At 70.6% G+C, this 57,671-nt stretch carries 48 protein-coding genes, 2 rRNA genes, 1 pseudogene and 1 riboswitch (2 of these 52 running past the window's edge); of the genes and pseudogenes, 27 read left to right on the plus strand and 24 right to left on the minus strand.

The window, feature by feature from the left end; translation table 11 throughout:
* The 12 genes from OG210_RS28460 to OG210_RS28515 form a co-directional block, all read left to right on the plus strand.
* Positions 1 to 2,028: ribosomal RNA gene (locus OG210_RS28460) — 23S ribosomal RNA — on the plus strand (it extends 1,097 nt beyond the left edge of the window).
* A 78-nt stretch (positions 2,029 to 2,106) separates the two neighbouring features.
* Positions 2,107 to 2,223: ribosomal RNA gene (rrf, locus tag OG210_RS28465) — 5S ribosomal RNA — on the plus strand.
* Positions 2,224 to 2,398: 175 nt separating this feature from the next.
* Complete coding sequence (locus OG210_RS28470; protein ID WP_328324423.1) at positions 2,399 to 3,007, plus strand: CDP-alcohol phosphatidyltransferase family protein; 609 nt, start codon at positions 2,399 to 2,401, stop codon at positions 3,005 to 3,007.
* Positions 3,008 to 3,120: 113 nt separating this feature from the next.
* On the plus strand, positions 3,121 to 5,616 hold the full coding sequence (locus tag OG210_RS28475) for a mannose-1-phosphate guanyltransferase (protein WP_328324421.1): 2,496 nt from the start codon (positions 3,121 to 3,123) through the stop codon (positions 5,614 to 5,616).
* 97 nt (positions 5,617 to 5,713) lie between these two features.
* A complete protein-coding gene (locus OG210_RS28480; RefSeq protein WP_328324419.1) occupies positions 5,714 to 6,637 on the plus strand; it encodes a DUF881 domain-containing protein in 924 nt (307 codons plus the stop codon).
* Positions 6,634 to 6,966, plus strand: coding sequence for a small basic family protein (locus tag OG210_RS28485; protein ID WP_164266945.1), 333 nt, complete (start codon positions 6,634 to 6,636; stop codon positions 6,964 to 6,966). Before OG210_RS28480 ends, OG210_RS28485 begins: the two co-directional genes overlap by 4 nt.
* Positions 6,967 to 6,986: 20 nt before the next feature.
* Entirely contained in the window at positions 6,987 to 7,886 is a 900-nt protein-coding gene (locus OG210_RS28490) for a DUF881 domain-containing protein (RefSeq protein ID WP_328324417.1), read from the plus strand.
* Between the two features lie 148 nt (positions 7,887 to 8,034).
* Positions 8,035 to 8,901, plus strand: a complete 867-nt coding sequence (locus OG210_RS28495) for an FHA domain-containing protein (RefSeq protein WP_371540520.1) — start codon at positions 8,035 to 8,037, stop codon at positions 8,899 to 8,901.
* A gap of 17 nt (positions 8,902 to 8,918) precedes the next feature.
* Complete coding sequence (locus OG210_RS28500) at positions 8,919 to 9,662, plus strand: MerR family transcriptional regulator (RefSeq protein WP_371539351.1); 744 nt, start codon at positions 8,919 to 8,921, stop codon at positions 9,660 to 9,662.
* Positions 9,663 to 9,715: 53 nt separating this feature from the next.
* A complete protein-coding gene (locus tag OG210_RS28505; protein WP_164266948.1) occupies positions 9,716 to 10,189 on the plus strand; it encodes a bifunctional nuclease family protein in 474 nt (157 codons plus the stop codon).
* Positions 10,190 to 10,375: 186 nt separating this feature from the next.
* Positions 10,376 to 10,948: a MerR family transcriptional regulator gene (locus OG210_RS28510; RefSeq protein ID WP_371540523.1), complete on the plus strand. Its 573-nt coding sequence runs from the start codon at positions 10,376 to 10,378 to the stop codon at positions 10,946 to 10,948.
* Between the two features lie 56 nt (positions 10,949 to 11,004).
* Positions 11,005 to 12,612 (plus strand): DNA polymerase IV, encoded by a 1,608-nt coding sequence (locus tag OG210_RS28515; RefSeq protein ID WP_328324413.1) that lies wholly within the window; start codon positions 11,005 to 11,007, stop codon positions 12,610 to 12,612.
* Here the strand turns inward: OG210_RS28515 and OG210_RS28520 are convergent.
* Positions 12,528 to 12,905, minus strand: a complete 378-nt coding sequence (locus OG210_RS28520) for a PRC-barrel domain-containing protein (protein WP_328324411.1) — start codon at positions 12,903 to 12,905, stop codon at positions 12,528 to 12,530. The two genes, OG210_RS28515 and OG210_RS28520, sit on opposite strands and share 85 nt — an antisense overlap.
* Before the next feature lie 140 nt (positions 12,906 to 13,045).
* A riboswitch (glycine riboswitch) is annotated at positions 13,046 to 13,144 on the plus strand.
* Positions 13,145 to 13,331: 187 nt separating this feature from the next.
* On the opposite strand from OG210_RS28520, the gene gcvP reads away from it, so the two are divergent.
* A complete protein-coding gene (gcvP, locus tag OG210_RS28525; RefSeq protein WP_328324409.1) occupies positions 13,332 to 16,217 on the plus strand; it encodes an aminomethyl-transferring glycine dehydrogenase in 2,886 nt (961 codons plus the stop codon).
* Between the two features lie 88 nt (positions 16,218 to 16,305).
* Here gcvP and OG210_RS28530 read toward each other — a convergent pair whose 3' ends face one another.
* On the minus strand, positions 16,306 to 16,509 hold the full coding sequence (locus OG210_RS28530; RefSeq protein WP_328324407.1) for a DUF5999 family protein: 204 nt from the start codon (positions 16,507 to 16,509) through the stop codon (positions 16,306 to 16,308).
* A 300-nt stretch (positions 16,510 to 16,809) separates the two neighbouring features.
* On the minus strand, positions 16,810 to 17,400 hold the full coding sequence (locus OG210_RS28535; protein ID WP_328324405.1) for a hypothetical protein: 591 nt from the start codon (positions 17,398 to 17,400) through the stop codon (positions 16,810 to 16,812).
* Between the two features lie 520 nt (positions 17,401 to 17,920).
* On the opposite strand from OG210_RS28535, the gene OG210_RS28540 reads away from it, so the two are divergent.
* On the plus strand, positions 17,921 to 19,444 hold the full coding sequence (locus tag OG210_RS28540) for a glutamate--cysteine ligase (protein ID WP_328324403.1): 1,524 nt from the start codon (positions 17,921 to 17,923) through the stop codon (positions 19,442 to 19,444).
* A 57-nt stretch (positions 19,445 to 19,501) separates the two neighbouring features.
* On the opposite strand, the pseudogene OG210_RS28545 reads toward OG210_RS28540, so the two are convergent.
* A pseudogene (locus OG210_RS28545) lies at positions 19,502 to 20,092 on the minus strand (hypothetical protein); the annotation flags it as partial.
* A gap of 356 nt (positions 20,093 to 20,448) precedes the next feature.
* On the opposite strand from OG210_RS28545, the gene OG210_RS28550 reads away from it, so the two are divergent.
* A complete protein-coding gene (locus OG210_RS28550; protein WP_328324401.1) occupies positions 20,449 to 21,228 on the plus strand; it encodes a type II CAAX endopeptidase family protein in 780 nt (259 codons plus the stop codon).
* A gap of 121 nt (positions 21,229 to 21,349) precedes the next feature.
* Here the strand turns inward: OG210_RS28550 and OG210_RS28555 are convergent, their stop codons facing one another.
* Positions 21,350 to 22,159, minus strand: a complete 810-nt coding sequence (locus OG210_RS28555) for a PhzF family phenazine biosynthesis protein (protein WP_328324399.1) — start codon at positions 22,157 to 22,159, stop codon at positions 21,350 to 21,352.
* Between the two features lie 140 nt (positions 22,160 to 22,299).
* Here OG210_RS28555 and OG210_RS28560 point away from each other — a divergent pair, with 140 nt between their 5' ends.
* The gene (locus OG210_RS28560; protein ID WP_328324397.1) at positions 22,300 to 22,896 is read left to right on the plus strand and encodes a PadR family transcriptional regulator; all 597 of its coding nucleotides are present in this window, start codon (positions 22,300 to 22,302) and stop codon (positions 22,894 to 22,896) included.
* Between the two features lie 64 nt (positions 22,897 to 22,960).
* Here the strand turns inward: OG210_RS28560 and OG210_RS28565 are convergent, their stop codons facing one another.
* Positions 22,961 to 23,389 (minus strand): SRPBCC family protein, encoded by a 429-nt coding sequence (locus OG210_RS28565; protein WP_328324395.1) that lies wholly within the window; start codon positions 23,387 to 23,389, stop codon positions 22,961 to 22,963.
* Between the two features lie 257 nt (positions 23,390 to 23,646).
* On the opposite strand from OG210_RS28565, the gene OG210_RS28570 reads away from it, so the two are divergent.
* The 3 genes from OG210_RS28570 to OG210_RS28580 all read left to right on the plus strand — a co-directional run bounded on the left by OG210_RS28570 (position 23,647) and on the right by OG210_RS28580 (position 26,434).
* Entirely contained in the window at positions 23,647 to 24,219 is a 573-nt protein-coding gene (locus OG210_RS28570; RefSeq protein ID WP_328324393.1) for a Clp protease N-terminal domain-containing protein, read from the plus strand.
* Between the two features lie 31 nt (positions 24,220 to 24,250).
* Complete coding sequence (locus OG210_RS28575; protein ID WP_328324391.1) at positions 24,251 to 25,234, plus strand: EamA family transporter; 984 nt, start codon at positions 24,251 to 24,253, stop codon at positions 25,232 to 25,234.
* Between the two features lie 234 nt (positions 25,235 to 25,468).
* Positions 25,469 to 26,434: a DMT family transporter gene (locus OG210_RS28580; RefSeq protein WP_328324389.1), complete on the plus strand. Its 966-nt coding sequence runs from the start codon at positions 25,469 to 25,471 to the stop codon at positions 26,432 to 26,434.
* 109 nt (positions 26,435 to 26,543) lie between these two features.
* On the opposite strand, the gene OG210_RS28585 is transcribed toward OG210_RS28580, so the two are convergent.
* Entirely contained in the window at positions 26,544 to 27,233 is a 690-nt protein-coding gene (locus tag OG210_RS28585) for a pyridoxamine 5'-phosphate oxidase family protein (protein WP_328324387.1), read from the minus strand.
* Positions 27,234 to 27,282: 49 nt separating this feature from the next.
* Between OG210_RS28585 and OG210_RS28590 the strand changes: the two genes are divergently transcribed.
* A complete protein-coding gene (locus tag OG210_RS28590) occupies positions 27,283 to 28,614 on the plus strand; it encodes an aminotransferase class I/II-fold pyridoxal phosphate-dependent enzyme (protein ID WP_328324385.1) in 1,332 nt (443 codons plus the stop codon).
* Here the strand turns inward: OG210_RS28590 and OG210_RS28595 are convergent.
* Positions 28,605 to 29,618 carry a DMT family transporter gene (locus OG210_RS28595; RefSeq protein ID WP_328324383.1) on the minus strand — a complete coding sequence of 338 codons (1,014 nt, stop codon included), beginning with the start codon at positions 29,616 to 29,618 and terminating at the stop codon, positions 28,605 to 28,607. The genes OG210_RS28590 and OG210_RS28595 overlap by 10 nt on opposite strands.
* Positions 29,619 to 29,692: 74 nt before the next feature.
* On the opposite strand from OG210_RS28595, the gene OG210_RS28600 reads away from it, so the two are divergent.
* Positions 29,693 to 30,622: a LysR substrate-binding domain-containing protein gene (locus tag OG210_RS28600; protein ID WP_328324381.1), complete on the plus strand. Its 930-nt coding sequence runs from the start codon at positions 29,693 to 29,695 to the stop codon at positions 30,620 to 30,622.
* Between the two features lie 39 nt (positions 30,623 to 30,661).
* Here OG210_RS28600 and OG210_RS28605 read toward each other — a convergent pair whose 3' ends face one another.
* Positions 30,662 to 31,123, minus strand: a complete 462-nt coding sequence (locus OG210_RS28605; protein WP_328324380.1) for a pyridoxamine 5'-phosphate oxidase family protein — start codon at positions 31,121 to 31,123, stop codon at positions 30,662 to 30,664.
* Positions 31,124 to 31,290: 167 nt separating this feature from the next.
* On the opposite strand from OG210_RS28605, the gene OG210_RS28610 reads away from it, so the two are divergent.
* Positions 31,291 to 31,941, plus strand: a complete 651-nt coding sequence (locus tag OG210_RS28610) for a cysteine hydrolase (RefSeq protein WP_328324379.1) — start codon at positions 31,291 to 31,293, stop codon at positions 31,939 to 31,941.
* Here OG210_RS28610 and OG210_RS28615 read toward each other — a convergent pair whose 3' ends face one another.
* The 15 genes from OG210_RS28615 to OG210_RS28685 all read right to left on the minus strand — a co-directional run bounded on the left by OG210_RS28615 (position 31,942) and on the right by OG210_RS28685 (position 51,103).
* Positions 31,942 to 34,059 carry an LpqB family beta-propeller domain-containing protein gene (locus OG210_RS28615; protein ID WP_328324378.1) on the minus strand — a complete coding sequence of 706 codons (2,118 nt, stop codon included), beginning with the start codon at positions 34,057 to 34,059 and terminating at the stop codon, positions 31,942 to 31,944.
* Between the two features lie 386 nt (positions 34,060 to 34,445).
* A complete protein-coding gene (locus OG210_RS28620; RefSeq protein WP_328324377.1) occupies positions 34,446 to 35,573 on the minus strand; it encodes an NADH:flavin oxidoreductase in 1,128 nt (375 codons plus the stop codon).
* 242 nt (positions 35,574 to 35,815) lie between these two features.
* Complete coding sequence (locus OG210_RS28625) at positions 35,816 to 37,372, minus strand: AMP-binding protein (protein WP_371540526.1); 1,557 nt, start codon at positions 37,370 to 37,372, stop codon at positions 35,816 to 35,818.
* A 2-nt stretch (positions 37,373 to 37,374) separates the two neighbouring features.
* A complete protein-coding gene (locus OG210_RS28630; protein WP_328324374.1) occupies positions 37,375 to 38,130 on the minus strand; it encodes a 4'-phosphopantetheinyl transferase superfamily protein in 756 nt (251 codons plus the stop codon).
* A complete protein-coding gene (locus tag OG210_RS28635) occupies positions 38,127 to 39,260 on the minus strand; it encodes an acyl-CoA dehydrogenase family protein (protein WP_328324372.1) in 1,134 nt (377 codons plus the stop codon). Before OG210_RS28635 ends, OG210_RS28630 begins: the two co-directional genes overlap by 4 nt.
* Positions 39,253 to 40,431 (minus strand): acyl-CoA dehydrogenase family protein, encoded by a 1,179-nt coding sequence (locus tag OG210_RS28640; RefSeq protein ID WP_328324370.1) that lies wholly within the window; start codon positions 40,429 to 40,431, stop codon positions 39,253 to 39,255. The genes OG210_RS28635 and OG210_RS28640 overlap by 8 nt, the downstream gene beginning before the upstream one ends.
* Positions 40,428 to 40,694, minus strand: a complete 267-nt coding sequence (locus tag OG210_RS28645) for an acyl carrier protein (RefSeq protein ID WP_328324368.1) — start codon at positions 40,692 to 40,694, stop codon at positions 40,428 to 40,430. Before OG210_RS28645 ends, OG210_RS28640 begins: the two co-directional genes overlap by 4 nt.
* 38 nt (positions 40,695 to 40,732) lie before the next feature.
* Positions 40,733 to 41,926: a hypothetical protein gene (locus OG210_RS28650; protein WP_371539363.1), complete on the minus strand. Its 1,194-nt coding sequence runs from the start codon at positions 41,924 to 41,926 to the stop codon at positions 40,733 to 40,735.
* 71 nt (positions 41,927 to 41,997) lie between these two features.
* Positions 41,998 to 42,711: a maleylpyruvate isomerase family mycothiol-dependent enzyme gene (locus OG210_RS28655; RefSeq protein WP_328324365.1), complete on the minus strand. Its 714-nt coding sequence runs from the start codon at positions 42,709 to 42,711 to the stop codon at positions 41,998 to 42,000.
* A complete protein-coding gene (locus OG210_RS28660) occupies positions 42,708 to 44,030 on the minus strand; it encodes a pyridoxal phosphate-dependent aminotransferase (RefSeq protein ID WP_371539366.1) in 1,323 nt (440 codons plus the stop codon). The genes OG210_RS28655 and OG210_RS28660 overlap by 4 nt, the downstream gene beginning before the upstream one ends.
* Complete coding sequence (locus OG210_RS28665; RefSeq protein WP_328324362.1) at positions 44,027 to 45,409, minus strand: lysine 2,3-aminomutase; 1,383 nt, start codon at positions 45,407 to 45,409, stop codon at positions 44,027 to 44,029. Before OG210_RS28665 ends, OG210_RS28660 begins: the two co-directional genes overlap by 4 nt.
* The gene (locus OG210_RS28670; RefSeq protein WP_371539369.1) at positions 45,409 to 47,088 is read right to left on the minus strand and encodes a carbamoyltransferase C-terminal domain-containing protein; all 1,680 of its coding nucleotides are present in this window, start codon (positions 47,086 to 47,088) and stop codon (positions 45,409 to 45,411) included. The genes OG210_RS28665 and OG210_RS28670 overlap by 1 nt, the downstream gene beginning before the upstream one ends.
* A 29-nt stretch (positions 47,089 to 47,117) precedes the next feature.
* Positions 47,118 to 48,479 carry an ATP-grasp domain-containing protein gene (locus OG210_RS28675; RefSeq protein ID WP_371539372.1) on the minus strand — a complete coding sequence of 454 codons (1,362 nt, stop codon included), beginning with the start codon at positions 48,477 to 48,479 and terminating at the stop codon, positions 47,118 to 47,120.
* On the minus strand, positions 48,473 to 49,630 hold the full coding sequence (locus OG210_RS28680; RefSeq protein ID WP_371539375.1) for an acetyl-CoA carboxylase biotin carboxylase subunit family protein: 1,158 nt from the start codon (positions 49,628 to 49,630) through the stop codon (positions 48,473 to 48,475). The genes OG210_RS28675 and OG210_RS28680 overlap by 7 nt, the downstream gene beginning before the upstream one ends.
* A 213-nt stretch (positions 49,631 to 49,843) precedes the next feature.
* Positions 49,844 to 51,103: a condensation domain-containing protein gene (locus OG210_RS28685; protein WP_328324356.1), complete on the minus strand. Its 1,260-nt coding sequence runs from the start codon at positions 51,101 to 51,103 to the stop codon at positions 49,844 to 49,846.
* 497 nt (positions 51,104 to 51,600) lie between these two features.
* Here OG210_RS28685 and OG210_RS28690 point away from each other — a divergent pair, with 497 nt between their 5' ends.
* From OG210_RS28690 to OG210_RS28710, 5 genes are all read left to right on the plus strand, one after another.
* Entirely contained in the window at positions 51,601 to 53,379 is a 1,779-nt protein-coding gene (locus tag OG210_RS28690) for an AMP-binding protein (protein ID WP_371539378.1), read from the plus strand.
* A gap of 53 nt (positions 53,380 to 53,432) precedes the next feature.
* The gene (locus tag OG210_RS28695; protein ID WP_371539382.1) at positions 53,433 to 54,668 is read left to right on the plus strand and encodes an MDR family MFS transporter; all 1,236 of its coding nucleotides are present in this window, start codon (positions 53,433 to 53,435) and stop codon (positions 54,666 to 54,668) included.
* A gap of 90 nt (positions 54,669 to 54,758) precedes the next feature.
* Positions 54,759 to 56,000 (plus strand): ATP-grasp domain-containing protein, encoded by a 1,242-nt coding sequence (locus OG210_RS28700; RefSeq protein WP_371539385.1) that lies wholly within the window; start codon positions 54,759 to 54,761, stop codon positions 55,998 to 56,000.
* Positions 56,001 to 56,129: 129 nt separating this feature from the next.
* The gene (locus OG210_RS28705) at positions 56,130 to 57,194 is read left to right on the plus strand and encodes a protein kinase family protein (protein ID WP_371539388.1); all 1,065 of its coding nucleotides are present in this window, start codon (positions 56,130 to 56,132) and stop codon (positions 57,192 to 57,194) included.
* Positions 57,195 to 57,346: 152 nt separating this feature from the next.
* On the plus strand, positions 57,347 to 57,671 hold the 5' end (the start) of the coding sequence (locus tag OG210_RS28710) for an ABC transporter transmembrane domain-containing protein (protein ID WP_371539390.1). 1,319 nt of this gene lie beyond the right edge of the window; only the first 325 of its 1,644 coding nucleotides appear in the window; its start codon is at positions 57,347 to 57,349; its stop codon lies beyond the right edge, outside the window.

Consider the following 57,671-nt stretch of genomic DNA (forward strand, 5'->3'; position numbering starts at 1 on the left):
TCGACTAAGGCCCCTAAGCGTACGCTAAGTGGAAAAGGATGTGGAGTCGCAGAGACAACCAGGAGGTTGGCTTAGAAGCAGCCATCCTTGAAAGAGTGCGTAATAGCTCACTGGTCAAGTGATTCCGCGCCGACAATGTAGCGGGGCTCAAGCGTACCGCCGAAGTCGTGTCATTCATACACATAGGGCTAACGCCTGTATGGATGGGTAGGGGAGCGTCGTGTGCCGGGTGAAGCAGCCGCGGAAGCGAGTTGTGGACGGTTCACGAGTGAGAATGCAGGCATGAGTAGCGATACACACGTGAGAAACGTGTGCGCCGATTGACTAAGGGTTCCTGGGTCAAGCTGATCTGCCCAGGGTAAGTCGGGACCTAAGGCGAGGCCGACAGGCGTAGTCGATGGACAACCGGTTGATATTCCGGTACCCGCTTTGAAACGCCCAATACTGAGCCCATTGATGCTAAGGCCGTGAAGCCGTCCTGGAGCCTTCGGGCAAAGGGAAGTGGTGGAGCCGCTGAACCAAGGTGGTAGTAGGTAAGCGATGGGGTGACGCAGGAAGGTAGTCCAGCCCGGGCGGTGGTTGTCCCGGGGTAAGGGTGTAGCCCGTTGTGTAGGTAAATCCGCACAACATTGAGGGTGAGACCTGATGCCGAGCCGATTGTGGTGAAGTGGATGATCCTATGCTGTCGAGAAAAGCCTCTAGCGAGTTTCATGGCGGCCCGTACCCTAAACCGACTCAGGTGGTCAGGTAGAGAATACCGAGGCGTTCGGGTGAACTATGGTTAAGGAACTCGGCAAAATGCCCCCGTAACTTCGGGAGAAGGGGGGCCATTCCTGGTGATGAGTCTTGCACTCTGAGCTGGGGGTGGCCGCAGAGACCAGCGAGAAGCGACTGTTTACTAAAAACACAGGTCCGTGCGAAGCCGTAAGGCGATGTATACGGACTGACGCCTGCCCGGTGCTGGAACGTTAAGGGGACCGGTTAGTGATCTTTCGGGGTTGCGAAGCTGAGAACTTAAGCGCCAGTAAACGGCGGTGGTAACTATAACCATCCTAAGGTAGCGAAATTCCTTGTCGGGTAAGTTCCGACCTGCACGAATGGCGTAACGACTTCTCGACTGTCTCAACCATAGGCCCGGTGAAATTGCACTACGAGTAAAGATGCTCGTTTCGCGCAGAAGGACGGAAAGACCCCGGGACCTTTACTACAGTTTGATATTGGTGTTCGGTTCGGCTTGTGTAGGATAGGTGGGAGACTTTGAAGCGGCCACGCCAGTGGTTGTGGAGTCGTCGTTGAAATACCACTCTGGTCGTGCTGGATGTCTAACCTCGGTCCGTGATCCGGATCAGGGACAGTGTCTGATGGGTAGTTTAACTGGGGCGGTTGCCTCCTAAAGAGTAACGGAGGCGCCCAAAGGTTCCCTCAGCCTGGTTGGCAATCAGGTGTTGAGTGTAAGTGCACAAGGGAGCTTGACTGTGAGACCGACGGGTCGAGCAGGGACGAAAGTCGGGACTAGTGATCCGGCAGTGGCTTGTGGAAGCGCTGTCGCTCAACGGATAAAAGGTACCCCGGGGATAACAGGCTGATCTTCCCCAAGAGTCCATATCGACGGGATGGTTTGGCACCTCGATGTCGGCTCGTCGCATCCTGGGGCTGGAGTCGGTCCCAAGGGTTGGGCTGTTCGCCCATTAAAGCGGTACGCGAGCTGGGTTTAGAACGTCGTGAGACAGTTCGGTCCCTATCCTCTGCGCGCGTAGGAATATTGAGAAGGGCTGTCCCTAGTACGAGAGGACCGGGACGGACGAACCTCTGGTGTGCCAGTTGTCCTGCCAAGGGCATGGCTGGTTGGCTACGTTCGGAAAGGATAACCGCTGAAAGCATCTAAGCGGGAAGCCTGCTTCGAGATGAGTATTCCCACCCCCTTTGAGGGGTTAAGGCTCCCAGTAGACGACTGGGTTGATAGGCCAGATGTGGAAGCCCGGTAACGGGTGGAGCTGACTGGTACTAATAGGCCGAGGGCTTGTCCTCAGTTGCTCGCGTCCACTGTGTTAGTTCTGAAATAACGAACGACCGTGAAGTCACCCGGTTTCGTTAATTTCATAGTGTTTCGGTGGTCATTGCGTTAGGGAAACGCCCGGTTACATTCCGAACCCGGAAGCTAAGCCTTTCAGCGCCGATGGTACTGCAGGGGGGACCCTGTGGGAGAGTAGGACGCCGCCGAACAATTTTTAGCCTCAGCCCTGGACCGTTATGGTCCGGGGCTGAGGCATTACTGCGTTCACGGGCAGTTTTCATATCCAGGACGGCATCTGACCACTGACCCCTGTGACTTGGCCGGCCGCCGCTGAGGGTAAGGTCAGGGAGCATCGTTCGTACGTTCCTCACAGGAGGCCCCCGGGTGGAGGTCCAGGAGACCCGTGTTCAGACGGACCGGGTACTCACCATCCCCAACATCCTCAGCATGGCCCGCCTCGTCGGTGTGCCCGTTTTCCTGTGGCTGATCCTCCGCCCCGAGTTCGGCGGGCCGAAGAGTGATGGCTGGGCATTGCTGGTGCTCATGCTCAGCGGTGTGAGCGATTATCTTGACGGCAAGCTGGCCCGCCGCTGGAACCAGATCAGCAAGCTGGGACGGCTGCTCGACCCTGCCGCGGACCGTCTCTTCATTCTCTCCACCCTGGTCGGTCTGACCTGGCGGGAGATCCTGCCGATTTGGTTGACCGCGGCACTATTGGCCCGTGAGCTGATGCTTCTGGTCATGGTGGGAATCCTGCGCAAGCACGGCTATCCCCCGCCCCAGGTGAACTTTCTGGGCAAGGCAGCTACCTTCAACTTGATGTACGCGTTCCCGTTGCTCCTGCTCAGCGACGGTAGTGGCTGGCTGAGCACCCTGGCGTCGATTCTCGGATGGGCGTTCGCAGGGTGGGGTACAACGCTCTACTGGTGGGCAGGAATCCTGTATGTGGTACAAGTCCGCCGGCTTGTGAAGGCGGATGTAGCAGCCGATTGAGCTCGTCGATGCGCACCGCGCAACGTGGCCGGATTGCGTATGACGCCCGAGTGTCCTCACCGGACGGGTGAAGTCGGCTGGACTGTCGACATCTCAAGGAGGGCGCTTCCGACATGAAGGCCGTCGTGATGGCTGGTGGCGAAGGAACACGTCTTCGCCCTATGACCTCAAGTATGCCCAAGCCGCTCCTACCGGTGGTCAACCGACCGATCATGGAACATGTGCTGCGGCTGTTGAAGCGGCACGGGCTCAGTGAAACCGTCGTCACCGTGCAGTTCCTCGCGTCCCTCGTCAAGAATTACTTCGGCGACGGTGAAGAGCTCGACATGGAGCTCACATACGCGAATGAGGAGAAGCCGCTCGGCACCGCAGGAAGTGTCAAGAACGCGGAAGAGGCGCTCAAGGACGATACCTTTCTGGTGATCTCAGGGGATGCGCTCACCGACTTCGACCTGACAGATCTGATTAATTTCCATAAAGAGAAGGGTGCACTCGTCACGGTGTGCCTGACCCGGGTGCCGAATCCGCTGGAGTTCGGCATCACCATCGTGGACGAGGAAGGAAAGGTCGAGCGCTTCCTGGAGAAGCCGACCTGGGGCCAGGTCTTCTCGGACACCGTGAACACCGGCATCTATGTGATGGAACCCGAGGTCTTCGACTACGTCGAGGCAGACGTCTCGGTCGACTGGTCCGGCGATGTCTTCCCCCAGCTCATGAAGGAGGGGAAGCGGGTCTACGGCTATATCGCTGAGGGCTACTGGGAGGACGTCGGGACTCACGAGAGCTATGTGAAGGCCCAGGCCGACGTCCTCGAAGGCAAAGTCGACGTGGACATCGACGGCTTCGAGATCTCTCCCGGTGTATGGATGTCCGAAGGCGCCGAGGTGCATCCCGACGCCGTACTCCGGGGCCCGCTCTACATCGGCGACTACGCCAAAGTGGAAGAGGGCGTGGAGATACGGGAGCACACCGTCGTCGGCTCCAATGTGGTCGTCAAGACCGGCGCCTTCCTGCACAGGGCTGTCATCCACGACAACGTGTATATCGGCCAGCAGTCCAACCTGCGTGGCTGCGTGATCGGGAAGAACACCGACATCATGCGGGCGGCCCGCATCGAGGACGGCGCCGTCATCGGTGATGAGTGCCTCGTCGGTGAGGAATCCATCATCCAGGGCAATGTGCGGGTCTATCCGTTCAAGACCATTGAGGCCGGTGCGTTCGTCAACACCTCGGTGATCTGGGAGTCCCGGGGCCAGGCGCATCTTTTCGGCGCTCGCGGAGTCTCCGGAATCCTGAATGTCGAAATCACCCCGGAGCTCGCCGTACGGCTGGCCGGTGCGTACGCCACCACGCTCAAGAAGGGCTCCACGGTCACCACCGCACGTGACCACTCGCGTGGTGCGCGTGCCCTCAAACGGGCAGTGATCTCCGCCCTCCAGGCCAGTGCCATCGATGTACGGGACCTGGAGAACGCGCCGCTGCCGGTGGCCAGACAGCAGACCGCCCGCGGCAGTGCGGGCGGCATCATGATCCGGACCTCGCCCGGTGTGCCCGACTCCGTGGACATCATGTTCTTCGACGAGAGCGGGGCAGACCTCTCGCAGGGCAGGCAGCGCAAGCTGGACCGGGTGTACGCGCGCCAGGAGTACCGCCGTGCCTTCCCCGGTGAGATCGGCGACCTGCACTTCCCGGCGAGCGTCTTCGACTCGTACACCGGCTCCCTGCTCCGCAACGTGGACACCACTGGGATCGCCGACGCCGGGCTCAAGGTCGTGGTCGACGCGTCCAACGGCAGCGCCGGACTCGTCCTGCCCAGCCTCCTCGGACGGCTCGGTGTCGATGCGCTCGTCATCAACCCGGGGCTCGACGAGTCGAGGCCCACGGAGACCGCGGACACCCGCCGTGCCGGGCTCGTCAGGCTCGGCGAGATCGTGGCCTCGGCGCGGGCCGCGTTCGGAGTGCGGTTCGACCCCGTGGGCGAGCGGGTCTCCCTCGTGGACGAGCGCGGCCGGATCATCGAGGACGACCGCGCTCTGCTGGTGATGCTGGATCTGATCGCGGCCGAGCGGCGCAGCGGGCGCGTGGCGCTGCCGGTCACGACCACGAGGATCGCCGAGCAGGTCGCGGCGTACCACGGGACCCAGGTGGAGTGGACGACGACCTCGCCCGACGACCTGACCCGGGTCGGCCGCGAGGACTCCACCATCTTCGGCGGTGACGGGCGCGGCGGATTCATCATCCCCGAGTCCAGCAGCGTCTTCGACGGCACTGCGGCCTTCGTCCGGCTGATCGGCCTGGTCTCCCGTACACAGTTGACGCTCAGTCAGATCGACGACCGGATTCCGCGCGCCCATGTGCTCCGTCGTGACCTGGCGACGCCCTGGGCCGTCAAGGGCCTGGTCATGCGCCGGGTGGTGGAGGCGGCCGCCGACCGGTCCGTGGACACCACGGACGGGGTCCGGGTGGTCGAAACCGACGGCCGCTGGGTGATGGTGCTGCCGGCCCCGGCCGAAGCCGTCACTCATCTGTGGGCGGAAGGACCGGACGACGCGTCCGCGCAGGCGTTGCTCGACGAGTGGTCGTCGATCGTGGACGGCGCGGGTCAGTGAGGTCGTAGCGGTGTACCGGACGGCATGAGCCCGGGCCGTCCGGTACAGCGACGGGGCCATTGGGAGCCTGCGGCTGCGACGTGCGACGATGTGCGGCATGCCGAAGCAGCCCCCCGTTCGGAGCGCAGCCTCCCCGCCGCCGCGCCCCGATGCGTCGATGTCGCTGCTCAACAACGTGATGGACCACAGCCTCGACGACGGCTACGCCGAGGCGACCGCCCGGCGGCGGGCCGAGGGCAGTGCCGGGATGCCGCGTTCACTGCGGGCCAAGCTCGGTCTTGCCGCGGGTCTGGTGCTTGCCGCAGTCGTGGTCACCGTGGGCGCCGCGCAGGCCAGAGTGACGGCGCCCGTGGTCGCGAAGGAGCGCCAGGAGCTCATCGACCGTATCGACTCGGAGACTTCGTCCGCCGACGCGAAACAGAAGAAGGTCGACGGGCTGCGCGATTCGGTGGGTGAGCAGCAGCGCAAGGCGCTCCAGAAGCACGGGGGCGACCAGGGTGGGCTCGTGGCGCTGCTGTCCGGTGCGACAGCGGTGCACGGTCCCGGCGTGAAGCTGGTCATCGACGATGCCAAGGACAGTTCGCAGAGCGACGGCGGAGGCCCGCGGGAGAGCCCCGGGTTCTCCGACACGGGACGGGTACGCGACCGTGACATGCAGCAGTTCGTCAACGCCCTCTGGCAGTCGGGCGCCGAGGCGATCGCCATCAACGGACAGCGCCTGACCGCCCTGTCGGCGATCCGCGCCGCCGGTGACGCCATACTGGTCGACAACAGGCCGCTGGTACCGCCGTACACGGTGCTGGCGGTGGGGGACGGGAAGCACTTGCTCAGCGAATTCGATGACAGTGTCGGTGGGCAGTACCTGAAGGTCCTGAAGGACAGCTATTCCATCCGCACCAGCAGTTCCGACCAGGCCGACGTGCGCCTTCCTGCGGCCGCGAGCCTGATCGTACGTACAGCAAAGCCGAAGGCCGCCGGCACCGACCAAGGCGCGGCCGACACAGGGAAGGGCACATCGTGATCGCCGTACTGGGCCTCGTCGTGGGAGTCGTGGTCGGACTGTTGGTCCGGCCCGAAGTGCCGGCGATGGTCGAGCCCTACCTCCCCATCGCCGTCGTGGCAGCCCTCGACGCGGTCTTCGGCGGTCTGCGGGCCATGCTCGACGGAATCTTCGTGGACAAGGTCTTCGTCGTGTCCTTCCTGTCCAACGTCGTGGTGGCCGCGCTGATTGTGTTCCTCGGCGACAAGCTGGGCGTCGGCGCACAGTTGTCCACCGGCGTTGTCGTCGTGTTCGGCATCCGCATCTTCTCGAACGCCGCGGCCATTCGCAGGCATGTGTTCCGGGCGTGAGGCCGATGGGTGACGAGCCGATGAACAACGATGAGAACCCGCCCGATCCGCGGGACCCGGACAGTCCGCAGAGCCCGCAGGAGCCACCGCGCGATACCGGCGGCAGGCCCGGGCGCTTCCCCGGCGCGCTGCCCGATGAGAAGCCCGCGCGGACACCGCCTGGAGATGTCACGGGGGCGACGCCCGCGGCGCAGCCGAGGCAGGCAGGCCGGCAGCGGCTGATCGCCGCCCTGTGGCCGCCCCGGGTCACCAGGGCACAACTCATCGTCGCCCTGCTGCTGTTCGTACTGGGTCTGGGACTCGCCATTCAGGTCCGCTCCAACAGCGACAACAGCCCGCTGCGCGGCGCACGCCAGGAGGACCTGGTGCGGATCCTCGACGAGCTCGACAACCGCACCCAGCGCCTGGACGACGAGAAGCAGCGTCTGCAGAGCCAGCGCAGCGAGTTGGAGAGCAGTTCGGACCAGGCCGAGGAGGCGCGCAAGCAGACGAACGAGAAAGCGCGTCAGCTCGGCATCCTGGCCGGGACGGTGGCCGCCCAGGGCCCGGGCATCACCCTGCTCGTCAACGACCCGCATAAAACGGTCCAGGCGGACATGCTGCTCGACACGGTCCAGGAGTTGCGGGCGGCCGGCGCCGAGGCGATCCAGGTCAACGGTGTCCGGGTCGTGGGGGACACCTACTTCTCCGACGCGGGCGGCGGGATCCAGGTGGACACGGAGAAGATCAGTGCGCCGTACACCTTCAAGGTCATCGGGAAACCGGCCGACTTGGAGCCCGCGCTGAATATTCCGGGCGGAGTGGTGCAGACTCTGGAGAAGGAGCAGGCCACAGCCACTGTGACGCCTGCACAGAAGATCGTTGTGGACGCCTTGCGACCGGCGAAGCGGCCTGACTACGCTCGGTCCTCCTCGCAGTGAGGCGGGGGCGTGTGAGGGCCGCGGGACAAGGGCATGAGGTTGCGGGGGGTCGGCGCACGGATAGCGGGGTGCGTGGTGGAAACTGTCTGGGGGGTACGGACGTTGTAAGGATGTCCGGTTCGGCAGGTGTGTTCATTGAGAGTTCGTCCTGCCCCACGGGCGGGTCTGTTTCGGTCAAGGGGAATCGCCCGTGAAGTTGTTTGGGAAGTTGTTCGGCAAGAGTGCACGTGAGGACAGCGCGCGGCACCGCGCCCCACACCATGTGGAGGGCGAGGACCAGGGCGGCGACCGCCCGCTGTTCCGGGACGAGGTGGGTCGGCCGGGTGGTGACATTTCGGGTGATCAGGGTGCGTCGTCTGTTGACCCTGCGGGCCAGGGCCGCATAGGTTTTGGTGAAGCATCAACCTCAAGTACGGGTCGAGGGTTGCCCTCCGATCCGTACGCAACCAACGCCCACGCAGGGCAGTCGCGGCAGGAGGGTGCATCCATGCCGGTTTGCACGAGGTGCGGCCACCGCAATGCCGAGGACAGTCGGTTCTGCTCCAACTGTGGAGCGCCGTTGCGCGCCGGGGTGCCCGAGCGGCCCTCGGAGACCACTTCGACGATCTCCATCTCCGGGCTCGAGGCGTACGAGGCGGAGGTGACAGGGCAGACCGCTTCGCCCTCGCTCTCCCCCGAGGCCCAGGCGGCGGTCGACGCCCTGCCCCTCGGCTCGGCGCTCCTGGTGGTCCGCCGTGGTCCGAATTCGGGCAGCCGCTTTCTGCTGGACGGCGATCTGACCACGGCCGGACGCCATCCGCAGAGCGACATCTTCCTCGACGACGTCACGGTGTCGAGGCGGCATGTGGAGTTCCGCAGGGGCGCCGACGGCGGTTTCACCGTCTCGGACGTCGGCAGCCTGAACGGCACGTACGTCAACCGTGAGCGCATCGACGCCGTCGTGCTCGCCAACGGTGACGAGGTGCAGATCGGCAAGTACCGGCTGGTCTTCTACGCGAGCCAGCGGGGCGTGTGACCCGTCAGGGAAGGCCCATGCGGCAATCATCGACGGGCGGTGCCGGCGACGGCACCGCCACCGAGGACGACCGGCTGGTCAGTATCGGCACGGTCCTGAACCTGCTCCGGGAAGAGTTTCCCGAAGTCACGATCTCCAAGATCCGCTTTCTGGAGGCCGAAGGGCTCGTCGAGCCGCAGCGCACGTCGTCCGGGTACCGGAAGTTCGGTACCGCGGACGTCGAGCGGCTGGCTCAGGTCCTGCGGATGCAGCGCGACCACTATCTGCCGCTGAAGGTCATCCGGGACCACCTCGACGCACTGGGCCGGGGCGAGCAGATCCAGCTCCCCGCGCCCGGTGCCGTCCGTGAGCCCGCGGACGGAGCGCCGGACGGCGGCGCAGGCGTGCCCACGGCGTCCCGGGTGGGCCGGGAGGAGCTGCTCGCGGCCGCCGGGATCAGTGCGGACGACCTCGCGGAGTGGGAGTCGTACGGGCTGCTGTCGCCGCTCCCGGAGGGCGGATACGACGCGGAGGCCGTGAATGTGGCCGGGCTCGTCGCGGACCTGGGCCGATTCGGTCTGGAACCGCGGCATCTGCGTGCCATGAAAGCGGCCGCCGACCGTGAGTCCGGGCTGATCGAGCAGGTCGTCGCCCCCCTTCGGCTGAACCGCAATCCGCAGACCAGAGCGGATGCGGACAACACCACGAAGGACCTGGCAGCACTGACCGTGCGGCTTCACGCGGCGCTCGTGCAGACCTCCCTCAGGGTCCGGTTGTACTGATCACGGGGGTGCCCGACTACCCAAACCTGCCGGGCACGTCCTAGGGTTGCTGTGTGAACGAGCTCGACGTTGTGGGTGTCCGGGTGGAAATGCCCTCCAACCAGCCGATCGTGCTCCTGCGTGAAGTGGGAGGCGACCGGTATCTCCCTATCTGGATCGGCCCTGGTGAGGCGACCGCGATCGCCTTCGCCCAGCAGGGCATGGCTCCAGCAAGGCCGCTGACCCATGACCTCTTCAAGGATGTCCTCGAAGCGGTCGGCCAGGAGCTCACGGAAGTGCGCATCACCGACCTGCGGGACGGGGTCTTCTTCGCGGAGCTGGTCTTCGCGAGCGGGGTCGAGGTGAGTGCGAGGCCCTCCGACGCCATAGCGCTCGCCCTGCGCACCGGGACGCCGATCTACGGCAGTGACGGGGTGCTCGACGATGCGGGAATCGCGATTCCTGACGAGCAGGAGGACGAGGTGGAGAAGTTCCGCGAGTTCCTCGACCAGATTTCTCCGGAGGACTTCGGGACCAACAGCCAGTGACGCTCCGCTCGGGTCGTCAGCGCATCCGGCAAGCCTTTCCCCGGAGAGGGGCACGCGAAACCACTCCTAGGGTGATTATCACTCGGCGTGCCGAGTGTGGCGATCGTTGACGCACCTCAAGTGACTGCCTACCGTCGAGTGGGCAGTTCAAGGACGGAGGTCGGCGTGAGAAGCACCGGCGAAGATGTGGCAGGGGAACTCCCCGGACTGGGTCCGGGGGACGGAGTGCCGTATCCGCTTCACGGCTCAGCGGCCGAATCGACGACCGACACCGTCGGCTACCGGGGGCCGACCGCCTGCGCGGCGGCCGGCATCACCTACCGGCAGCTCGACTACTGGGCGCGTACGGGACTGGTCGAGCCGAGCGTGCGGCCCGCCCAGGGGTCGGGCACCCAGCGTCTCTACAGCTTCCGGGACGTGGTCGTCCTCAAGATCGTGAAGCGGTTCCTGGACACCGGTGTGGCCCTCCAGAACATCCGGACGGCGGTCCACCACCTCAGAGACCGCGGGGCCGGCGACCTCGACCGTATGACGCTGATGAGCGACGGCGCGACGGTGTACGAGTGCACCTCGCCCGACGAGGTGGTCGGCCTGCTGCAGGGCGGCCAGGGGATCTTCGGGATCGCCGTCGGGGTCGTGTGGCGGGACGTGGAGAGCGCCCTCTCCCAGCTGCACGGCGAGCGGGTCGACACCGGCGAGACCCTCATCGGCCACAACCCGGCCGACGAGCTGGCCAGGCGCCGCAACCGCGCCGTCTGACGGGCCTCCGCGCTGCGGGGGCCCGATTGTCAGTGCCGTGAGGCAGCATCGGTGGTGTGAGAGCCGTACCGACCATCCTGCATCTGGACATGGATGCCTTCTTCGCCGCCGCGGAACAGGCGGCGAAGCCGAGCCTGCGCGGGAAGCCGGTGGTGGTCGGCGGGCTGGGGCCGCGCGGAGTGGTGTCGACGGCGTCGTACGAGGCACGGCGGTTCGGGGTGCATTCGGCGATGCCGATGGCGCAGGCCCGCCGGCTCTGTCCGAACGCCGCCTATCTGGTGCCGCGCTTCGCGCTCTACCGCGAGGTGAGCGGCCAGGTCATGGAACTGCTCGGGCGGCTCTCGCCCCTGGTCGAGCCGCTGAGCCTGGACGAGGCCTTCGTGGACCTGGAGGCGGGCGGAGTCGCAGACGGCAGACGGTCGGCCCGGCGGGCCGGTGAGCAGCTGCGCAGGGACATCCTGGCGGTCACGGGGCTCAGCGGGTCGGTGGGTCTGGCCGGCTCCAAGATGCTCGCGAAGATCGGCTCGGAGCGGGCCAAGCCGGACGGCCTGGTCCTGATAGAGCCGGGCACCGAGCGCGAGCTGCTCGCGCCCCTCTCCGTACGGATCCTGCCGGGAGTGGGCCCGGCGACCGGTGAGCATCTGCGCAGGGCCGGGATGACCACCGTGTCCCATCTGGCCGGGGCCGGTGAGGACGAGCTCGTCCGGCTGCTGGGCAAGGCGCACGGCGCCTCGCTGTACCGGATGGCGCTCGGCCAGGACGACCGGCCCGTGGTGTCCGAGCGGGACACCAAGTCGGTCTCGGTGGAGGACACCTTCGACGTGGACCTGCACGACCGGGCGCGGGTGCGGGCGGAGGTGGTGCGGCTGGCCGGACGGTGCGTGGAGCGGCTGCGGGACGCGGGGCGGTCCGGGCGGACGGTGGTGCTGAAGGTCCGGCGGTACGACTTCTCGACGCTGACCCGTTCCGAGACGCTCCGGGGGCCCACGGACGACCCCGAGGTCGTGCGCGAGGCCGCGGGGCGGCTGCTGGAGGCCGTGGACACCACGGGCGGCGTGAGGCTGCTCGGGGTGGGCGTCACCGGCCTCGCGGACTTCACCCAGGAGGATCTTTTCGCGCAGGCGGCCACGGAGCGGGCGGCCGTGCTGGAGCTCGCGGCGGAAGAGGCGGCACCCGGTCCCGCGGCGCCGCCGGAGCCGGCCGCGGACGAGCCGCCGTCCGGCACGGGGCGCCGCTGGCTCGCCGGGCACGATGTGCGCCATGACGAGTACGGCGCGGGGTGGGTGCAGGGCAGTGGCGTGGGCCGGGTGACGGTGCGGTTCGAGGATCCGTACGCGACCGCGCCCGGCCGGGTGCGGACCTTCAGGGTCGACGATCCCGCGCTGAAGCCGTCGGATCCGCTGCCGCTGGTCCGGTCTGCCCCGGACGGGCCGGGTGAACCGGACGGGCGAGGTGAACCGGACGGCTCAGGCAGACCGGCGGGGCCGGACGGGACGGCCCCGGGGGAGGAGGCGGACACCGGTGAGGGGCCGCCAGGGCGTTCCGGGGAAGCAGTGACTGCCGGGGCTGGGCCGGAGGGTCAGGTGCGTTCCTCTTCGCCCGCGAGCCGGCCGAAGTCCCGGTCGGGAGGCGGCGGCGTGGGGGCCGAGATACCGAGCCCGTAGTGGTGGTAGAGCTGCAGCTCCTGCTCGGGAGAGAGATGGCGGCCGACTCCGAAGCCCGGTGCTTCCTTGATCAGGTCGCGGTCGAAGGGCACTTGCAGGGTTTCCCTGACCAGTTCGCTCGGCTTCAGCGGGACGAACGCGTCCCGGCTGAACAGTCCGGTGCGTACCGCGGCCCACTCGGGCACTCCGGTGGCGTCGTCGAGGTAGACCTCGTCAACCGTGCCTATCTTGAGGCCATTGCGGTCGAACGCCTTGCGGCCTATCAGGCTGCGCGGATCTATGTCGGTCTGCACGGTCCCTCCAACTGATCGCAACGGATCACGATGTCTCCCGCCCCCTGCGAAGGTCTCCCCCTCAGGGAAGTCCAGATCCGGGGCATCGGCCACTCGAACACCGTGCGAAGTGGCTCGCTGGTAGGCTGGCCAGTGGCTGCTGACCCCGCGCGGGAGAGCCCTTCGGACGCGTTGTCCGGGGGCGCCGAAGGAGCAAATCCTCCCCGGAATCTCTCAGGCACACGTACCGCGCGGACGAGGTCACTCTGGAAAGCAGGGCGGGCGTCGGGCGGGCACGCCCGGATCCTTACCTCACCGACGGTGAAAGCGGGCGCGTCGAGCGGCGGGCCGGTGAAACTCTCAGGTTGAGATGACAGAGGGGGAGGCCGTCCGGGTACCCGTGCCGTGGTACCCCTCGCAGGTCGTAACGACCAGGAGGCCTCCGCCATGACTGCTCACCGCATTCCGCTCTCCCAGCTGGAGCGTGGCATCCCCTTCGAACAGCGCCACATCGGGCCCGATGCGGGGGATCAGGCCAAGATGCTTGCCCACGTCGGTTACGGATCGCTCTCGGAGCTCACATCGGCCGCCGTACCCGAGGTGATCAAGAGCGCCGAGGCGCTGAACCTCCCGGACGCGCGCACCGAGGCCGAGGTCCTCGCCGAGCTGCGTCTCCTCGCCGACCGCAACCAGGTCCTCGCCCCGATGATCGGGCTCGGCTACTACGGCACGTTCACACCGCCGGTCATCCTGCGCAACGTCATGGAGAACCCCGCCTGGTACACGGCGTACACGCCCTACCAGCCGGAGATCTCCCAGGGGCGCCTGGAGGCGCTGCTGAACTTCCAGACCGTTGTCGCCGATCTGACGGGCCTGCCCACCTCGGGCGCCTCGCTGCTGGACGAGGGCACCGCGGCAGCCGAGGCGATGTCCCTCGCGCGCCGCGTCGGCAAGGTCAAGAACGGTGTCTTCCTGGTCGACGCCGACGCGCTTCCGCAGACCGTCGCGGTGATCCAGACGCGCGCCGAGCCGGCCGGTGTCGAGGTCGTCGTCGCCGATCTCAGCGACGGCATTCCGGCCGATGTGGCCGAGCGCGGTGTGTTCGGCGTACTGCTCCAGTACCCGGGCGCCTCCGGCCGGGTCCTGGACATCGCGCCCGTCATCGAGCAGGCGCACGAGCTGGGTGCCGTCGTCACCGTCGCCGCCGATCTGCTGGCACTGACGCTGCTCACCTCGCCCGGAGAGCTGGGTGCTGACATCGCGGTCGGTACGACCCAGCGGTTCGGCGTCCCGATGGGCTTCGGCGGTCCGCACGCCGGGTTCATGGCCGTACGTGAGAAGTTCGCGCGCAGCCTGCCGGGGCGGCTCGTCGGCGTCTCCGTCGACGCGGACGGCAACAAGGCGTACCGGCTGGCCCTCCAGACCCGTGAGCAGCACATCCGCCGCGAGAAGGCCACCAGCAACATCTGCACCGCGCAGGTGCTCCTTGCCGTGATGGCCGGGATGTACGCGGTCTACCACGGCCCGGACGGCCTGCGCGAGATCGCCCTGCGCACCCACCGGTACGCGGCGATCCTCGCCGAGGGGCTGCGCGCCGCGGGCGTCGACGTCGTGCACGGCGACTACTTCGACACCCTCACCGTACGGACCGGGGGGAGGGCCGCCGAGGTCGCCGCCGCCGCCCGCGAGGGCGGGGTCAACCTGCACCAGGTCGACGCGGACCTGATCTCCGTCTCCTGCGACGAGACCACCACACGCACCCAGCTGGCCGCCGTCTGGGCCGCCTTCGGCGCCGAAGGCGACATCGAGGCGCTCGACGAGCGGACCGCCGACGCACTGCCCGCGGGGCTGCTGCGCGAGGACACCGTCCTCACCCACCCCGTCTTCCACCAGCACCGTTCCGAGACGGCGATGCTGCGCTACCTGCGCAAGCTCGCCGACCGCGACTACGCGCTGGACCGCGGCATGATCCCGCTCGGCTCCTGCACCATGAAGCTCAACGCCACCACCGAGATGGAGCCGGTCACCTGGCCCGAGTTCGGTGCGATCCACCCCTTCGCCCCGGTCGAGCAGGCCGAGGGCTATCTGACGCTCATCCGCGAGCTGGAGGAGCGGCTCGCCGAGGTCACCGGATACGACAAGGTCTCGCTCCAGCCCAACGCGGGCTCGCAGGGCGAGCTGGCCGGTCTGCTGGCCGTGCGCGCCTACCACCGGGCCAACGGCGACACCGCCCGCACCGTGTGCCTCATCCCGTCCTCGGCGCACGGCACCAACGCCGCCAGCGCCGTGATGGCCGGCATGAAGGTCGTCGTCGTGAAGACCCGCGAGGACGGCGACGTCGACGTCGAGGACCTGAACGCCAAGATCGCGCAGTACCGCGACGAGCTGTCCGTACTGATGGTCACCTACCCGTCGACCCACGGTGTCTTCGAGGAGCACATCACCGACATCTGCGCGGCCGTGCACGAAGCGGGCGGCCAGGTGTACGTCGACGGCGCCAACCTGAACGCGCTCGTCGGACTGGCCAAGCCCGGCAAGTTCGGCTCGGACGTCTCGCACCTCAACCTGCACAAGACCTTCTGCATCCCGCACGGCGGCGGCGGCCCCGGTGTCGGCCCGGTCGGCGTACGGGCCCACCTGGCGCCGTACCTTCCCAACCACCCGCTCCAGCCGGCCGCCGGCCCCGCGACGGGCGTCGGTCCGGTATCGGCCGCCCCGTGGGGCTCGGCCGGCATCCTGCCGATCTCCTGGGCGTACGTACGTCTCATGGGTGGTGAGGGGCTCAAGCGGGCGACGCAGGTGGCCGTGCTGGCCGCCAACTACATCGCCAAGCGCCTCGAACCGCACTACCCGGTGCTGTACACCGGCCCCGAGGGGCTGGTCGCGCACGAGTGCATCGTCGATCTGCGGCCGCTGTCGAAGGCGACGGGTGTGAGCGTCGACGACATCGCCAAGCGCCTCATCGACTACGGCTTCCACGCGCCGACGATGTCGTTCCCGGTGGCCGGAACGCTGATGATCGAGCCCACCGAGAGCGAGAACCTGGCGGAGCTCGACCGGTTCTGCGACACGATGATCGCGATCCGGGCCGAGATCGAGAAGGTCGCGTCGGGCGAGTGGGCGGCGGACGACAACCCGCTGTGCAACGCCCCGCACACCGCGGCAGCGCTGGGCGGTGAGTGGACCCACGCGTACACCCGCGAGGAGGCCGTCTTCCCGGCCGGCGTCTCGCCCGCCGACAAGTACTGGCCGCCGGTGCGCCGGATCGACGGGGCCTTCGGCGACCGCAACCTCGTCTGCTCCTGCCCGCCGCTGGACGCGTACGACAACTGACGGACATGCGGGAGGGCCGGTTCGGGGATGTCACCCGGGCCGGCCCTTCGTCGTCTGTGCCACTTCTGTTCCTCGGTACTGAGCAGGGTCAGGCGGCGGTCGCCAGTCCCGAACCCAGTGGGCGGTGCGGCGCGATGATCCGGCCGTCGGGCAGCAGTTCACCGGTGTCCTCGAAGATGAGAACGCCGTTGCACAGCAGACTCCAGCCCTGCTCCGGGTGGTGCGCCACGAGGAGCGCGGCCTCCCGGTCGGCAGAGGTGGCTGACGGGCAGGTTGGCTGGTGCTGGCACATGGATGCGTTCTTTCGCTGCGTTGTAGTGAGTGTCCTGCGGCTCGATGCGGATTTCATGGCCGCCCCCCGATCAGTCGGTGATCCCAGTGTTGCCCTACGGGCGTCAATCCGCAGGGATTTCACGGCAGCACTTGCTACAGCATAGGGACGCATCACCCGTGCGGACGGTTCAGCTCAACTTGACTGCCTGTCCGGGTGGTTCGGAGGTGGCCCGACCGGGCTAGACCGGATGGGCAGAAAGAGCGCCGCGCCCCGTGACCTGTCGGTGGTCACGGGGCGCGCGGTGGTGGCCGGCAGCCGTCAGGCGGGGGAGCCCAGCAGCTTGGGTGACAGCCTCATCGTCATCACCGGCAGCAGCTCCGACACCCGGTGCGGCCGGTGCGCGGCGATGCCGGGCGGTGCGGGTGCGAGGGGTACGAGCAGGTCCGTGGGGGCCGGCATGGTGCCGGAGACCGAGGCGTCGGCGGTGGTGTCGCCGTGCAGCCACAACGTCAGCATGTAGAGCTCCGGTACGGACAGCAGCCTGGGCTGGAACGGTGTGTCCATCGCCTCGGCCCGGCGCAGCGCGCTCCCGGTGGCGGTGGCGTAGGGGCCCTCGAAGAAGTGCGAGAAGGTCCAGCCGTCGGCGGTGAGCTTGGTGTCCGCTGCGGCCACGGCGTGATCGCCGCTGCGGATCAGGAACCGCCAGCCGGTGAGCCGGGTACGTGGGGTCCCGCCGCTCGGCATGATCTGGTCCAGTACGTAGACGGGAAGGGGCAGTTCGGGGGTGAGCGGCCCCGGGGCCGAGCGGAGAGCCGGGGTTCGGGCCTCGCGTACGGCAGTGGGGGAGCCGAGTGCCGCGAGGACGCTGCGCAGGGCCGGCGCGGGAGCCGGAGGGACATACAGCGGCATGATGTGGTCGCCTCTCACTTCGGAGACACGTTGATGCGTGGGCTGTGCGGACAGCACTGTCAGCAGGCAGGGGCAGAGGGGGGCCGTGGGGCGTGGAGGGGTACCGCACTCTCCGGGGGCCGGGGCGCCAACTCTCTGCCTCGTCTGCGGAGTTTATACGACACGTGTTCACGCGGGGTTTCAACTAGCTGACGTGGATATTGCAAACAAGTTGCTATTCGGTCTTTATTCTGCGGAGATTATCCCGATTTAACGTACGTGCGCTCCGGTGGCCTCACGGTTCTCCATGTGAGTGGTCGGCCGAAAACCGTTGGTCGTTCTCACTGGGTCCACCGGGCCGCAGCGGCTTGGAAATTGCTGCAGGCATCATGCGCTGCGAATGTGCCACACGTTATCTTCTCGTCACCATACTCGTTCCGGACGGACTCCGGGCGGGGAGTTACGGATCACCGGGTGTGGGCATTATCGACCGTGACCCGGGCGGCCGCCACGGCCGCACACGTGTGGAGGGGGTGCAGCGATGGGGGAGAAGCTGGAGGCGGGCGGTGTCGATCCGTCGGGCCGGCAGCAGTACCGGAGAAAGCTGCAGCAGTGTCTGGAGGTGCTGGAGCGACTATTGGAGGAGAAGAGGTTCGACCGTCCGAGGAATCTCATGGGGATGGAGATCGAACTCAATCTCGCGGGCGCCGACGGGATGCCCCGGATGTTGAATGCGGAGGTTCTCGACCGGATCGCGAGCCGCGATTTCCAGATGGAACTCGGGATGTTCAATCTCGAAGTGAATATTATCCCGCACCGGTTGGGCGGCCGTGTCTTCGACCAGCTGGCCGAGGAGCTCCGCACCGGTCTCGCGTACGCGCACAGAAAAGCAGCCGAAGTCGACGCGGGGATCGTGATGATCGGAATCCTGCCGACGCTCGATCCGCAGGATCTTGTCTCCGCGAACCTCTCGTCGGCCGACCGCTACACCCTCCTCAACGATCAGATGTGTGCGGCCCGCGGTGAGGACTTCGACCTGGACATATCCGGTGTCGAGCGGCTGACCTGCAGCTCCTCGTCGATCGCGCCCGAAGCGGCCTGTACATCGGTGCAGTTGCACCTCCAGGTCACCCCGGCGCGCTTCGCCGATGTGTGGAACGCGGCGCAGGCAGTCGCCGCCGTGCAGGTCGCGCTGGGCGCCAACTCGCCCTTCCTGTTCGGCAAGGAGCTGTGGCGGGAGTCGCGGCCGCCGCTCTTCCTCCAGGCGACCGATGTGCGCCCGCCGGAACTCCGGGCCCAGGGGGTGCGGCCGCGTACCTGGTTCGGCGAGCGCTGGATCGACTCGGCGTACGACCTCTTCGAGGAGAACCTCCGGTACTTCCCGCCGCTGCTGCCGCTGTGCGACGACGAGGACCCGCTGCGGGTGCTCGACGACGGCGGGGTGCCGGGCCTCCAGGAACTCGTCCTGCACAACGGGACGGTCTACCGCTGGAACCGCCCGGTCTACGACGTGGCCGACGGCGTACCGCATCTGCGGGTCGAGAACAGGGTGCTGCCCGCCGGGCCCACCGTCATGGACGTGATGGCCAACGCGGCCTTCTACTACGGGCTGGTGAGGGCGCTCGCCGACGACCCCCGCCCGGTGTGGCGGCGGCTGCCCTTCGAGGCCGCCGCACGCAACTTCGACGCGGCCTGCCGGTACGGAATCGACGCCGAACTGGAGTGGCCCCGGCCCGGGCGCTCCGGCGGTGTCACGGCGGTGCCCGCGGTACGGCTCGTCATGGACGAGCTGCTGCCGCTGGCCGCCGCGGGGCTCGACGCGTGGGGGATCGAGGCCGCGGACCGCGACCGCTGCCTCGGTGTCATCGAGGAGCGGTGCAGGCGCCGGACGAACGGTGCCTCCTGGCAGGCGGAGACGTTCCACCGGGCGCTGGAGGCGGGGCTCGGGCGGCGCGAGGCACTGGCGCTCACCACCCGGCGGTACGCCGAGCTGATGGCGGGCGGCGAACCGGTGCACTCCTGGCCGGAGGGCATTCCGGCGACGGTGACGGCTTGCGGCGGGTGAACGCGTGTACCGGGATCGGCGACTCGCGTACCTGGGGTCGGCGCCGCGCGTCCCCGGTCAGTGCCCGCCGACCGCCATGACCGCTTTCAGCAGGACCGAGTTGATCTGAGAGGGGGTCGCTCACCCGGTACCCCGCGCCGCCGGTGGCCCTGGCGACCTGCTCGACCTCGGTCCTGTCCGTGTCGGGGCCCACCGCGATCATGATCAGTGGCACGGGGCGCCCGGGGTCGGTGAGTTCCTGGAGCTTGGCGATGAGGGCGCTGCGGGAGATGCCGTGGTCGTCCTCGTTGACGCCGTCGGTGAGTATCACCACCGCGTTGAACTTCCCGCGGGCGTAGGTCTTCCGGTCGTCCTGCCCGACGCGTCCACGACGGTGGTCAGCCGGGTGCTCTGGACCGTGATGGTCCACATGCCGAGCGTCTCGTCGAGGACGTCTTCGGACGGTGGCTCCGGGGAGGCGTCGGCGTACGGCTGCGGGGTGTGCCCGCCCGCCGCCGCCACGCGGCCCGGCGTCGCGGGACGGTCCGGGAGCCTGAAGCCCTGCCGGTCCAGCTCGGTGCGGCTGACACCCTCGCCGAGATAGGTCATGAACCGCATCGCGGCCCGGCTCTGATCGGTGGTCAGCTCAGCCTCGTCGACCAGCGTGTACGTCTTCTCCGGCCAGCCCAGCGCCTCGGCGGCCGATGGCACCATGGCCAGGGTGACCGGGGACTCCGCGATGCTGGACGCGGAGGTGAGGGGGACGTTCGACGCCGCCGTGCACCGGAACGGGGCCGGGTTGCCGGTGCCGTGAGGTCATCGGGCAAGCTGTGACGTCCCATGGGGTGGTGCTCCTCCCCTGAAGGTGAACAAGGAAAAGGGGGAGCGCGCCATCGAATTGACGCCCGTCCCCCGGCCTGTCGTGCGCGATCTTCGTACCTGTATTCGAGACCCTAGTGGCACGGTGGTGGGGATGAGGCGCGATTGGCCAACTGGAGGCAGGTGTGCAGGCGGAGGGCGAGCGCGTGGCTGATTTTGTTCCCACAGAGGGGACGTCGCAGCGGTTCTTGCGGTCCGAGACGGTGCTGGTACTCGCACTCTCTCTCGGCGCGAGCGGCGTTTCGGCGCTGATCAGCTTTATCGGGGCACTGACGAAACCAGGAGGGCTCAAGCACCAGGCCGCCAATCTCAACGGGTCGTTCGCACCGGGGCGGCCATGGCTCGATCTCGCCTGGCAGCTCTTCGGCATCGCGACGGCCCTGGTGCCGGTCGCGCTGGTGGTGCATCTGCTGCTGCGCGAGGGGTCGGGGCTGCGCGCGATCGGCTTCGACCGGACGCGGCCCCGGGCCGACCTCGGCCGCGGGGTGCTGATCGCGGCGGGGATCGGCAGTGTGGGCCTCGCCTTCTATCTGGGCGCGCGGGCCACTGGGTTCAACCTGACCGTGGTGCCGGAGTCGCTGCCCGATGTGTGGTGGAAGATCCCGGTGCTGATCCTCTCGGCGGTGCAGAACGCCGTACTGGAGGAAGTCATCGTCGTCGGGTATCTGCTGCGCAGACTGGGGCAGTTCGGGTGGACCCCGATGGCCGCTCTGGCGGCGAGCGCGGTGCTGCGCGGTTCGTACCACCTCTACCAGGGGGTCGGCGGGTTCCTCGGAAATGTGGCGATGGGTGTGGTGTTCGTGCTGCTCTACCGGCGGTGGGGGCGGGTCGGGCCGCTGGTCGTCGCGCACTCGCTGCTCGACATCGGGGCGTTCGTCGGATACGCGCTGCTCGCCGGGAAGGTGGGGTGGCTGCCCACCGGGTGAGAGGCCGCCGCGATGCGGTGAAGGGGGCGTACGGGACTGCCGTAGGCCCCCTTCGTCGTTTCCGCTTTCGCGGTTTCCCGTGGTCCTCCCTGTCCTCCTGTACTCCCTGTCTCCGGCCTTCTCAGACGTGCAGTTCGCCGTCGATGACGGTGACCGCGCTGCCGGTGAGCAGCGTCCGGTCGCCGCGCAGGGACGTCCGTACGAGACCGGAGCGGGCCGAGGCCTGGAGGCCGGTCAGGTCGTCGCGGCCCAGCCGGGCCGACCAGAACGGGGCCAGTGCGGTGTGGGCGCTGCCGGTCACCGGGTCCTCGTCGATGCCGACGTTGGGGAAGAAGCAGCGCGACACGTAGTCGTAGCCGAGTGAGGGGTCGTCCGCCTCGGCGGTCGCGATGATGCCCCGCCGGGAGTGGGCCTTCAGTGCGGCGGAGTCGGGCGACAGCGAGCGGACCGTCTGCTCGTCGGCGACCTCGACGAGCAGGTCCCCGATGTGCGGCCCGGTGTCCCGTACCCCGGTGATCCGGGCGCCCAGTGCCTCGCTGAGGCCGGCCGGGACGGCTTCATCGGTGAGCGGTGATGTGGGGAAGTCGAGCGTGACGTTGCCGTTCTCGTGGGCCGTCGCGGTGAGCAGTCCGCAGCGGGCCGCGAAGCGGACGGTGCCCGTCGCCGCGCCCGTCGTGTGCAGGACGTGGGCGGTGGCCAGGGTGGCGTGGCCGCACATGTCGACCTCGGTGGCCGGGGTGAACCAGCGCAGCGCCCAGTCGGCCTCGCCGCCGGCGGGCAGCGGGTGGGCGAAGGCCGTCTCGGAGAGGTTCACCTCCGCCGCCACGCTCTGGAGCCAGCCGTCGTCCGGAAAGGAGTCGAGGAGCAGCACCCCGGCCGGGTTGCCGGCGAAGGGGCGGTCCGTGAAGGCGTCGACGATTCGTATGCGCATGGGACAGACCGTAGGCGCGGGGCAACACCGCAGGCCAAGGCCACTTGCGGGGACGTGGCCTGGAAAAGATTGCCAAACGAACAGTACCGATATATCGTTGACGCATCGCGACAGATCAACGATGTAAGGAAGTGAGTGCGATGCGTCCCCATGGACACACACACGGACAAGGACACGGCGGCCCCGGCCATCACGGCGGGGGCGACTTCGAGGGGCGCCGCGGCGCATTCGGGCCGTTCGGTCCGCCCTTCGGCGGCCCGTTCGGCGGGCGCGGCGGCAGGGGCGGACCCCGGGGGAGGGCGCGTCGCGGCGACGTACGCGCGTCGATCCTGGCGCTGCTCAAGGACCGGCCGATGCACGGCTACGAAATGATCCAGGAGATCGGCGAGCGCAGCGGCGGGGCCTGGAGCCCCAGCCCTGGCTCCGTCTACCCGACACTCCAGCTGCTCGAGGACGAGGGTCTGATCGCCAGCGAGAGCGAGGGCGGCAAGAAGCTGTTCACGCTCACCGAGCCGGGGCGCACGGCCGCCGACGAGGGGCCGGACGCTCCTTGGGAGGGTGCCGGGCGCGGCGGTGACTGGGAGACGGTGAACGAGATCCGGCAGGCCGGCTTCGGTCTGATGGAAGCGTTCGGCCAGGTCTTCAGGACCGGTACGCCGGAGCAGCGGAAGAAGGCGATGGCCGTGATCAGCGAATCCCGGAAGAAGCTCTATCTGATTCTGGCCGATGAGGACTGAGAACGTTCCAGCGGCCGAAGCGGCGCCCCCACGGATATCCGTGGGGGCGCCGCTGTCGTACGGGTCAGGTCACCAGGCCGGCGAGTTTGCGCAGTGACTCCTGGAGTGCGGCGGTCGCCGAGTCCTTGAGCTTGCCGGCCATCAGTGACACGGCGGCCCCCGTGAACTCGCCTTCGATGCGGACCACGGTGGCGTCGCCGTCCGGGGTGAGCGAGTAGCGCATCGCGAGGCTGACGCCCATCGGTCCCTTGCCGCGGGTGACCAGCAGGGCCCCGGGTGCCAGCTCCTCGACCGTCCAGTTCACCTCCGCGGGGAAGCCCATGAGCTTCATGTTCTCCTCGAAAGTGGCCCCCACGGCGAGGTTGGCCGGGCCGCCCTTCGGGAAACTGGTGTGTGTCGCGTTCCACTCGCCGTACGCGCTGAAGTCGGTCAGCTGGGACCAGACCTTCTCGGCCGGTGCTTCGATCCGAGCCTCGGCGCTGACTTCGGCCATGCGACCACCCCTTCTCGTCGGGTTGTGATGTCGCGGAACGTAGCTCCTGGACCCGGAACATTCAATACTGATGAACCGTCAGGTCTTCGCGGGTCCGGCCGCCGGTGAACGTGGCGTGGTGGCGCCGTGGCGGCCCGGTGCCCGGATGCAGGGGGCGCGTGTCCGTTTCGCGCGCGATCGCCGTCTCATCCGTAAGGAGGAGAGTCCGGGCAGGCGTGCCCAACTTCCGTCGGAGGGGTAAATGCTCCCCGGCGGGGATGTTCCGGACGCAGCCGGCTGATGAGCTGGGAGATGTGCATAGCCCTACCCGGCCGGACGACCAGCCAGCCCCGTCCCGAGCCGACATCGAAGCCAGGCTCACCGTGGAACTGGCGACGGTCGTGGCGGGCGCACGCCGGCGCGCGCTGCGTGACGGTGACCGGCAGATCGACACGGCCCATCTGCTGCACTCGGTGATCGAGACCGACCCCGAGGTGCGGGCCGCCTTCGAGGGTGGCCCCCAGGTGGCCAGGGTGCTCGGCTATCTCGTGCAGCGCAGCATCGGTTACGGGCTGCGCTGGCAGGGATCGGTCGAGGATTCGGGGGCCGTTCCGGTGGTGGCCGAGCCCGGGGTGGCCGGCTGGTCGCCCGCCGCTGTCGCGGCCATGGAGGGAGCCCTGGAGCGAGCGGGGAAGGACGGGGACCGGCGGGCGAGCGGGCTCGACCTGCTGGCCGCGCTCGCCCGCGACCGCGAGTGCCGCGCCGTGGAGGTGCTCGGCCGCGCGGGGGTGGACGCGGAACTCCTCGCCGGGCGCCTGGAGGACGGCACCCGTCAGTCCCGTCGATGGTGATGCCCCTGACAACACCTGTCATGATGTGCCGATGCGTGCGTCTCAGGGAAAGAGCGTCGGCCTGGGACTCGCCCTGGTGTCGGCCTTCGCGTTCGGTGGATCGGGTGTCGCGGCCAAGCCGCTGATCGAGGCGGGCCTCGACCCGCTGCAGGTGGTCTGGCTCCGGGTGGCCGGGGCCGCCCTGGTGATGCTGCCCGTCGCCTGGCGCCACTGCGACCTCGTACGGCGCAGGCCCGCGCTGCTTCTCGGCTTCGGACTGTTCGCCGTCGCGGGCGTCCAGGCCTGCTACTTCGCGGCCCTCTCCCGTATCCCCGTCGGGGTCGCCCTGCTGGTCGAGTATCTGGCGCCCGCGCTCGTCCTGGGCTGGGTCCGGTTCGTGCAGCGCCGGCCGGTGACGCGCGCCGCCGTCCTCGGGGTGGTGCTCGCGGCCGGAGGGCTCGCCTGTGTGGTCGAGGTCTGGTCCGGGCTGAGCTTCGACGCCGTCGGGCTGCTGCTCGCGCTGGGCGCCGCCTGCTGCCAGGTCGGATACTTCGTCCTGTCGGACCACGGCGGCGACGGCGCCGACCGGGCCGACCCGCTGGGCGTCATCGCGTACGGACTCCTCGTCGGTACCGCCCTGCTGACGGTGATCGCACGCCCGTGGCGGATGGACTGGTCGCTGCTCGCGGGGGCGGCGGACATGAACGGGACGCGGGTGCCCGCCTGGCTGCTGCTCGGCTGGATCGTGCTGATCGCCACCGTCGTCGCGTATGTCTTCGGAGTGGTCTCGGTCCGCAGTCTCTCCCCGCAGGTGGCCGGGGTGGTCGCCTGTCTCGAAGCGGTCATCGCGACCGTGCTCGCCTGGGTGCTGCTGGGGGAGCATCTCTCGGCGCCGCAGATCGCGGGCGGGGCGGTGGTGCTGCTCGGCGCCTTCGTCGCCCAGTCCTCGGCGCCGAAGCCCCCTTCGGGGCCGGTGGCGGGCGCGACGCCCGGCGTGGGGGCCGAGCTGCCCGCCGCAGGCCGGGGCGCGAACTGACGCCGGGGCGCGAACCGGTGGCGGGGTGAACCTCGCCTGACGCGGTGTCGGCGCCGTCCGTTAGGGTTCGGCCATGCATCTCACCGTACTGCCGCCCCCCGCCGCATAGCGCGGGCGGCCGCACCACTGACGGAGACCGGGCTCGGGTTGTCCCCGAGCGGCTCGTCGCTGCCCGCGCACGGAGTTCAGCGACCGCCTTTCCCCTTTCTCAGTCATCTCTCACGGAGCAAGTACGTGACGCATACGCCGAACCCTGCCGCCGGGCTGTCCGTCCGCCGGAGTCTCATCTATCTGTCCGTGGCCGGAGCCGCATGGGGCACCGCCGGGGCCGGGGCCTCGCTGCTCTACCTGGCCAGTGATCTCGGGCCCGTCTCCCTCACCTTCTGGCGCTGCGCCGGCGGTCTTGCGCTGCTGCTCGCCGTGCGGGCCGTGCGCCGCCGCCCACGCGGTGTGCCCCGCCCCGCCGAACCCCGCACACGGCTGGCACTGCGCACCGCCGCGACCGGACTGGCGTTCACGCTCTTCCAGGTCGCCTACTTCGCCGCGGTCCAGCTCACCGGGCTCGCCGTGGCCACCGTCGTCACCCTCGGCGCCGGGCCCGTGCTCATCGCCGTCGGTGCCCGGCTGACCATGGGGGAGCGGCTGGGCGCCGGCGGGATCACCGCCGTCGCCGGTGCGCTGGGCGGACTCGTGGTACTGGTCCTGGGCAGTGGCAGCGGAGCCGTACGCCCCGCCGGGGTCGGCTGGGCGCTGCTCTCCGCTGCCGGATACGCGGCGATGACCCTGCTGACCCGGTGGCTCGGCCGGAGCGGCGGCGGTGACCCGCTGTCGACGACGGCCTGGTCCCTCGCCGTCGGTACCGTCGTCCTGCTGCCGCTCGCCGTGGCGGAGGGGCTGCTCCCGCACACCGGCGAACCGGTCCGGGTGGTGGGCCTGCTGGCCTATGTGGCCGCGGTGCCCACCGCGCTCGCGTACGCCCTGTACTTCGCCGGGGCCGCGGTCGTCCGGTCTGCCACGGTCTCGGTGATCATGCTGCTCGAACCGGTGAGCGCCGCGGTCATCGCTGTCGCGCTGCTCGGGGAGCGGCTCACCGCGGGCACCGTCCTCGGCACGCTGCTGCTGCTCGCGGCGGTCACCGGTCTCGCGTACGGGGAGATGCGGGCGGCGGCAGCAGCGCGGCGCCGGCCGGTACCGGTCTGAGTCGGTCTGGGCTGGACCGGTCAGGGCCGGACCGGGCCGAGGGGGGGTGATCCGGTCTGGGTCCGCCGGGCCGCGGCGTCCGCTCCTGGCCGCGCCTCCCGGAGCGGGATCAGTGCCGGTCGAGGTAGTCCGGCAGGCCGATCGCCGGGTCCAGGTCGTCCGCCGGTACCGGTGCGCCGTATCCGCGGCTTACCGGTACGACGCCTGACCAGTACGGCAGAGTCAGGTCCTCGGGCTCGTCATTGGGGCCGCCGGTGCGGACCTTGGCCGATACCTCGTCGAGGTCCAGGCGGATCACGGCGGTGGCCGCCAGCTCCTTGGCGTTGGCCGGGCGTGAGTCGTGCGACCGGCCCGGTACGGCCTGCTCGACGATCGCGTCGAGAGCGGTGCGCCGCTCGTCGGTGTCGGTGACCTGGCGGGCCGTGCCGTGCACCACCACGGAGCGGTAGTTGATCGAGTGGTGGAAGGCGGACCGGGCCAGGACGAGACCGTCGACATGGGTGACGGTCAGGCAGACCGCGATGCCGGGGTCCGCCTCGCCGGCCGCCCGCAGCGGACGGGAGCCCGTCGAGCCGTGGATGTAGAGGCGCTCGCCGACCCGTGCGTACAGCGTCGGCAGCACGACGGGCGCACCGTCGCGGAGGAATCCGAGGTGGCAGACATATCCCTCGTCCAGTACCGAGTGGACCAGTTCGCGGTCGTACGAGGCCCGCTCCCGGGAGCGGGTGGGCACGGTCCGCGCGGTCGGTACGTAAGGCCCGTCCTGCTGCCGGGGAGAGGCCGGAGGGGTCTCGGACATGGCGTTCTCCATCTTGCGTTCTCCATTGCATTAGTGCATAATCTTGTTTGTGCTAGGAGAGTATGGGATCGAAGGCCGCCGTGCAACGGACATCGCGGCGAGCGTGGAGCGCGCGGTCAGCTCCGGCGCGCTCGCGCCGGAGCAACTGCTGCCGCCACTGCGGGAGTTGGCCGCACAGCTGGGTGTCAATCCGAACACCGTCGGCGCCGCCTACCGGATGCTCCGCGACCGTGGGGTGATCGCGACGGCGGGCCGCAGGGGGAGCCGGGTGCGGTCCCGGCCGGCCAGCACGGCGCGCGAATCCATCAGGGCCGACATCCCCGCCGGAGTGCGGGACCTGGCGTCGGGCAATCCTGACCGCGCCCTGCTGCCCCCGCTCGCCGGGGCCCTGGCGAGCGCCGCCGCGCGCAGCGACGAGCGGGCTGTGCTCTACGGGCAGGCGGGCGTCGACCCGGAGCTCGAACGGCTCGCGCGCGCCGCTCTCGACGCGGACGGCGTTCCGGACGGGCCGGTCGCCGTGGTGTCCGGTTCGCTCGACGGGATCGAACGGGTGCTGGCCGCACACCTCAGGCCCGGTGACTCCGTCGCCATCGAGGACCCGGGCTGGGGCGCCCTGCTGGATCTCGTACCCGCACTGGGGCTGCGCGCGGTGCCGATGGCCCTCGACGGCGAGGGGCCGCTGCCGGGGGAGGTGGAACGGGTGCTCCGTGAGGGGGCCCGCGCGCTCGTGGTCACCGCTCGCGCGCAGAACCCCACGGGCGCGGCGGTGAGTTCAGCGCGCGCCGAGGTGCTGCGGACAGTCCTGCGCGACCATCCCGGCGTCCTGCTCATCGAGGACGACCACGGGCACGGGATCGTCGATCTGCCACTGAGCCCGCTGGCCGCGGCCGCGGACAACTGGGCTTTCGTACGGTCGGTCTCCAAGGCGTACGGACCCGATCTGCGGCTCGCCGTGCTGACCGGTGACGCGGCCACCGTGGACCGGGTGCTGGGCCGTCAGCGGCTCGGCCCCGGCTGGGTCAGTCATCTGCTCCAGAGCGCGGTGGTCCAGCTGTGGAGTTCGAGGGCCGTCGATGTCTCCGCGGTCTCGCTGTCGTACGGGCGGCGCCGGGAGTCGCTGATCAGGGCCCTCGTCGAGCGCGGCATCGATGCCTGCGGCCGGAGCGGGATGAATGTGTGGGTGCCGGTGCCGGACGAGACCGGGGTGGTGGCGCGGCTGCTGTACTCCGGCTGGGCCGTAGCCCCCGGCGCCCGCTTCCGGATGGCCGCACCGCCCGGGGTGCGCCTCACGGTCTCCACGCTGGGGCCGGACGACATCGGTCCGGTCGCTGACGCCGTCGCGTCGGCGGCCGGACCCGCGCCCGGCAGGCGCTACGACTGACCCTGCCCGGGAGGCCTTACGACAGGCCCCAGGACGGATCGGCCCCCGCTGTTCCGTCCGCGCCTCCTCGGCCTGCTCTGCGTCAGGGCCGCGCCGGCCAGCACGATCACCGCGCCGACCGGGGTGTTCCACCCGATGCTCTCGCCCAGCAGCGCCACGCCCGCAGCGGTGGCGATCACCGGGATGAAGTACGTGACCATCTGGGCGGTGGTCGGGCCGACCTCGGCCACCAGGCCGTACTGCAGCAGCAGGGCGACACCGGTGCCCAGCGCGCCGAGGGCCGCGACGGCGAGCAGCGGCACCACCGGGAACGACGTGGGCAGTGTGGTGAACAGCGGTGTGACCAGGGTGAGTTCGAGGGTCGCGACCAGGAGCTGTGAACCGGTCATTGCGAGGTTGGAGCTGCCGGTGCCCGCCAGGGTGCGCCGTACGTAGATCCAGCCGACCGGATAGCACAGAGACGCCAGCAGGGCCATCGCGGTGCCTCTGAAGTCCAGTCCGGAGAAGCCCTGCCAGACGCCCAGCACGGTCAGCACGCCGAGGAATCCGACCCCTAGACCGGCGAACCTGCGGCGGGTCGGGCGGTCCTCGGAGAGTGCGACCAGGGAGAGTGCCATGCCCCACAGCGGGGAGGTGGCGTTGCAGATCCCGGCGAGCGTCGAGGGGATGGTCTGCTCGGCGTAGGCGAAGAGGGAGAACGGCGCCGCGTTCAGCAGGAGCGCGGCGACCGCGAGATGTGCCCAGGTCCGCGCCCCGCGCGGCAGCCGCTCGCGCCTGAAGGCGATCGCCGCGGCCAGCACGGCGGTGCCGAAGAAGAGGCGGCCGAAGGTGACCTGGAACGGCGCGTAGCCCTCCGTGCCCACCTTGATCAGCAGAAAGCTGAAACCCCAGATGAGCGAGAGCAGGGCGAAGCGGATGCGCCAGTCGACAGCGGGTCGGCGGGTGGTGGGCGGAGGTGCGGTGACCGGTGCTGACACGGTCCTGGCGGGAGTCGCGGTGCTCATACGGACCACTCTGGACCGGCCTATCTCGTAGCACAAGCGAGATTATGTTGAGTGGTTGCCTTAGTATTGCTTACATGTTGAATCTGGAGCGTCTGCGCACCCTCGACGCGGTGGCCCGGCACGGCTCGGTGAGCGGAGCGGCCGACGGGCTGCATGTGACCACCTCGGCCGTCTCCCAGCAACTGGCCAAGCTGGAGCGGGAGGCGGGGCAGCCGCTGCTCGCCAAGAACGGCAGAGGGGTCCGGCTCACGGACGCGGGGCGGCTCCTCGCCGACCACGCCGCCCGGATCCTCTCCCAGGTGGAGCTGGCCCAGTCGGATCTGGAGGCCCAGCGCGGCCGGGTGGTCGGGGAGCTGCGGATCTCCGCCTTCCCCACCGCCGCCCGCGGGCTGCTCCCCGGAGTGCTCGCCGCCCTGCGGGCCGACCACCCCCAACTGGCCGTCTGCTCACAGGAACTGGAGGGCGAGGACGGTGTCCGGGGCGTGGTGCGCGGCGACCTCGATGTGGCCCTGGTGCTCGACTGGTACAACAAGCCCACGGCGATGCCGGAAGGTATGGCCAAGCGTGCCCTCTTCGACGACATCGCCGATATCGCGGTGCCCGAAGGCCATCCGCTGGCCGGCGCCGCAGAGGTGGAGCTCGAAGCGTTCGCGCAGGACGAGTGGATCACCTGGCCGGAGGGCGAGTTCTGCCGTGAGTGGCTGATGTTCACGCTGGGGGGCAAGGGGTTCGAGCCGCGGATCTCCCATGTCGCGGGCGAGCACCCCACCCAGATGGCGCTGATCGCCGCCGGGCTCGGGGTCGGTGTGACGCCACGGCTCGGGAGGGGCCCGGTGCCCGACGGCGTACGGGTCGTCACCGTACGGGACGCGCTCCGGCGCCATGTGTACGCGATCTGGCGCGCCGACGCCGACCGCCGGCCCTCCATCCGGGCGGCGGTCGACGCGTTGTACGCGGCCGGTGCGGGTCTTGAGGACGTGGCTCCGGACGGAGCGGCCGACTGAGCGGGGCCGGGCGTCCGGGCGCGCTCGACGGCCGGGCGGTCAGCCGAGTTTGCGGAAGTCCCAGGACACGACCGAGTCCGGGGTCAGCCGCAGCCAGGCGTGCCGCCCGTCGTACGGCATGAGGTCCATCCCGAAGTTCTTGCGCGCGAACAGCTTCTCGGGCGCGTCGAGTTCGGGGCACGGCTCTCCCGTACGGGGCGCCTCGCCGACCATGACCGCGCTGCCCGAGAGCTCCACGCCGCGCAGCTCGCCGTACTCCTCGCCGTCGTCGACCACCACGGCCAGGCGCGGGTCCCCGGTCAGCTGGGACCAGCGGCGGCTGCGGGTCAGCGAGTAGAGCCAGAGCGATGTGCCGTCCCAGAGGAACCAGAGGGCGCCCACGTGCGGACGGCCGTCGGCCGAGACGGTGGCCACCCGGCAGGTGCGCCGCTCGCCGAGGAAGGCGTCGCGCTCCGCGTCCGTCATCATGATCCTGCGGCCTCGGCGCTGGGTGTCGGTCATGGGGCGTCTCCCGCCGTTTCGGCTGACTCAGGCTGTACCTGACTGGGTGTCAGAAATCATGGAGTCTCTTCCTTCATGACGCAATGGGCGTTAGCCTCGCGCGCCCGGCCCTGCCCGGTCGGCCGGGTTCCATGAGACCGGCCGGGTTCCACGAGAGGTGAGGGCCCATGCCGTCGTCCGAACAGCTTGCGCAGCAGCTCGATCCCGCCACGGCCGTGCTGCTCACCGTCGAGTGCCAGGAGGGTGTGGTCGGCCGGGACAGCGCCCTGCCCGAACTGGCCGCCGAGGCACGGTCGTCGGGGGCCCTGGGGCGCGTCGCCCAGCTGGTCGCCCGCGCGCACGAGACAGGGGTGCAGGTGGTGCACGCGGTGGCGGAACGGCGCCCCGACGGGCGGGGCGCCAACCGGAACGCCCGGCTCTTCCGGGCGGCCGGCCGGCTCCCCGTCCAGCAGCACACCGGCTCGAAGGCGGTCGGCGTCGCCGAGCCGGTCGAGGTGGCGGACGAGGACCTCGTCGTACGGCGGCTGCACGGCCTCTCGCCCCTCGCGGGTACGGACGTCGACGCGCTGCTGCGCAATCTGGGCTGCCGCACGCTGGTCGTCACCGGGGTCTCCGCCAACGTGGCCATCCCCAACGCCGTCTTCGACGCGGTCAATCTCGGCTACACGGTGGTGGTTCCCGCGGACGCCATCGCGGGGGTGCCCGCCGACTACACCCCCGCGATGATCCGCAACACCCTCGCGCTCGTCGCGACGGTCACCACGACCGACGACGTACTCGCGAGCTGGCAGCGGCCCGGGAACCCGGTGGGCGAGTGATCAGTTCGCCTCGGTCCGCCGCGCCAGCGCCCGCTCGATGAAGTCGAGTTCCAGTGTCAGCAGCCGGTCCGCAACGCCTTCCCTGCTGACGAGGTGACCCGTCCCGGACAGCGGCAGGACGGTGTGCGGACGGCCCGCGGCGAGCAGCGCGGCGGACAGGCGCAGTGTGTGGGCGGGCGCCACATTGTCGTCGGCGAGTCCGTGCACCAGCATCAGCGGCCGGGAGAGCCGGTGCGCGTGCGGGAGCAGCGAGGAACGTTCGTACCCCTCGGGCTGGACATCCGGGTGGCCGAGGAAGCGCTCCTCCCAGTAGCTGTCGTAGAGCCGCCGGTCGGCGGGCGCGGCGCCCGCGACCGCCGCGTGGAACACATCGGGGCGGTGCAGCACGGCCCCCGCGGCGAGATAGCCGCTGTACGACCACCCCCGGATCGCCACCCGCCCCAGATCCAGGGCGTCGTACCGCTCCGCGGCCGCGTGCAGGGCGTCGACCTGGTCGTCGAGCACGGGCCCCAGCCGGTCGCCGACGATGGCCCGCTCCCACGCGACGCCCCGGCCGGGGGTGCCGCGTCCGTCCGTGGCCAGTACGGCGAAGCCCTGCTCGGCGTACCACTGGCAGACGGCGGTGTACCAGCCGCGCCCCCTGGTCACCACCTGCATACCGGGCCCGGCATAGGGGCTGAGCAGCACCGGCAGCCGCTCCTGCCCGGGCGCGTACCAGGAGGGCAGATGCAGACGGCTGCGCAACTCGCGTGCGCCGAGGGTGAGATGGACCGGCGCCGGGACGACGAGCGGCTCCTCGGTGAGTACCGCGATCCGCCCGTCCGGCCGCCCGGCCCGGCGGACCGTCACCGACTGGCCGTGATCCGTCCTGCTGTCGATGACCAGTGTGGAGCCACCGGCGGCGGCCGTGTGCACACCGGGGTCCCGCGTCAGCCTGACGAACCCGGACGCCTCCTCGTACGACCAGACGTGGACCTCCGTCGGCTCCTCGCTCGCGGTGAAGAAGACCCGCTCGCCCACCGAGCCCACCACCTCGCGCACATACAGGCCGTCGGGGCTGACCGCGTCGCCGATCCGGATTCCGCGCACGTCGCCGTGGACGGTGGGCAGGACCGGGACACCCGCGTGGGTGTGCGGCGGTGTGCCGGGCTGGAACCGCACCCAGGTCTCGTCGGTCATCCGGGACAGCACCTCGTACCCGCCGCCCGCCGGGTCGGCGGCGACGACCCACACCGTGCGCTGGTCCCGGGTCTGGAGGACTGCGACGGGCCCGGCACTCTCCCAGCACGCGGAGATCAGATACTCGAAGGCGGGCGAGTTCCAGGCGCCGGGCGGGGTCTCGCCCTCGGGCGCCGCGTGGGGGAGCGGGAGGGGGGTGCGGTCTCCCCCGGTGGTGATCACGAGCAGCGAGGTCTCGGCGTTGGGGGTGCCGGCCGCCGGATAGCGGATGGCGACGGGAGGCTTCTCCGGGTCGGCGGGGTCGGCGATGTAGCGGCGCCGCACCATCGAGGCATCGACCCGGGCGACGAGCAGCGCGTCGCTTTCCGGGGACCACCAGTACCCGCGCCACCTGCCGATGGACTCGGTCGCACAGCGGTCGGCGAGACCGTAGCTGACGTCCGCGTTCTCGGGTGCGGCGAGTAGCCGGTCGGCTGTTCCGTCGGTCCGTACGACGTGCAGGGCGCCGCCGGTGACGTACGCGATCAGGGTGCCGTCGGGCGACGGCTGGGCGTCGGTCACCGGTCCCGCTGTGCGGATACGGAACGGGGCGGCGGTGGTTGAGCCGTGCTCCGGGGTGTCCGGGGGGCTGTCGGCGCGGTACTCCGGGCCGGACTCCGCGCGGACGGTCCAGAGTTCGCCGTCCGCGGTGTAGGCGACGACCCGTGCGTCCCGGTCGGCGGCGTACGCGGTCACGCCCGCCGAGGACGACGGGTGACCGGCGAGAAGGCGCTCCTCTCCGTGCTCGTACATCCAGAGGAGACCGCGTGCGTCGGTGCCGGTCGCCGACCGTACGAACAGCACGCGTTCGCCGTCCGGGGAGACGGTGAACTGCCGGGGGGTACCGAGGGTGAAGCGGCGGGTCCTGGCGAACTGGCGGGGGAATCCGTTGATGTCCATGGCTCCATATGCTTTCCGTGGGCGTGACCGGCGTGACCGGCGTGACCGGCGTGACCGGCGTGACCGGCGTGACCGGGAGGGAATTGGCGGGACTTGGCGGGAACAGAAAGAGATCGTCGCCCGCCGGCCCCGGAGCGGACCCGGCGGTTACGCGCCGAAATCACAGCAGCCCCTCTCACGACGGTGCGTGGGAGGGGCTGCTTCCGGGGACCGTCGAGGCCGACGATCTCGGTGTGTACGTCATACGTACGGGGGCTGTGCGTGACACGGGCGGGCTGCCGGGGTGCGAGGCGCCTGAACGGCGGGCTGTCGCTGCGGCGGGCCGCGTGTCTGTCAGGTATGCGCTGAAAAATCTATCAGTGGGGCCGGCCGGCCCTGCGGCCGGGTCAGCTGAGCGTGCTCAGCGCGGCCGGATCGTACGCGGCCAGCTCGTCGAACCGCCCCTCCAGCACCTTGGCCGCCCACTGGGGGTCGTGCAGCAGCGCACGGCCGACGGCGACCAGGTCGAACTCGTCGCGCTCCAGGCGGTCGAGAAGGTTGTCGATCCCCTTGACCTGCGAGCCCTCGCCGCGGAAGGCGCTGGAGAACTCATTGTCCAGGCCGACGGATCCGACAGTGATGACCGGCTTGCCGCTGAGCTTCTTCGTCCAGCCGGCCAGGTTGAGGTCGGAGCCGTCGAACTCCGGCTCCCAGTAGCGGCGCGTGGAGGCGTGGAAGGCGTCCACCCCGGCCCCGGCCAGCGGGGTCAGCAGCGCGTCCAGCTCCTCGGGCGTCCCGGCGAGCTTCGCGTCGTACGACTGCATCTTCCACTGGGAGAAGCGGAAGATCACCGGGAACGAGGGCGACACCGCCGCGCGCACCGCCGCCACGATCTCCGCCGCGAACCTGGTGCGGGCCACCGCGTCACCGCCGTACGCGTCGGTCCGCCGGTTGGTCCCCTGCCACAGGAACTGGTCGATGAGGTAGCCGTGGGCGCCGTGCAGCTCGACCCCGTCGAAGCCGATGCGCTCGGCGGCGGCCGCCGCCTCCGCGAACGCGCCGATCACATCGTCCAGGTCCTGCTGCGTCATGGCCTTGCCGTCTTCACCGGTGCCTTCCGGGAGGCGGAGGCCCGAGGGGCCCATGGCAGGGGCGTCGGGGAAGGGGGGATTCCCGGCGGTGCGGGCCATGCCGATGTGCCACAGCTGGGGCACGATCGTGCCGCCCGCCGCGTGTACGGCGTCCGCGGCCTTCGCCCAGCCCGCGAGCTGGTCCTCGCCGTGGAAGCGCGGAACGCGGTCGCTCTCCCCGGCCGACGCGTGTCCGACGTAGGTGCCCTCGGTGACGATGAGGCCGACACCGGCGGCGGCCCGGCGCGCGTAGTACGAGATCACGTCCTCGCCGGGTATGCCGCCGGGAGAGAACTGCCGGGTCATGGGCGCCATCGCGATCCGGTTCGGAACGGTCAGGCCGTTCAGGACGACGGGCCGGGACAGGATCTGTGCCGCGCGGTCGGCGGAGGCGGTGGTGGTCACTTGACGGGCTCCTCGGGAAACGGCTGTATCGGCTGACCGGAACTGGCACGCGGGCGTGCCGTCGGGGTCAACCGGAGACAGGCTCCGCTCATTCCGCCGTGCTGTTGTGACCCCGGATACGCGTGTGACTCCGGACACGCCTGTGCCGACGGGCATGCCTGTGACCCAGGGCCTGTCTGTGCCGATGACCCCGGATATGCCTGTGCCGATGGGCACGTCCCGCGGCCGCTCGCCCGTACCCGTCAGCCGCCCGCGCCGGAGCCCGCGCCCAGGGTGGTGCCGAGCGCCGCCCGGTCGACCTTGCCGTTGCCGTTGAGCGGCAGGGCGTCCAGCCGGGTGAGGACGGCGGGCACCATATAGGCGGGGAGGCGGTCGCGGAGCGCCACGCGCAGGTCGTTCTCACTGTCGGCGGCCCCCGTGTAGGCGGCCGCGATCTCGGTGCCCTCCCGGGTCGCCAGCGCGACGGCCGCCGCGTCGCTCACGCCCGGCTGCACGCGCAACGCCGCCTCGACCTCACCCAGCTCGACCCGGTACCCGTGCACCTGGACCTGCTGGTCGCTCCGCCCGATGTGTACCAGCGGCAGGTCACGCGACCCGGCGCGTTCGTCGGGAGGCAGCAGGGCGACGCGGTCGCCGGTGCGGTACCAGTGCGCGCCGGTCAGCACGGTGGCCGGATCGTACGGGGCTCCGTCGGCTTCGAGGAACCGGCCGGCGTTGTTCTCCGGGTCGAGATAGCCGGGGAAGCGCTGCGGGCCGCGTACGCACAGCTCGCTCCCGAACAAGCGGTGTTCCATACGGGGGTTCAGGATGCCGATCGGCACGGTGCCGTTGGCAGGGGCCGGCCAGTGCTCCGGGTCGTCGGGCAGCCGGTACGCGGTGCAGGTGACGGTCAGTTCGGTCGGACCGTAGGCGTTCTCCAGGGAGCTGTCCGGGGCCGCCAGCCGCCACGCCCGCGCCTGCTGGAGTGTCAGTGGCTCCCCGCAGAACATGCTGGCCCGCAGCGTCGGCATGCTTCCCGGGCCGAGCGCACGCAGCCGCTTCGCGAGCGAGATGACCGACGGCACGGAGTTCCAGTGCGTGATGGCGTGCCGGTTGACGAAGCGGACCGGCGCCAGAAGGTCGGCGCGGTCCGGCACGACCAGGGCGGCGCCGCTTCCCCACGCGGTGTACATGTCGAAGACGGAGGGGTCGAAGGTCAGCTCGAAGGTCTGCGAGAAGCGGTCACCGGGGCCCGCCGCGCAGTGCGGTACGGCGTGGGCGAGGTAGGCGCAGATGTTCCGCTGCTGGATGGGGACGCCCTTGGGGACCCCGGTGGATCCGGAGGTGAACATGATGTACGCCAGGTCGTCGGGACCCGCCCCCGCCGCGGACGGCTCCGGCGCGGGGGAGTCCAGGTGGCGGAGCAGCTCACCGTCCGTCATCTCCGCTGTGCGGACGGGCAGTTGGCCGTGGTGTCCGGCGGTTCCGTCGCTGAGGACCGCGTCGAGCGACGCCTGTCGCACGATGCCGGCGTTGCGCTCGGCGGGGAACGCGGGACCGAGCGGGACCACGGCGGCGCCGAGCCGCTGGATGGCCAGGTAGCCCGCGTAGGCGACTACGGTGCGCCCGGCCAGCAGCCCCACCCTGCGCGGCGGCGCCCCGCCCCCGCCGCTGACGAGCGCTGCGGCCAAGTGGTCGGCGAGAAGGGAGAGTTCGGTGTACGTCAGCTCGGTGTCGCCGGTCTCCAGCGCCGTACGGTCGCCGTGGACCGCGACCGATGCCGCGAACCAGTCGTCGAGGGTGTGCCGTCGGGCGGGCATGTTCACGGTCTGTCCTTGTCGGATGTCGGGGTCCTGCCGGACGTGTCGGCTCCGGACGTATTGGTTCCGGACGCGCACGGTGCGGGCGGTGCGGCCGGCGCGGTCGCCGCAGTCGGTCCAGTCGCTGCCGGGTGCGTGGAGAACGCGCAGCTGAACGGGGTCCGTGACCGGTCGCGCATACTGATCCAGCGGTACGCGCCCCAGTGGCCGTGCCGGGATCCTGGGCGTACATCGATGGTCCAGGGGCGGCCGGTGAGACCCGCCCCGCCGGCCTTCACACACGCCTCCTGAACGGTCCACACCCAGGCGACCTCCTCGGCGGCCCGCTCCGGCGGCAGCGCGGTGACCCGGTCGGCGTGGCCGTGCAGCACCCGGCGGGCGAACAGGGACGAAACGGAGTCCGCGGGCTGCTGGAGATCCACCCCGACGGCCCGCCCGACGGCGATCCCCGCCGCCACCGCGCCCCCGCTGTGCGACACACTGACCCCCACCCCGGGCAGCCCCGCGATGCCGGGTCTGCCACGCTCGTCCGGGACGATGGCGGCTCCGCAGGCCGCCGGGTGGACTGCGGCGATCAGCCGGCGCAGAAGCCCCCGCCCGGCGAGGAATTCACGGGCGCGCCACTCGGGCAGGAGGGCCGCGCGGCGCAGATCGTCCCGGTGGGTGCTCGGCGGGGTCCGGCCGGCTACGGCTTCCGTCACCCAGACCCGGTCCGCGACCTCCAGCACGGTGTTCACCGCGTCTCGCACAGCGTTCACCGCAGGATGTCCGGCCGGGCGGGCTCGGCCAGAATGCTCTCGGCGGCGTCGGCCAGCACGCCGAGCACCACCTCGTTCGCACCGCCGCCGATCCCGAACAGCGCGGCCTGGGCGCGTACTTCCTGGATGCCGCCGGTGGCGAAGCCGGCCGCGCCCCACAGCTGCCCGCACTCGGTCAGCACCTCGCTGACGGTGGCGCCCGCAGCCGCCTTGAGGGTGGCGGCGGCCGTCGCGTCGTACCCGGCCACCACGGGCTCCCCGAACTCCGCCACCAGCGCCTGGAGTTCGCGCAGCCGCAGCAGGCAGCGGGCGAACCGCTGGCGCACGGCGTCCAGGTCCCACAGGGTGCCGTCCCCGTGCGCGCGGGTGGCCAGATGGAGCTGGGTGTCCCGCAGGACGCGGCGGCACAGGGACACGCCCCACTGCGCGCCGGCCAGCCGCTCGGTGGCGATATGGCGGGCGAAGAGCGGCAGTCCGAAGCCGACCCGGCCCAGCACCTGGTCCCGCCCGACCCGTACACCGTCGAAGGTGAGGTGGCCGGCGCCCGAGTCCGCGAAGAGCGCCGATTCGGCGGGGGTCACCGCCACGCCCGGTGCGCCGGCGGGCACCAGGACCCAGGTGAAGTGGGTGAAGTGCCGCCCCGGACGGTGCCGGGCGAGGACGAGGTGGTGACCGGCGGTGGTGGCGTTGGCGATCCAGTTCTTTCCGCCCGTCACCACCAGGGCGTCGTCCTCGATCCGTACCTCGGTGCGCAGCGCGGTGAGATCGGTCCCCGCGGTGACGTCGCTCGCCGCCAGGGAGATCGCCGTCCGGCCCGCCAGTGCCTCGTCCAGCGCGGACCGGGCCGCTGGTGCGGCACCGGCCGTGAGGACCGGCAGGGCGGTGGCGAGCTGGACGCTCACCGACAGCGTGGCGGCGATCGAGAAGCGGGCGTCCACGGCGGCCAGCAGTCCGGCGAGCCCTTCGAGGTCGGCACCCGCCCCGACGGAGCCGTCACGGTAGGCGCGGGCGGTCAGTCCGCCCCGGCCGAGCGCCGCCCAGACCTGGTCGCCGCCCGCATCGGCGGGCAGCGCGTCGAGTGCGGTCCAGTCGGGGCCGCCCGGCCGCTTCCCCCGGGATGTGTCAGGCAAAGGACACTCCCTGGTCCCGGAGCGCCAGCCGGCCGTCGGCGAGGTGCAGCCGGTCGTTGCTGTAGTTCAGCGCCGCCGAACGCAGATCCCGCAGGGCGCGTTCGAGGTGGGTGGGGGAGTCCTTGAGATAGCCGTGCCGCAGTCCGAGCGCGGTGACCAGGCCGTCCACCGCCGCATGGCACTCGTCGGCGGCGGTGATCTTCAGCGAGTTGAGCAGCAGCTGGCGGGACGGGGCCGAGAGGTCGTCGCCCGACTCCACCACCCCCAGCGCCCGGGTGAGCAGCGCGTGCACCGCCTCCAGGCGCTGACGGGACCGGGAGATCCGGGAGAGCAGGAGTTCCGACGACAGATCGAAGCGTGCGCGGCCCGCCGGGCTGCGCAGCAGCCGCAGGACACGGGAGAGGGCACCGGCCGCCGTGCCGAGCCACACAGCCGACCAGCCCAGATGGGCCAGCGGGCCGAAGACCCGGGCGGCGATCTCGTGGAACCCGCCTTGCTCGCCCACCACTTGGCGGGCCGGCACGCTGCCGGAGAGTGTGAGCGGGCCGCTGTGGCTGGCGCGCATCCCCATCGGCTGCCACTCGCCCGAGCCGCTGATGTCGAGCTGGCTCCGGTGCGCGTACACCAGGGACACATCGCTGTCGGCGACGGCGCCGGGGCTGCGCATCGTGATGAGGAAACCGTCGGCGTACCCTCCGCCGGTCACGACCGGCGCGAACCTGTCGATCGCCAGCTGCCCGTCGCCGCCCGTCAACTGGGCCTGTGCGCTGAGCAGATGTCCGCCCTTGCCCGCCTCGGTCGTCACCGACGCCAGATAGATCCCGCCCTTGGCGATGCCCGGCAGCAGCTCGTCGCGGAGCGCCCGGTCGCCGTACCGGACAATGGCTTCGGCCTGCTGGCAGTGCATCGCGAAGATCATGCCCACCGACATGTCGCTGCGCCCCAGCGTCTGCGCCGCTGCCACCAGGTCCGCCACGGTGCCACCGAGTCCGCCGTGCGAGACGGGCACCATGAGCCCGAGCAGACCGGTGCCGCGCAGGGCGTCCAGCGCCTCGACGGGGAACTCCGCGTCCCGGTCGGTCCGCGCGGCGTGCTCACCGGCCACCGCGGTCACCTCCGCGAGCGAGGCCGTCAGGTCCAGCGGTCCGTTCGCCGCGGGCTCCCCGCTCATGCGCCCACCTGACCGGCGGGTCCGTCGGGAAGCTGCGCGGAGATCACGCGCCAGAGGCTGCCGGCGGTGGCGAACGTCGTGTCGTTGAGCTCCTCGTCCGGCAGGGATATCCCGAAGGTGTCCTCGACGGAGAACAGCAGCTCGATGGCTTGCATCGAGTCGACGCCGAGCCTGCGCAGATCGGTGTCGGGGGTGAGGACGACCCCCTCGGGTGCGGCGTTCTTCAGGAAGGGGCGGAGCAGTTCGGTGAATCGGGCGTCCATGGCGGGAGCCTCTCGTGGGAGGGACGGTGACGATGGAGTCAGTGGGCTCTACGTTCTTGACCGGGTCGATCGGCGATGCGGCACAGGTCGTCGACCCGGCGCAGGTTCTCCGGTACGAGGTCGGCGGCGGCGAACTCCGTCCCGAGGCTGTCCTCAAGACGTTCGATGATCTCGATCAGCCGGAAGGAGCCGAACGAGGCGAACGAGTCGAAGGCCGCACCCGCGAGCAGTTCCGCCTCGGAGACCCCGAGCACGGCCCCGGCCACGGCCGCGACCCGCAGGCGCAGCGCCTCGTCCGGCGCGGCGGGGGGCGCGGACGCCTCCGCGTGCGTCTCCAGGTCGGCCGCGAGTACCTCGCGCAGGCGCTGCACGAGCAGGGGCGGTTCGGCCCGGCCCCGCGAGACCCGGCGGTGGGCGAGATACGTCTGCTCGACGAGCTTGTCCCAGGCGCGCAGCCGCGCCTCCTCGGTCCCGCTCGCGGCGGACCTGCCGGAGAAGAGCTCGCGGTACTTCGCGTGCAGCCGGCGGCCGCGGGCCAGCAGCCAGGTCTCCACGGTGAGTTGCTCGACGGCACGCGCCCGGTCCGGCCAGGTCTCGTACGCGCCGAGGTACTCCCGTACCGCGTCGTCGTCCGCCGTGAGCACGGGCGGCAGCGCGGTGAGCGGCGGCAGGTCCCCCTTGCCGAGCTCGACGGCGCCGGCCGGTCCGATGCCCGCGAGGTCCGCGTCGGAGAGGACCCAGCGGCCGGGCACCGCCGGCCCCCACGTCGTCTCGCTGCGGTAGGCGTCCGTGATGTGCCAGCCGTCCGGCCCCGCGGCGAGCAGGAAGCTGTGCTCCATGTGAGCCTGCCCGTGGTACGGCAGCCAGGGCAGCCGGAACGAGTCCGCGATCACATAGTGCGTGGAGCCGCGCCGGGCGACGGCGGCCAGGAGCCCGGCCCCGGACAGCCGCTCGCGCCGCACCGTACGCAGTCCCAGCAGCCCGGGCAGCGTGCTGAGCTGCTCGTCGGGCGGGGGCTCCACCGTAGGCAGCCCGTCGGGCCGCTCCCAGGTACGGAAGTCCAGGGCCGCCCCCGCCCGCAGATGGGTCCCGGCGCCGTGGTGGTGGTCCGCCAGTACGGCCAGATTGACCTGCACACAGTCCAGCAGGCCGGTGTGGACCGAATCGAAGTCGAAGTGCTCCGGCCCACCGGGGCGCGGCGCACCCCTGCTTGGTATGTCCGTGTCCGTCATGTCCGCTCACCTTCCTTGACTCATCGGTCCCTGCCGCCCCGGCCCGCGCCCGGCTCCCCGTCGGCCACCGGTCAGAGCCACGGCGGGAGTACGGGGAGTCCGGCCGTCGGCGTGAGGCCCGTCCCGCCCGACCGGCCCGCCAGCCAGGCGAGCGCGTCCGCGGGCGTGCCGGTGACGGCCGGGCCGCCCGTGCCGAACCGGCCGAGCAGGTCCCCTCCGGTGTCGCGCAGGGTGAAGTCCGGTACGCCGTCGGCTTCCGCGTAGTAACCGAGCACGTCGGCCAGGATGATCTGCCGCGCCGACGCGGGGACGTCGTCCCATCCGTAGCCGATGTCCAGGTCCACATGGTGCAGTTCGAGTTCGCGCAGCCGGATCACCAGAATCCGCTGCGGGGTGCAGAGTTCGCCCGTGAAGGGCCTGACCTTCGCCTGCCACGCGGCGGCGGGCAGTGTCTCGATCACCTGCTGGAAGTGCGCGGCGCTCTCCCGGACATCGGCCAGCTGGACCGCGGCGGGACGGCCGGCGCCCGCCTCGATCTCGGCGTCGCGGGCCCCGCGGTTCGCGTACTGGGGTGTCTCCACCCCGGTACGCGCCCACTCCAGCAGCCGTTCCAGGGCGGGGGCCTGACGTGCCAGATGGCTGAGTACATGGCCGCGGGTCCAGCCGGGCAGCCGGGAGGGCTCCGGGACGTCCTGGTCGCGGAGCCCGGTGAGCCCGGCCAGCAGCCGGTCCGCCGCGGCGGCGATCTCCTGGAACGACTCCCGGGTGGGGGCGATCTCCTTCAACGGGACTCCTTCGGTGTGGCGTCCGGTGGGGTACGGCGCGACGGGCGGCCGGGCGGGCGGGTGAGCCGGGCGAACCCTTCGGCGATGATGGACAGTGCGGCCGCGATGTGCGGGAGGCCCGCCGGGTCGTCGGCCAGCAGAGCCTCCTGCTGCTGCCGCTCGTCGCCGTACAGCAGGCTGGTCGCCGCTTTGAACCTCAGCGCGTGCGGCCGGTCACCGAGCAGATGACCGCCGAGGACGACGATCCCGGAGTCTTCGAGCAGCGAGGCCGCGAGGGACGCCGAGTCCGTGATGCCGTGCGCGGCCAGCCGGCCGCGCAGCGGCTCGAAGTCCGGATAGACGTAGAACCCGCCCGTCGGCGGCCGGCACACGGCGCCCGCACCGACCGCGATCCGGTGCACCGCCCGCGCCACGGCGCCGTGCAGCCGGGCGCTCGCCCGCTTCCTGGCGACGATCTCCGGAGGCTCCGCGAACGCGTACTCCGCGACCTGCTGCATCGGCCCGGCGAGTGTCGACCACAGCTCGCTTGCGGCGGCGACCACGGAGTCCCGCAGCAGCTCACCTGCCTCGCCCGCGGGGAACCGCGCGGCGCCGATGCGCCAGCCGCCGAGCCCCAGCGTCTTGGAGAGACCGGTGGTGACGACGGTGCGTTCCGGGGCCACATCCGCCGGGCTGAGGAAGGGCGTGGCCTGCGGGTCGTGGACGATGTCGCGGTAGATCTCGTCGGAGACGACCAGCAGGTCCTCGGCCTGTGCGATGGCGCAGATCTCGTGGACAGCGGCGGGCGGCGCGAGCGTCCCCGTCGGGTTGTCCGGCAGCGTCAGCACCAGCAACCGGGGGTCTCCGCCGGTCAGTCTGGCCCGGCGGATCGTCTCGCGCAGCGCCCCGGGCTCCGGCATACCGCCGTACTCCCGGGGGATCGGCACCCCGAAGACCTGCTTGCCCGCGTACGCGGCCTGCGGCGCGTACGTGTTCCAGGCGGGCTGCGGCAGCAGCACATCGCCGGGGACCGCGAGCTGTACGGCCATCAGCAGCGGCTTGCTGCCGGGGCCCACCACGATCCGGTCTGCCTCGGTCGGCAGCCCGCGACGGGCGAAGTACCCGGCCACGGCCGCCCGTACGCTGTCGGCGCCCGCCACCGGGCCGTACGCGGAGCGGGACGCGCCGATGGCCAGCTGTTCGGCGAGCTGCGGCAGCACCGGCAGTCTGGCCTCGCCGAACGCGAGATGGACCAGGGAGTCCCCCTGGGCCCTGCGCCGGTCCACCAGCTGGTTCAGTGCCAGGTTCGGGGAAGGCGGTGCGAACGTCACGGCGGTCATGTCCGGTTCCTCTCCGGCTGCCCGGGCGCGCGGTCACCCGCGGGACCGGGGGATCCGGCACCGCCCGGGGTGCCGCCGTGCACGGCCGCCGCGATGTCGGCGGGGGTCGATGGGTCGAGTTCCAGCTCGTCGAGCCAGGCGGCGTCCGGCGAGTAGCGGGCCCGGAACGGCCTGCCCACCAGCGCGGGATCGCGCGCCTGGAGCATCCGCAGCCGGAAGAACGCGCCATCGGGCGTGTCCTCCACCCCGTCGACCACGACCTTGCCGGGCGTCGCCGACATGACGGGCCCGCGCACCGTGCGGGCGAGACCCGGCAGGGTGCGGTACGCGTCGGTGAAGATGTCCACCGCCCTGGCGAGCGGCACCTTGAAGTAGTCGTAAGGGCCGGTGTCCCGCTCCACGAACAGGTAGTACGGCACAGCCCCGGCCGCCAGTTCCGCGCGCCACATCTCGCTCCACACCCGGGCGTCGTCGTTGACGTGCCCGATCAGCGGGGCCTGGCAGTAGACGACGGCGCCGGTGGCCCTGATCCGGGCCACGGCCCGGCGCGCGAGGTCGCTCTCCAGCTCGCGCGGATGGCTGAAGTGCGCCATCACGGCGAGCTGCCGCCCGGACGCCACCACGGACTCGAACAGCCGCAGTACCTCGTCGGCGTCCGGGTCGGTGACGTACCGCTGCGGCCAGTAGGCGACGGACTTGGTGCCGATCCGGACCGTACGGACGGACTCGACGCCGAGCAGCGGTTCGATGTGGCCGCGCAGCCGCTCGGTCGACATCACCATCGGGTCGCCGCCCGTGACCAGGACGTCGTGCACCTCGGGATGGCCGCCCAGGTACTCGATCAGACCCGACGGGTCGGGGGCCGCGAAGCGCAGATCCGGTTCGCCGATGAACTGCGCCCAGCGGAAGCAGTACGTGCAGTACGCGTGGCAGGTCTGCCCCTGGCCCGGGAAGTAGAGCACCGTCTCGCGGTACTTGTGCTGGAGGCCGGGCAGCTGGACGCCCTCCTGGCTCGGCACGTTGAGCTGCTGCTGGCCGGACGGATGCGGGTTGAGCCGCTCGCGGATGTCCCGTACGGCCTCGCGCAGCAGGAGCTTGTCCGACGGGTCGCCGGAGAGCTTGGCGAGCTGGTCCTCGTCGGAGCGCGCCAGCATTCCGCTCTGCGGGAACGTCAGCTGGAACATGGGGTCTTCGGGGACCCGGTCCCAGTCGATGAGGTGCGACAGCACATATTCGTTGACCCGGAACGGCAGCACGAGCGACACCCTGCGCACGGTCTCCGTGATGTCTCCGGGCAGCCCGAACCGCTGGGCGATGTCGTCGATATGGCGGGGCCCGAACGCCCGGAACCTGTCGGGATCCCGTCGGCCGGCCGGCATCACACCGGGCCTCCTGTCCGGTTCGGTTTGCGGTACAGCTCGTCGCCCAGCACCAGGAAGTCGAGGTCCATGGAGCGGAACGCCCGCACCGCGTCGGCCGCGGTGTTGACGACGGGTTCGCCCTTGTCGTTGAAGGAGGTGTTGAGCAGCACCGGTGGCACACCGCTGCGCCGCAGGCCGTCCAGGGCCGCTCCGACCGCCGGTGCCTCGTCGCCGCGCAGCACCTGCGGGCGGGTGGTGCCGTCGACGTGCACGACACCTGGCGCGACACTGCGGCCCAGCTCGGTGGCGCTGGCCGCGCCGAGCATGTAGCGGCTCAGATGCTCCTGCTGCTCCCACAGCAGGGCGCCGTAGTCGGGCCGGGTGACCCCCGCGAAGGGGCGCCACTGCTCACGGTTCTTGATGGAGTTCACCCGGGCGTGCACCGCAGCGGTGTCCGGTACGGCGATGATCGACCGGCGGCACAGCGCACGCGGCCCGACCTCCGCCCGGCCCTGGGCGACCGCGCCGACGTGGCCGTCCATGAGCAGCGCGGTCAGCTCGTCGATGTCGAGGTCGCTGCGGAGCAGACCCGAAGTGTCCGGCGCGCCGGGCCCGTTGGTGTGGTCGTAGCCATGGATGTCGGTGCCCAGATAGGGGCTGAGCGCCCCGGTCCGCCGCTTCGGCGGCCGTACGGTCCAGGCGGCTCCGAGCGCTACGCCCGCGTCGTGCGGCACCGGCGGGACGTACAGCGGTCCGGGCAGCGTGCCATTGGTGCTGCAGTTCAGCGCCACGCCACCGCTCATGCAGAGCTCGTCGACACCGGACGTCTTGCGGGTCAGTGCCGCGAGATGGCTGACGGTCTCCTCGATGAGCCGCTGCGCGGTGTAGGCGACGAGAATCGCTCGGGGGTCCTCGGTGAGCGCCTCCTCGGGGGCGCTCGGCGCATCGGCGCCCGCGATCCGCGTGTAGCGCTCCCGCCACCGGGCGACCGTCGTGTCGTACTGCTCCCTGATCCCGTCGGCGCCGGCGTGTCCGGTGCTCTCCGCCAGCGGGCCGACGGCCAGCCGGAAGTCGTCGGCACCGATGTCGACCAGCGACTCGACGTCGAGCCCCGCGGCTCGGCCGTAGGCGGCGAGTCCCATGGTCTTGCCCGCGTTGAGGAAGGAGAAGCCGAGCCAGGTGGACGCGGCGTCGTAGGCGTACCCCAGCGACGCGGTGCGCTGCCAGGTCCGCTCCAGGCGCGGTTCGGCGCCGTCCTCGTACGTCCAGATGGTGGAGGACTCGTTCTCGCCGTGCCCGTCGACGACCAGGACCCCGGCTCTGGAGAAGGGCGAGGCATAGAACGACGAGGCGGCGTGCGCCTGGTGGTGGGGTACGCGGACGACCTCGGGGGTGCGCTCGCCGAAGTCCAGGCCGACGGCGTACTCCAGGAACTCCGCGTCGGTCGCGAACCGGCGCGGGTACAGCTGCTCGCTGTCCCAGCCGAGCGCGACCACATCGATGTCGGCGGCGGAGATCCCGGCCTGCTCCAGGCAGAACCGGGCAGCGCCCAGTGGTTTGCGGTAGAGCGAGTGCCGGCGCCGGTTGCAGCGCTCCTCCTCGGAGAAGGCGACGATCTCGCCGTTCCCGTCGATGAGGCAGGCGGCGCTGTCGTGCCACCCGGCGGGAGGGGCGTTCACTCCAAGAATCCACGTCATGCGCGTCTCTCCTCGTTGGCTGTGGTCAGTCACGGAAGTCGGGTGAGGGTGTGCCGCACGGCACGCTGGGCGCGGCCGAGCGCGGCCGCGCACTCGTCCGGGCTGTCGCCCACGGCGATCAGCGCGGCGATGCGGGGCACGATGCCGCGTGGGGGCAGCAGCAGTTGGCTGCCCGGGGCGACGAGCGGGATCGCTTCGACGATGCCGGGTTCGGCAGCGGCGTCGGTCAGATCGAGGGAGTCCACCGTGCAGTCGTGCTCGGGGTAGACGAAGCGGACCTCGGCGCAGCGGTCCCGGGCGGGGGTGAGCCCGGGGGTTCGGCCGAGCGCGATGTCCACGGCGGCCGTGACCGGGTCGACGCCGGTGGCGAGCGTGCCGAGCAGCGGGATGAAGTCGCCGCCGAGGCGGCCGTTCACCTCCACGACGCGCGGCCCGGTGGGGGTGAGGCGCAGCTCGGTGTGGGTCAGGCCGGTGCGGACACCGAGGACCGTGTGGGCCCGCGCCACCACGGACCGCATCTCGTCGGCCCAGGGCTCGTCGCGCCAGGGTGCGACGAGGTGGCCGGTCTCCTCGAAGTACGGGGCGAATCCGAGCTGTTTGCGCGCGACGTTCACGATCCGGACCACCCCGTCGGAGACCGCGCAGTCCACACTGATCTCCGGGCCCTCCAGATACTCCTCGACGATCGCGCCGTCCAGGGCGCTGATGCCGGGGAACGAGGAGGTGCGCGCCTGCTCGAAGGCGCGGGCGAGCCGGCCGGGGCCGTCCACGAGACTGACGCCGATGCTGCCGGCCAGCCCGCGCGGTTTGACCACGACCGGCCAGCCGATCGCCTCGGCGGCCTCGGCCGCCTCCGCGTAGCTGTGCACATGGCGGTACGCGGCCGAGGGGACCCCGGCCGCGCCGAGCAGCCGCCGGGTGGCCAGCTTGTCGCGGCAGCGGCGGGCCGCCTCGGGGCTCATATGCGGCAGCCGCAGCAGCCTGGCGACCTCGGCGGTGGTCTCAAGCAGGGTCTCGTCCCAGGTCAGTACGGCGCCCGGGCCGTCCTGGCCGTCAAGGAGCTCCGCCACGGCCTGTGCGGTGGCCCGGGCGTCGGAGGTGTCGGTGATCCGGAACCGGTCGTCCACGTAAGGGCGTTGCCAGTCGATGGCGGTGCTCTGGACGAGCGCGGTGCCGACCCGTGCGGCGACGGCGCTCAGCGCGTACGTGCGGTAGGGCGGATTGCCGCAGCCCACGACGGCGAGCCGGCCGGGCCGCCGGACGTCGACGGGGGCGCACTCCAGCGAGGCGTCCCGGATCGTGCGGCGGACGGCCTCCGTGACCCCGGCACTGTCGCGCCCGCGGAACCGGAACCGCATCCCGGAGTTCTCGTACCCGCCCTCGCTCAGCAACGTCCCCTTGTGCGGGCGTACTTCCGCGTACGGTCCGGGGGCCGCTCCGGAGGGTGCCCGGTCGCCGAGAGGACCCGGCAGGGCATCGGCACCGAGGGCGGTACCAGCAGCCAGCCCGCCACATCGGCGGGTCCTTCGAAGGCGGGCGCGGAGCCGGTCCCGATGCCGGTCTGCTGGGCGACGGCCACCGCCATCAGGTCGATCCCGTGCACCTCACGCCAGATGAAGGGCACTTCCGCGCCGCCGGGCCTGGCCCCGATCTCCAGTACGGTCAGTGCTCCGCCGGCGCTCTCGAAGAGCTCCAGATGGAAGACCGCGGGCCCGGCGAAGAGCGCACCGGCCGTCGCGGCGGCGATCTCCCCGATCCGGCCGAGGAGTTCGGGGTCGTCGATCTCGACCGACCCGAGTGCGGTGCCGGCGGTGAACTCGAGGCAGGTGCTCAGATAACGGGAGGCCCGCCAGGCGCCGAGGCCGCGCCCTGCGTCCCCTGTGTCCCCTGCGTCACTTGTGGCACCTGCGTCCCCTGCGTCCCCTGCGTCCCCTGCGTTTCCGGAGTACACGCCGTCGACGTGCAGCACCTCGTCGGGCAGCCACGGCTGTACGAGCATCTCGGTGTCGCGCGGGAAGGTGTACGCCCGGAGCGCTTCGGGGGAGTCGAGCCGCCGGATTCCGGCGCTGGCCGTGCCCCGCCGCGGTTTGACCAGTACCGGCCAGCCGTGCCGGGCGGCGAAGGACTCGACCGCGCCGTGGTCCGGCGCGTCGGCCGTCGCGGGAACGGGGACACCCGCGGCCGTGAGCCGCTGCGCCATCAGCAGCTTGTCCCGCAGGGGTTCGAGGTCCTCACTGCGCTGTCCTGGCAGGCCGAACTCGCCGCGCAGATCGGCGGCCAGATCGAGATCGGTCTCCTGGAGCGCCAGGATACGGGTCGGCGGACCGGTCTGCTCGGCCAGCGAACCGATCGCTTCACGGACCTGTTTGACGTTCTCCGTGCTGTCCACGATCCGTACGCCCGCTGCCTGTTCGTACGGCAGATGGCGGGCGGCCCGCTCGGTGGTGACATAGCTGACGCGGTGGACGGCGTGGTCCAGATATGTGGCGTAGTCGGCATACCGGTCGGTCCAGCGGTGGATGACCATCACGTGTTCGGGCACTGAGATGCCTCCAGGGGCAGGAACGAGCACGGGCGGGAACGAGCACGGGCGGGGCGGGAAGGCGGTACGGAGGCGGGGGCCGTCCGGGGCGCGTGGTGTACGGGGCGGGGGACCGGCGGCGCGGGCCGGCGGCGCGGGCCGGCGGTGGTGTCCGGCGGGTGCGCCGGACATCCCGCGCCGGGCGGCGGCTTCGCTGTGCTGTCCTTCGGCCGGTCAGCACGCTCCGGCGGTGGACAGGAGCGCGTGGTGCATGTCCCACAGCAGTTCCGCGCACTGCTCGCGGCCGACGTCCTTGGCGGTGAGCCGCACCGACAGGCCGGACGCGCTCTCCTCGGCGCGGGCGTAACAGCGCGGGCCGATCGAGGTGAAGGGCTCCTCCCAGGTGATGACGGGCTCGGTGACGGGCGCCGATTTTCCGGCGGAATCGGGCGGCTGCTGCTCCGGCAGGGTCACGTAGTTGAAGGCACAGACGGGTTCGGGCGCGTCCGGTCTGCGGGCGAGCAGCGCGGCGACGGCGGTGACGTCGTGCGCACCGTGGCGGAAGGCGCCGAGGCTGCTCCAGTGCGTGACGGACGCCAGTCTGCGCAGGTCGTCCTCGCGGGCGCCCTCGATCAGGGCCGGCACCCACTGGTTCATCGAGGTGACCACGTTCTTCCAGCGGGGGGAGAAGCGGTTGGCGCTCATCAACTGCACCAGCAGGGCGTCGGTGCCGCAGATCCTGGCCACGCTGCGGGCGTAGGCGGCGAGGACGACGCTGGAGACGGACACCTCCGCCGCCGCAGCGACCGTACGGGCGGCGGCGCGGGCGGGTCCGGAGCGCAGGGTGGCCTGGAGGACGCCCCCACCGGCGCCGGTCGCGGGCGGCAGGGCGGTGGGCGGCGCCTGGTCGAGGAGCCGGTTCCAGTGGCCGAGTGCGGCGGTCTGCCGGCGCAGGCCCGCTGGGGTGAACTGGTCGGCGGCCAGTTCGGCCGGGCCGGGTGCGGTGGCGGGTCCGGCACCGGACGGGTCGGTGAGCGCCCCGGTGAACTCCTGGCGCAGCACCTCCTGGGCCCAGGCGTCAGCGGCGATGTGGTGTTTGACGAACAGCAGGTGAGAGGCGGTCCCCGCCCGGGTCAACAGAGTGGCCCGCCAGCCGTGTTCATGGCCGAGGCGGAAGCGCAGGGAGGCCGGTCCCGCGACGAAGTCCCCGGGTGGAGCGCCGGCCGTCTCGACGACCGGCAGCGAGTCGGAGAAGTCGGTGTCGGGCGCCAACTGGCGTGGTGAGTCGGGGTCCTGGAGGTCGTAGCGCGTCCTCAGCGACGGATGGCGGGCGACAACGGACCGTAAAGCCGTGCGCACCTCCTCCGTGCCGACGTTGTGGGGGAGTGCCCAGAGCGCGGCGTTGTTCGCCTCGTGCCACCGGGCGCCTGGCAGATCCCGGATGTCGTCCCAGACCGAGAGCTGGCCCAGTGAAAGCGGTCCCGCCACAGACATGCACCCCCTCCATCGACATACATCCCGCAGAATTTCGCATGGTGGAATGAATCTTCCATGCGCCGCTGACGCTGCCACACACTGTTGAAGCCTGTCCAGATCGAACAGCCCCCCGCCGCCTCTACGTTCGCCGTTCCTCACCCCGTAACGCCCAGTAGTGGCAAGGGATTTGGGGCTTCCTGAAATTCGGCCGCCCTCGGAACTCCCGCGCGTGGCGCGCCCTCGCCGTGGCCGGAAAGTGACCCACATCACACGCCAACCTCGCCCCTCGCGTGAGAGTCTGGGCTCGTCTTCGGAAGTCAGTTTCCGCTATGCGAAATATGCGGAGCCGGATACGAGGAGAGCGCGAGGGCAACCGCCGGCGGGGTCCTGCATGGCGCAGCTCCGGCACCCGCACCCGGCATCCGGCATCCGGCCGCCTGCCGGAGAGGCAGAGCGCCGGCCCGCCCGGCCGCCCCGGACCATCGTTCCCGCACCAGACGAGGGGTCTCATCAACGTGACGCAACAGCCGTACCTCCAGGCCGGTTCCGCCGGGGAGTTCCTGCACGACTTCCTGCTCGGCGCGGTGGGGACGGCCCCGGACAGGCCGGCCGTCATCGAGTCGGCCCGGGCCGGGCAGACCACCGTGACGACCTACGGCGAGCTCGGCGCCCTGGTGCACACCTACACCGCGGCGCTGGCGGAACTCGGCATCGAGACCGGCGCCCGGGTGATCCTGGAGTCCGAGACGACCGCGCTGTCCATCGCGATGTTCCTCGCCTGCTCGCGGGCCGGCCTCACCTTCATTCCGGTGAGCCCCGAGATGCCGGGCGGGCGGCTGCTGTCCATCATCGGGACCGCCCGGCCCGCCCTCCATCTCCAGGCGGTGGACGGCGGGCGTGCGGACATCCCCCACGAGGTCGGGGCGGCCAGGTTCGGGCCGGGAGGGCTGGCCGTGGAGCGGATGCCGGACTGGCGTACGCCCCGGCGGCGTACCCCCTGTGTCACCGACCCCGCCTACATCATCTTCACGTCCGGCACCACGGGGCGGCCCAAGGGCGTCGTGATGAGCCACCGGGCCGTGGTCGCCTTCTACCGGGGCATGCTGGCCCACCGCCTCGCCACCCCCGACGACCGGATCGCCAGCACCTCGCCCCTCCAGTTCGACTTCTCGCTGCTCAACATCGGCCTGGCGCTGGGCAGCGGCGCATCCGTCGTCCCTGTCCCGCCGCCCCTGGTGCGCTGGCCGAGGCACTTCCTGCGGGTGCTCCGCGAGACCGGGGCGACCCAGGTCAACGGCGTACCGTCGATCTGGCGCCAGGCGCTTCGGTACGAGCCCGAGCGGCTGGCCGCGCTGCGGGGGCTGAACCGCGTCCTCTTCTGCGGCGAGGTGTTCCCGCCGGCCGAGCTGCGCCGGCTCCAGGAACTCCTGCCACGGGCGGAGTTCACCAACTGCTACGGCAGCACCGAGTCGATGGCCTGCTCGTTCGAGCCGGTGCTCCGCCCGCTGCCCGAGACGGCGGACCAGCTCTCCATCGGCGTCGCCCACCCCGGCGCGGAGCTGCTTCTCGTCGACAGCAGGGGCGAGATCGTCGAGGAGCCCGGCGTGCCCGGCGAACTCCATCTGCGCAGCCCCGCGCTGTTCACCGGGTACTGGGACGACCCGGTGGCCACTCGGGCGGCGCTGGTGCCCGATCCGCTGTCCCCGCAGTCGGGCCAGCTGGTGCTGCGCACCGGCGATCTGGGCGTACGGGGCAAGGACGGGGAGTTCTACTTCTGCGGCCGGACCGACTCCCAGGTGCAGATCAACGGCAACAGGGTCGAACTGGGCGAGGTCGAGCAGCAGTTGCAGGCACACCAGGGCGTCACGGCGGCCGCTGTCCTGGCGCTGCCGGGGCCGGACGGCGGGCAGCGGCTGACGGCGTTCACCGTGCCGGCCACGCGCCGGGCCACCGCTGACGGGCCCCACGGCGGGGGGAGTGCGGTGGACGCGGGTGTCCTGCGGGACTTCTGCGCGCGGACCCTGCCCCCGTACATGGTCCCGCAGGAGTTCCATCTGATGGACACGCTGCCCACGACGGCGAACGGCAAGGTCGACCGCGCGGCGCTGGCAGCGGGTGCTGGCTCCGTACCGGATTCCGGTGCCGGTTCCGCGCAGGGTTCCGGTGCCGGCTCGGTACCGGAGCCACCGGATGCAGCCGGGGCGCGTGCTGCGGCCGGAGCGCCGGATTCACCGGGAGTGCCGTCCGGGATTCCTGCCGGGGCCCCGGCCGTGCTGCGCGGGTGCGGTCGCTGAGTCCGCCCGGTCCGCCACGGCCCGGCGCCGAATCCGCCCCGTAGGAGAAAGCCTTGAGCAGAACCGACACGCCCGCCCCGCACCCCACCGAGCCCGCGGAAGGCCGCCTGCGCGCCTTCGTACGGGTCCGCGCGGGCGGGCTGCCCGGGGCCTTCTGGGTGCTGTGGGGCGGGACCCTCGTCAACCGGCTCGGCTCCATGGTCAATCCGTTCCTCAGCCTCTATCTGACCGGGATACGGGGAGTCCCGATCGGCACCACCGGGCTCATCCTCGCCACGGTCGGGGTGGGGTCGGTCATCTCGCAGCCGCTCGGCGGGTTCATCGCCGACCGGTTCGGCCGCCGGGTGGCCCTGAGCGGCGGCATGCTGGCGAACGGCGCGACCCTCCTGACGCTCGGCCACGCCCACAGCCTCGGCGTGCTCGTCCCGGCCTGCTTCGTACTCGGCATCACCATCGACTTCTTCCGGCCCGCCGCCCAGGCCCTCGTCGCGGACACCGTCCCCGCCGCCGACCGGACGCGCGCGTTCGGCCTGCTGCTGTGGTCGGTCAATCTCGGGTTCTCGATGGCGATGGTGCTGGGCGGTTACCTCGCGTCCCACGGCTACCAGTTGATCTTCTGGCTGGACGCCGGAGCCTGCTCGGTCTTCGCCGTACTGGTGTGGCTCGCCGTCCCCGAGACGCAGCCGCCCGCCGGGGAGCACAGCGCCGGCGGCTTCCTCACCCCGGTGCGCGACCGTGCGATGCTGGCCTTCGCCGGCATCATCGTGGTCTACGCGACCGTCTTCCAGCAGGCTTTCGCCACGCTGCCGCTGGCGATGCGGGGCGAGGGCCTGTCCAGTACCGCGTACGGCACGGTCATGGCGGTCAACGGGCTGGTGGTCATCGCCGCGCAGCCGCTGATCGGCCACCGGCTCGGGGCCTTCGACAAGAGCCGGGTGCTCGCCACCGGGTTCGGTGTCGCCGCCGTCGGCACGACCGTGATGGTGTTCGCCTCCACGACCCTCAGGTACGGGCTCGCCGTCGCGGTGTGGACGCTGGGGGAGATCCTGGTCTTCGCGATGACATCGTCCGTCGTCGCCGACCTGGCGCCGCCTCATCTCCGCGGGCGCTACAACGGGTTGATCGGAATGGCCTGGGGCACGGGCTTCCTGCTGGCGCCGGTCGCCGGCACCCGGCTGCTGCTGGCCGGCTCCACGACGCTCTGGCTGACCGCCGCGTGTCTGTGCCTCGTCGCGGCGGCGGGCCAGCTCTCGCTCGCGCCGGTCCTGCGCCGCAGAACCGCGCCCTGAGCACGTACCTCACGTACTCACCGGCCTCACGTACTCACCGATCTCACGCGCTCACCGACATCACCGACCTCCTTGAAGGGGACCCCCACCGTGCAGAAGGTGCTGCTGATAGAGGCCGACGTATCCGCGGGCGAGGACATACTGACCGCGGCGGCGGAACTCGGCATCGAGGCCCATGTGGCCACCCACGAGGACGTGTTCCGTTTCTACCGGCCCGACTTGAAGGCGAAGATCAGCGGCACGGTCTTCACCGACTTCTCCGATCCGCAGACGGCTCTCGACGACCTCGCCCGCTTCTGCCGGGAGACAGGTATCGACGGGGTGGTGGCCTGCTGGGAGTTCCTCTCGCCGCTGGCCACCCGCCTCGCGGACCGGCTGGGGCTCCCCGGCCACCGCCCTGAACTCGCCGACGCCTGCCGCAACAAGCGGCTCATGGCCGATGCGTTCGCCGCCCACGGGGTTCCCGCCCCGCGCACCGTGGTGGCCCAGGACCCCGCGGAGCTGGCCCGGCGCGTGGCGGAGAGTGGTCTTGGCTTCCCCCTCGTCGTCAAACCGGCCGAGAACGCGGCATCCATCGGCGTCTCGGTCGTACGCTCGGCCGCGGAACTCCCCGAAGCGGCCCGGCTGGCCCAGTCGCAGACCCACAAGACCTCGCATGGTCTCGCCCTCGACATCACACTGCTGGCCCAGGAGCACGTGGACGGCGACGAGTACAGCGTCGAGTCGGTCATCTCCCACGGCGAGATCCACCATCTGACGATCACCGAGAAGTTCACCACCGGAGGGACGAGCCGTGCCGAACTCGGTCACACCGTGCCCGCGCAGACCGCACCCGCCGTCGGTGAGGCGCTGTACGCGGCGGCCACCGCCGCGATCAGGGCGCTGGGTCTGCGCAACGGTGCCGCACACACCGAGGTGAAGGTCAGCAGCGCGGGAGCCGCCAAGGTGATCGAGGTGGGCGCGCGGCCGCCGGGCGATCACATCATGAGGCTGGTCAGGGAAGCGCTCGGCATCGACGAGGCACGCGCCTTCCTGCAGACGGTGCTCGGACGGCGGCCGGACGTCGAACCGCGGCGCGACGCGGCCGCCGCCATCCGGTTCATCACCGCGCCGGAAGCCGGAGTCCTCCGGTGGGCCGGCGCGCTCCCCTGCGGGGACCATGTCATCGCGACGGCCATGTCGAAGATGCCGGGGGACGAAGTGGGCGGCCCGTACGACAACATGGGCCGTATCGGACAGATCATGCTCCGCGGAGCCACCGCGGCGGAGGTCAACAAGGTGGCGGCCGAGGCCATGGAGTCGATCACGGTGGAGATGGTGACGCAGTGGTGAGGGACACGGCGTCCGTAGACTGACCGGCCAGTCCCGGATGGGCGGGCGTGGACGCGCCGGGGTGGATCCGCCGGCCGTACGGTCCTGCCCCGGAGCGGAGAATCGAGGTCGGCAGTCCGGATGCGGTCGATGGAGAGCCCTGACGTGGTGCCCGGTGCGCGGCAGGCCCGGTACAGCACCGTTTCCACGTCCCTGGCCCTGTGCGGTGACAGGCGACTGGGTGAACTCGTGGCCACCGCCGCACCGCTCGGCTCCGGTATCGGCGGGAGATCGGCGTTCCTCGAAGTCGCCGGTACACCGGTCTTCGTGAAGCGGGTGCCCCTGACCGGGCGGGAGCTCCGTCCGGATCATGTCCGGTCCACCGCCAACCTGTTCGGCCTGCCCGTCTTCTGTCAGTACGGCATCGGCGGGCCGGGTTTCGGGGCCTGGCGGGAGCTCGCTGCTCACACCATGACCACGAACTGGGCGCTCGCAGGGCAGTACCAGGGCTTCCCGCTGATGTACCACTGGCGCGTGTTGCCGGACACCGCACCGGCCCTCCCGGACGAGCTCGCCGACGTGGAGCGGGCTGTGGCCTACTGGGGAGGCGGGCCGGAGGTGCGCGCCCGTATCGAGGCCCTTGAGCAGTCTCCAGCGAGCCTGGTGCTGTTCCTGGAGTACATCCCCCGGACGCTGCACACATGGCTCACCGAGCAGGTACGGGCCGGTGACGAAACCGCCGACCGTGCTGTCTCCCTGGTGGAGAAGGAACTGGTGGCGGGTACCTCCTTCATGAACGACCGCGGACTCCTGCACTTCGACGCCCACTTCGAGAACATCCTGACGGACGGGAGGCGCCTCTACTTCGCGGACTACGGCCTGGCTCTCTCGTCCCGGTTCGACCTGTCGCCCCACGAGGCCGACTTCTTCGAGAGGCACCGGACGTACGACCGTGCCTACACCCTCAGTTACCTGGTGAACTGGCTGATCAGCGGTGTGTACGGGTACGAGCGGGCAGGGCGGGAGGCACTGATACGCGCGTGCGCCGAAGGGGAACGTCCCCCGGCCGGCCCGTCGGAGGCCGCGGCGGTCGTCACCCGCCATGCGCCGCTCGCGGCGGTCGTGACGGACTTCTACGGAAGGCTGCAGGACGAGAGCCGGGAGATTCCGTACCCGCTGGAGGAGATCCGCCGGATCCTCGAGCCACGGGGCTGAGGGCTTTATTGAAGTGCACCGCGAGCGCTGAGCTGGCAACCTGGCCGCTCGTCAATCGATACCGATCCACGAGTGAGGCAAGGGTGCGGACCTTCTCCGACACGGATCACGGGAAGCCCGACTTACGCAGCCCGTGGCGTTATCTGCTGTGGATGGCGGCCCGGCACCGGCGCCTCCTCCTTCTCGACAGTGTCTTCAACGTGATGTGGTCGGGCGGCCTTGCGCTGACTCCGGCAGTGATCGGCCAGGCCATCAACACCGGCCTGGTGGCGAAGGACCAGACGGCACTGGTCCGGTGGGGCCTGGTGGTCGTCGGGCTGGGCATCGCCACGGCGCTGTCCGCTCTGCTCGTGGAGTGCCTCGAACTGAGGCTCAAGGTCGAGCCCGCGTACGAGACGATGCGGCTCGTCACCCGCAAGGCCTGTGAACTCGGCACGACGGTCGACCGGAAGTCCTCGGCCGGCGACCTCGTCACGG

Source organism: Streptomyces sp. NBC_00466 (assembly GCF_041433995.1).
Classification (GTDB): domain Bacteria; phylum Actinomycetota; class Actinomycetes; order Streptomycetales; family Streptomycetaceae; genus Streptomyces.

Excerpts from the sequence above, each read along its gene's own strand:
- OG210_RS28475 (WP_328324421.1), top strand. The coding sequence starts at position 3,121 with ATGAAGGCCGTCGTGATGGCTGGTGGCGAAGGAACACGTCTTCGCCCT.
- OG210_RS28480 (WP_328324419.1), top strand. The coding sequence starts at position 5,714 with ATGCCGAAGCAGCCCCCCGTTCGGAGCGCAGCCTCCCCGCCGCCGCGC.
- OG210_RS28490 (WP_328324417.1), top strand. The coding sequence starts at position 6,987 with ATGAACAACGATGAGAACCCGCCCGATCCGCGGGACCCGGACAGTCCG.
- OG210_RS28500 (WP_371539351.1), top strand. The coding sequence starts at position 8,919 with ATGCGGCAATCATCGACGGGCGGTGCCGGCGACGGCACCGCCACCGAG.
- gcvP (WP_328324409.1), top strand. The coding sequence starts at position 13,332 with ATGACTGCTCACCGCATTCCGCTCTCCCAGCTGGAGCGTGGCATCCCC.
- OG210_RS28530 (WP_328324407.1), bottom strand. The coding sequence starts at position 16,509 with ATGTGCCAGCACCAGCCAACCTGCCCGTCAGCCACCTCTGCCGACCGG.
- OG210_RS28535 (WP_328324405.1), bottom strand. The coding sequence starts at position 17,400 with ATGCCGCTGTATGTCCCTCCGGCTCCCGCGCCGGCCCTGCGCAGCGTC.
- OG210_RS28540 (WP_328324403.1), top strand. The coding sequence starts at position 17,921 with ATGGGGGAGAAGCTGGAGGCGGGCGGTGTCGATCCGTCGGGCCGGCAG.
- OG210_RS28555 (WP_328324399.1), bottom strand. The coding sequence starts at position 22,159 with ATGCGCATACGAATCGTCGACGCCTTCACGGACCGCCCCTTCGCCGGC.
- OG210_RS28560 (WP_328324397.1), top strand. The coding sequence starts at position 22,300 with ATGCGTCCCCATGGACACACACACGGACAAGGACACGGCGGCCCCGGC.
- OG210_RS28565 (WP_328324395.1), bottom strand. The coding sequence starts at position 23,389 with ATGGCCGAAGTCAGCGCCGAGGCTCGGATCGAAGCACCGGCCGAGAAG.
- OG210_RS28570 (WP_328324393.1), top strand. The coding sequence starts at position 23,647 with ATGTTCCGGACGCAGCCGGCTGATGAGCTGGGAGATGTGCATAGCCCT.
- OG210_RS28575 (WP_328324391.1), top strand. The coding sequence starts at position 24,251 with ATGCGTGCGTCTCAGGGAAAGAGCGTCGGCCTGGGACTCGCCCTGGTG.
- OG210_RS28585 (WP_328324387.1), bottom strand. The coding sequence starts at position 27,233 with ATGTCCGAGACCCCTCCGGCCTCTCCCCGGCAGCAGGACGGGCCTTAC.
- OG210_RS28595 (WP_328324383.1), bottom strand. The coding sequence starts at position 29,618 with ATGAGCACCGCGACTCCCGCCAGGACCGTGTCAGCACCGGTCACCGCA.
- OG210_RS28600 (WP_328324381.1), top strand. The coding sequence starts at position 29,693 with ATGTTGAATCTGGAGCGTCTGCGCACCCTCGACGCGGTGGCCCGGCAC.
- OG210_RS28605 (WP_328324380.1), bottom strand. The coding sequence starts at position 31,123 with ATGACCGACACCCAGCGCCGAGGCCGCAGGATCATGATGACGGACGCG.
- OG210_RS28610 (WP_328324379.1), top strand. The coding sequence starts at position 31,291 with ATGCCGTCGTCCGAACAGCTTGCGCAGCAGCTCGATCCCGCCACGGCC.
- OG210_RS28615 (WP_328324378.1), bottom strand. The coding sequence starts at position 34,059 with ATGGACATCAACGGATTCCCCCGCCAGTTCGCCAGGACCCGCCGCTTC.
- OG210_RS28625 (WP_371540526.1), bottom strand. The coding sequence starts at position 37,372 with ATGCCCGCCCGACGGCACACCCTCGACGACTGGTTCGCGGCATCGGTC.
- OG210_RS28640 (WP_328324370.1), bottom strand. The coding sequence starts at position 40,431 with ATGAGCGGGGAGCCCGCGGCGAACGGACCGCTGGACCTGACGGCCTCG.
- OG210_RS28645 (WP_328324368.1), bottom strand. The coding sequence starts at position 40,694 with ATGGACGCCCGATTCACCGAACTGCTCCGCCCCTTCCTGAAGAACGCC.
- OG210_RS28650 (WP_371539363.1), bottom strand. The coding sequence starts at position 41,926 with ATGACGGACACGGACATACCAAGCAGGGGTGCGCCGCGCCCCGGTGGG.
- OG210_RS28660 (WP_371539366.1), bottom strand. The coding sequence starts at position 44,030 with ATGACCGCCGTGACGTTCGCACCGCCTTCCCCGAACCTGGCACTGAAC.
- OG210_RS28665 (WP_328324362.1), bottom strand. The coding sequence starts at position 45,409 with ATGCCGGCCGGCCGACGGGATCCCGACAGGTTCCGGGCGTTCGGGCCC.
- OG210_RS28670 (WP_371539369.1), bottom strand. The coding sequence starts at position 47,088 with ATGACGTGGATTCTTGGAGTGAACGCCCCTCCCGCCGGGTGGCACGAC.
- OG210_RS28685 (WP_328324356.1), bottom strand. The coding sequence starts at position 51,103 with ATGTCTGTGGCGGGACCGCTTTCACTGGGCCAGCTCTCGGTCTGGGAC.
- OG210_RS28705 (WP_371539388.1), top strand. The coding sequence starts at position 56,130 with ATGGAGAGCCCTGACGTGGTGCCCGGTGCGCGGCAGGCCCGGTACAGC.